This window comes from Kitasatospora sp. NPDC058190 (assembly GCF_042883685.1).
Lineage (GTDB): Bacteria > Actinomycetota > Actinomycetes > Streptomycetales > Streptomycetaceae > Kitasatospora.
This window is the reverse complement of the sequence record NZ_JBHVVI010000047.1, coordinates 1-55,294: the sequence shown is the minus strand read 5'-3', so window position 1 is coordinate 55,294 and position 55,294 is coordinate 1. Positions and strand designations below refer to the sequence as shown.

The 55,294-nt window shown below is 72.5% G+C and carries 53 protein-coding genes and 3 riboswitches (1 of these 56 cut by a window edge); of the genes, 33 read left to right on the top strand and 20 right to left on the bottom strand.

All coding sequences use genetic code 11. The annotated features are described in order from the left end of the window. From coxB to ACFVWU_RS22015, 4 genes are all read left to right on the top strand, one after another. On the top strand, nt 1-234 hold the 3' end of the coding sequence (gene coxB, locus ACFVWU_RS22030) for a cytochrome c oxidase subunit II (RefSeq protein ID WP_387623516.1). Its footprint begins 621 nt before the window's first position; 234 of the gene's 855 nt are visible here — the last part of the coding sequence; the start codon falls outside the window, past its left edge; the stop codon is at nt 232-234. Next, nucleotides 231-2,006, top strand: a complete 1,776-nt coding sequence (ctaD, locus tag ACFVWU_RS22025; RefSeq protein ID WP_387623514.1) for a cytochrome c oxidase subunit I — start codon at nt 231-233, stop codon at nt 2,004-2,006. Before coxB ends, ctaD begins: the two co-directional genes overlap by 4 nt. Beyond that, complete coding sequence (locus ACFVWU_RS22020) at nt 2,006-2,422, top strand: cytochrome c oxidase subunit 4 (RefSeq protein ID WP_387623511.1); 417 nt, start codon at nt 2,006-2,008, stop codon at nt 2,420-2,422. The genes ctaD and ACFVWU_RS22020 overlap by 1 nt, the downstream gene beginning before the upstream one ends. Nucleotides 2,423-2,591: 169 nt before the next feature. Next, complete coding sequence (locus tag ACFVWU_RS22015) at nt 2,592-3,842, top strand: Ig-like domain-containing protein (RefSeq protein WP_387623509.1); 1,251 nt, start codon at nt 2,592-2,594, stop codon at nt 3,840-3,842. A 167-nt stretch (nt 3,843-4,009) separates the two neighbouring features. Here ACFVWU_RS22015 and ACFVWU_RS22010 read toward each other — a convergent pair whose 3' ends face one another. From ACFVWU_RS22010 to ACFVWU_RS21990, 5 genes are all read right to left on the bottom strand, one after another. After that, nucleotides 4,010-4,381: a GntR family transcriptional regulator gene (locus tag ACFVWU_RS22010; RefSeq protein WP_387623507.1), complete on the bottom strand. Its 372-nt coding sequence runs from the start codon at nt 4,379-4,381 to the stop codon at nt 4,010-4,012. A 104-nt stretch (nt 4,382-4,485) separates the two neighbouring features. After that, nucleotides 4,486-6,144, bottom strand: coding sequence for a cytochrome bc complex cytochrome b subunit (locus ACFVWU_RS22005; RefSeq protein ID WP_387623505.1), 1,659 nt, complete (start codon nt 6,142-6,144; stop codon nt 4,486-4,488). Then, nucleotides 6,141-7,193, bottom strand: coding sequence for a Rieske 2Fe-2S domain-containing protein (locus tag ACFVWU_RS22000; RefSeq protein WP_387623503.1), 1,053 nt, complete (start codon nt 7,191-7,193; stop codon nt 6,141-6,143). Before ACFVWU_RS22000 ends, ACFVWU_RS22005 begins: the two co-directional genes overlap by 4 nt. Nucleotides 7,194-7,201: 8 nt before the next feature. After that, nucleotides 7,202-8,011 (bottom strand): c-type cytochrome, encoded by an 810-nt coding sequence (locus tag ACFVWU_RS21995; RefSeq protein ID WP_387623501.1) that lies wholly within the window; start codon nt 8,009-8,011, stop codon nt 7,202-7,204. Nucleotides 8,012-8,199: 188 nt separating this feature from the next. Beyond that, the gene (locus ACFVWU_RS21990; RefSeq protein ID WP_355673336.1) at nt 8,200-8,820 is read right to left on the bottom strand and encodes a heme-copper oxidase subunit III; all 621 of its coding nucleotides are present in this window, start codon (nt 8,818-8,820) and stop codon (nt 8,200-8,202) included. Nucleotides 8,821-9,216: 396 nt separating this feature from the next. Between ACFVWU_RS21990 and ACFVWU_RS21985 the strand changes: the two genes are divergently transcribed. From ACFVWU_RS21985 to ACFVWU_RS21975, 3 genes are all read left to right on the top strand, one after another. Further along, nucleotides 9,217-9,642, top strand: coding sequence for a hypothetical protein (locus tag ACFVWU_RS21985; RefSeq protein WP_387623498.1), 426 nt, complete (start codon nt 9,217-9,219; stop codon nt 9,640-9,642). A 118-nt stretch (nt 9,643-9,760) separates the two neighbouring features. Continuing rightward, on the top strand, nt 9,761-10,834 hold the full coding sequence (trpD, locus tag ACFVWU_RS21980; protein WP_387623495.1) for an anthranilate phosphoribosyltransferase: 1,074 nt from the start codon (nt 9,761-9,763) through the stop codon (nt 10,832-10,834). Between the two features lie 260 nt (nt 10,835-11,094). Then, nucleotides 11,095-11,212, top strand: a riboswitch (SAM riboswitch). Between the two features lie 51 nt (nt 11,213-11,263). Beyond that, nucleotides 11,264-12,643: an aminotransferase class V-fold PLP-dependent enzyme gene (locus ACFVWU_RS21975; RefSeq protein WP_387623492.1), complete on the top strand. Its 1,380-nt coding sequence runs from the start codon at nt 11,264-11,266 to the stop codon at nt 12,641-12,643. A 3-nt stretch (nt 12,644-12,646) separates the two neighbouring features. Here the strand turns inward: ACFVWU_RS21975 and ACFVWU_RS21970 are convergent, their stop codons facing one another. Continuing rightward, complete coding sequence (locus ACFVWU_RS21970; RefSeq protein ID WP_030240061.1) at nt 12,647-12,928, bottom strand: Lrp/AsnC ligand binding domain-containing protein; 282 nt, start codon at nt 12,926-12,928, stop codon at nt 12,647-12,649. A gap of 41 nt (nt 12,929-12,969) precedes the next feature. Then, on the bottom strand, nt 12,970-13,752 hold the full coding sequence (locus ACFVWU_RS21965) for a rhomboid family intramembrane serine protease (protein WP_387623488.1): 783 nt from the start codon (nt 13,750-13,752) through the stop codon (nt 12,970-12,972). Between the two features lie 202 nt (nt 13,753-13,954). Here ACFVWU_RS21965 and ACFVWU_RS21960 point away from each other — a divergent pair, with 202 nt between their 5' ends. From ACFVWU_RS21960 to ACFVWU_RS21935, 6 genes are all read left to right on the top strand, one after another. After that, nucleotides 13,955-14,212, top strand: a complete 258-nt coding sequence (locus tag ACFVWU_RS21960) for a hypothetical protein (RefSeq protein WP_387623486.1) — start codon at nt 13,955-13,957, stop codon at nt 14,210-14,212. 137 nt (nt 14,213-14,349) lie between these two features. Further along, complete coding sequence (locus ACFVWU_RS21955) at nt 14,350-15,849, top strand: NYN domain-containing protein (RefSeq protein WP_387623483.1); 1,500 nt, start codon at nt 14,350-14,352, stop codon at nt 15,847-15,849. A gap of 199 nt (nt 15,850-16,048) precedes the next feature. Next, nucleotides 16,049-17,086 carry an NlpC/P60 family protein gene (locus tag ACFVWU_RS21950; protein ID WP_387623481.1) on the top strand — a complete coding sequence of 346 codons (1,038 nt, stop codon included), beginning with the start codon at nt 16,049-16,051 and terminating at the stop codon, nt 17,084-17,086. A gap of 338 nt (nt 17,087-17,424) precedes the next feature. After that, a riboswitch (cyclic di-AMP (ydaO/yuaA leader) is annotated at nt 17,425-17,578 on the top strand. A gap of 10 nt (nt 17,579-17,588) precedes the next feature. Beyond that, nucleotides 17,589-18,743, top strand: coding sequence for an NlpC/P60 family protein (locus ACFVWU_RS21945; protein ID WP_387623478.1), 1,155 nt, complete (start codon nt 17,589-17,591; stop codon nt 18,741-18,743). Between the two features lie 227 nt (nt 18,744-18,970). After that, on the top strand, nt 18,971-20,017 hold the full coding sequence (locus tag ACFVWU_RS21940) for an NlpC/P60 family protein (RefSeq protein ID WP_387623476.1): 1,047 nt from the start codon (nt 18,971-18,973) through the stop codon (nt 20,015-20,017). 38 nt (nt 20,018-20,055) lie between these two features. Then, nucleotides 20,056-21,216: a hypothetical protein gene (locus ACFVWU_RS21935; protein WP_387623473.1), complete on the top strand. Its 1,161-nt coding sequence runs from the start codon at nt 20,056-20,058 to the stop codon at nt 21,214-21,216. Between the two features lie 33 nt (nt 21,217-21,249). Here ACFVWU_RS21935 and ACFVWU_RS21930 read toward each other — a convergent pair whose 3' ends face one another. Continuing rightward, complete coding sequence (locus ACFVWU_RS21930; protein WP_387623470.1) at nt 21,250-22,605, bottom strand: glycosyltransferase 87 family protein; 1,356 nt, start codon at nt 22,603-22,605, stop codon at nt 21,250-21,252. Between the two features lie 214 nt (nt 22,606-22,819). Here ACFVWU_RS21930 and ACFVWU_RS21925 point away from each other — a divergent pair, with 214 nt between their 5' ends. After that, nucleotides 22,820-23,956 carry a glycosyltransferase family 4 protein gene (locus ACFVWU_RS21925; RefSeq protein WP_387623467.1) on the top strand — a complete coding sequence of 379 codons (1,137 nt, stop codon included), beginning with the start codon at nt 22,820-22,822 and terminating at the stop codon, nt 23,954-23,956. Nucleotides 23,957-24,040: 84 nt separating this feature from the next. On the opposite strand, the gene ACFVWU_RS21920 is transcribed toward ACFVWU_RS21925, so the two are convergent. Continuing rightward, nucleotides 24,041-25,834 (bottom strand): AMP-dependent synthetase/ligase, encoded by a 1,794-nt coding sequence (locus ACFVWU_RS21920; RefSeq protein WP_387623464.1) that lies wholly within the window; start codon nt 25,832-25,834, stop codon nt 24,041-24,043. A gap of 323 nt (nt 25,835-26,157) precedes the next feature. Between ACFVWU_RS21920 and ACFVWU_RS21915 the strand changes: the two genes are divergently transcribed. The 5 genes from ACFVWU_RS21915 to ACFVWU_RS21895 all read left to right on the top strand — a co-directional run bounded on the left by ACFVWU_RS21915 (nt 26,158) and on the right by ACFVWU_RS21895 (nt 30,387). Further along, on the top strand, nt 26,158-26,592 hold the full coding sequence (locus ACFVWU_RS21915; RefSeq protein WP_387623462.1) for an SRPBCC family protein: 435 nt from the start codon (nt 26,158-26,160) through the stop codon (nt 26,590-26,592). A gap of 34 nt (nt 26,593-26,626) precedes the next feature. Next, nucleotides 26,627-27,799 (top strand): ArsA family ATPase, encoded by a 1,173-nt coding sequence (locus ACFVWU_RS21910; RefSeq protein ID WP_387623459.1) that lies wholly within the window; start codon nt 26,627-26,629, stop codon nt 27,797-27,799. A gap of 93 nt (nt 27,800-27,892) precedes the next feature. Further along, nucleotides 27,893-28,306 (top strand): DUF5304 family protein, encoded by a 414-nt coding sequence (locus tag ACFVWU_RS21905; RefSeq protein ID WP_387623457.1) that lies wholly within the window; start codon nt 27,893-27,895, stop codon nt 28,304-28,306. A gap of 192 nt (nt 28,307-28,498) precedes the next feature. Beyond that, entirely contained in the window at nt 28,499-29,443 is a 945-nt protein-coding gene (locus ACFVWU_RS21900) for an ROK family glucokinase (RefSeq protein ID WP_380609259.1), read from the top strand. A gap of 197 nt (nt 29,444-29,640) precedes the next feature. Beyond that, entirely contained in the window at nt 29,641-30,387 is a 747-nt protein-coding gene (locus ACFVWU_RS21895; RefSeq protein WP_387623455.1) for an endonuclease/exonuclease/phosphatase family protein, read from the top strand. A gap of 4 nt (nt 30,388-30,391) precedes the next feature. On the opposite strand, the gene ACFVWU_RS21890 is transcribed toward ACFVWU_RS21895, so the two are convergent. Beyond that, the gene (locus ACFVWU_RS21890; protein ID WP_387623453.1) at nt 30,392-31,156 is read right to left on the bottom strand and encodes a hypothetical protein; all 765 of its coding nucleotides are present in this window, start codon (nt 31,154-31,156) and stop codon (nt 30,392-30,394) included. Between the two features lie 10 nt (nt 31,157-31,166). Then, nucleotides 31,167-31,961 carry an alpha/beta hydrolase gene (locus tag ACFVWU_RS21885; RefSeq protein ID WP_387623451.1) on the bottom strand — a complete coding sequence of 265 codons (795 nt, stop codon included), beginning with the start codon at nt 31,959-31,961 and terminating at the stop codon, nt 31,167-31,169. 175 nt (nt 31,962-32,136) lie between these two features. Between ACFVWU_RS21885 and ACFVWU_RS21880 the strand changes: the two genes are divergently transcribed. The 3 genes from ACFVWU_RS21880 to ACFVWU_RS21870 are packed head-to-tail and all read left to right on the top strand — an operon-like array spanning nt 32,137 to nt 34,922. Beyond that, the gene (locus tag ACFVWU_RS21880; protein WP_387623449.1) at nt 32,137-32,997 is read left to right on the top strand and encodes a lysophospholipid acyltransferase family protein; all 861 of its coding nucleotides are present in this window, start codon (nt 32,137-32,139) and stop codon (nt 32,995-32,997) included. 33 nt (nt 32,998-33,030) lie between these two features. Continuing rightward, a complete protein-coding gene (gene macS, locus ACFVWU_RS21875; RefSeq protein ID WP_387623446.1) occupies nt 33,031-34,242 on the top strand; it encodes a MacS family sensor histidine kinase in 1,212 nt (403 codons plus the stop codon). Further along, a complete protein-coding gene (locus ACFVWU_RS21870) occupies nt 34,242-34,922 on the top strand; it encodes a response regulator (RefSeq protein WP_387623443.1) in 681 nt (226 codons plus the stop codon). The genes macS and ACFVWU_RS21870 overlap by 1 nt, the downstream gene beginning before the upstream one ends. A gap of 42 nt (nt 34,923-34,964) precedes the next feature. Here ACFVWU_RS21870 and ACFVWU_RS21865 read toward each other — a convergent pair whose 3' ends face one another. Next, nucleotides 34,965-36,899 carry an anthranilate synthase family protein gene (locus ACFVWU_RS21865; protein ID WP_387623441.1) on the bottom strand — a complete coding sequence of 645 codons (1,935 nt, stop codon included), beginning with the start codon at nt 36,897-36,899 and terminating at the stop codon, nt 34,965-34,967. Nucleotides 36,900-37,204: 305 nt separating this feature from the next. Here ACFVWU_RS21865 and ACFVWU_RS21860 point away from each other — a divergent pair, with 305 nt between their 5' ends. Together ACFVWU_RS21860 and ACFVWU_RS21855 are read left to right on the top strand one after the other, a co-directional pair. Beyond that, nucleotides 37,205-38,539 carry a class II 3-deoxy-7-phosphoheptulonate synthase gene (locus ACFVWU_RS21860; protein ID WP_387623438.1) on the top strand — a complete coding sequence of 445 codons (1,335 nt, stop codon included), beginning with the start codon at nt 37,205-37,207 and terminating at the stop codon, nt 38,537-38,539. Nucleotides 38,540-38,740: 201 nt separating this feature from the next. Then, on the top strand, nt 38,741-39,040 hold the full coding sequence (locus ACFVWU_RS21855) for a bacterioferritin-associated ferredoxin (RefSeq protein ID WP_387623435.1): 300 nt from the start codon (nt 38,741-38,743) through the stop codon (nt 39,038-39,040). On the opposite strand, the gene bfr is transcribed toward ACFVWU_RS21855, so the two are convergent. Then, the gene (bfr, locus tag ACFVWU_RS21850) at nt 39,037-39,516 is read right to left on the bottom strand and encodes a bacterioferritin (protein WP_224281434.1); all 480 of its coding nucleotides are present in this window, start codon (nt 39,514-39,516) and stop codon (nt 39,037-39,039) included. The genes ACFVWU_RS21855 and bfr overlap by 4 nt on opposite strands. A 231-nt stretch (nt 39,517-39,747) precedes the next feature. On the opposite strand from bfr, the gene ACFVWU_RS21845 reads away from it, so the two are divergent. Continuing rightward, nucleotides 39,748-40,377, top strand: a complete 630-nt coding sequence (locus ACFVWU_RS21845) for a sulfite oxidase-like oxidoreductase (protein WP_387623431.1) — start codon at nt 39,748-39,750, stop codon at nt 40,375-40,377. 12 nt (nt 40,378-40,389) lie between these two features. Here ACFVWU_RS21845 and pknB read toward each other — a convergent pair whose 3' ends face one another. The 4 genes from pknB to thiO form a co-directional block, all read right to left on the bottom strand. Next, on the bottom strand, nt 40,390-42,168 hold the full coding sequence (gene pknB, locus ACFVWU_RS21840) for a Stk1 family PASTA domain-containing Ser/Thr kinase (RefSeq protein WP_387623428.1): 1,779 nt from the start codon (nt 42,166-42,168) through the stop codon (nt 40,390-40,392). A 100-nt stretch (nt 42,169-42,268) separates the two neighbouring features. Continuing rightward, on the bottom strand, nt 42,269-43,066 hold the full coding sequence (locus ACFVWU_RS21835) for a thiazole synthase (protein WP_387623426.1): 798 nt from the start codon (nt 43,064-43,066) through the stop codon (nt 42,269-42,271). Between the two features lie 2 nt (nt 43,067-43,068). Next, the gene (gene thiS, locus ACFVWU_RS21830; protein WP_387623423.1) at nt 43,069-43,278 is read right to left on the bottom strand and encodes a sulfur carrier protein ThiS; all 210 of its coding nucleotides are present in this window, start codon (nt 43,276-43,278) and stop codon (nt 43,069-43,071) included. Next, nucleotides 43,275-44,450 carry a glycine oxidase ThiO gene (thiO, locus tag ACFVWU_RS21825; protein ID WP_387623420.1) on the bottom strand — a complete coding sequence of 392 codons (1,176 nt, stop codon included), beginning with the start codon at nt 44,448-44,450 and terminating at the stop codon, nt 43,275-43,277. The genes thiS and thiO overlap by 4 nt, the downstream gene beginning before the upstream one ends. A gap of 3 nt (nt 44,451-44,453) precedes the next feature. Beyond that, a riboswitch (TPP riboswitch) is annotated at nt 44,454-44,566 on the bottom strand. Nucleotides 44,567-44,694: 128 nt separating this feature from the next. Between thiO and ACFVWU_RS21820 the strand changes: the two genes are divergently transcribed. The 3 genes from ACFVWU_RS21820 (at nt 44,695) to thiE (ending at nt 47,026) form a co-directional block, all read left to right on the top strand. Beyond that, nucleotides 44,695-45,897, top strand: a complete 1,203-nt coding sequence (locus tag ACFVWU_RS21820) for an NAD(P)/FAD-dependent oxidoreductase (RefSeq protein WP_387623417.1) — start codon at nt 44,695-44,697, stop codon at nt 45,895-45,897. A 116-nt stretch (nt 45,898-46,013) separates the two neighbouring features. Continuing rightward, nucleotides 46,014-46,379 carry an Rv2175c family DNA-binding protein gene (locus tag ACFVWU_RS21815; RefSeq protein WP_387623414.1) on the top strand — a complete coding sequence of 122 codons (366 nt, stop codon included), beginning with the start codon at nt 46,014-46,016 and terminating at the stop codon, nt 46,377-46,379. Next, nucleotides 46,379-47,026, top strand: a complete 648-nt coding sequence (thiE, locus tag ACFVWU_RS21810) for a thiamine phosphate synthase (protein WP_387623411.1) — start codon at nt 46,379-46,381, stop codon at nt 47,024-47,026. Before ACFVWU_RS21815 ends, thiE begins: the two co-directional genes overlap by 1 nt. Nucleotides 47,027-47,051: 25 nt before the next feature. Here thiE and ACFVWU_RS21805 read toward each other — a convergent pair whose 3' ends face one another. Further along, complete coding sequence (locus tag ACFVWU_RS21805) at nt 47,052-48,158, bottom strand: polyprenyl synthetase family protein (RefSeq protein WP_387623408.1); 1,107 nt, start codon at nt 48,156-48,158, stop codon at nt 47,052-47,054. A gap of 173 nt (nt 48,159-48,331) precedes the next feature. Between ACFVWU_RS21805 and metF the strand changes: the two genes are divergently transcribed. After that, nucleotides 48,332-49,246 carry a methylenetetrahydrofolate reductase [NAD(P)H] gene (metF, locus tag ACFVWU_RS21800; protein ID WP_387623405.1) on the top strand — a complete coding sequence of 305 codons (915 nt, stop codon included), beginning with the start codon at nt 48,332-48,334 and terminating at the stop codon, nt 49,244-49,246. A 183-nt stretch (nt 49,247-49,429) separates the two neighbouring features. Further along, nucleotides 49,430-50,302: a hypothetical protein gene (locus ACFVWU_RS21795; RefSeq protein WP_387623403.1), complete on the top strand. Its 873-nt coding sequence runs from the start codon at nt 49,430-49,432 to the stop codon at nt 50,300-50,302. An 18-nt stretch (nt 50,303-50,320) separates the two neighbouring features. On the opposite strand, the gene ACFVWU_RS21790 is transcribed toward ACFVWU_RS21795, so the two are convergent. Together ACFVWU_RS21790 and ACFVWU_RS21785 are read right to left on the bottom strand one after the other, a co-directional pair. Continuing rightward, a complete protein-coding gene (locus ACFVWU_RS21790) occupies nt 50,321-51,814 on the bottom strand; it encodes a phytoene desaturase family protein (protein WP_387623400.1) in 1,494 nt (497 codons plus the stop codon). Between the two features lie 11 nt (nt 51,815-51,825). Then, a complete protein-coding gene (locus tag ACFVWU_RS21785) occupies nt 51,826-52,443 on the bottom strand; it encodes a DUF4126 domain-containing protein (RefSeq protein ID WP_387623397.1) in 618 nt (205 codons plus the stop codon). A 580-nt stretch (nt 52,444-53,023) separates the two neighbouring features. On the opposite strand from ACFVWU_RS21785, the gene ACFVWU_RS21780 reads away from it, so the two are divergent. From ACFVWU_RS21780 to ACFVWU_RS21770, 3 genes are all read left to right on the top strand, one after another. After that, nucleotides 53,024-53,623, top strand: a complete 600-nt coding sequence (locus ACFVWU_RS21780) for an SAV_6107 family HEPN domain-containing protein (RefSeq protein WP_387623394.1) — start codon at nt 53,024-53,026, stop codon at nt 53,621-53,623. Nucleotides 53,624-53,668: 45 nt separating this feature from the next. Continuing rightward, entirely contained in the window at nt 53,669-54,421 is a 753-nt protein-coding gene (locus ACFVWU_RS21775; protein WP_387623391.1) for a methyltransferase domain-containing protein, read from the top strand. A 452-nt stretch (nt 54,422-54,873) separates the two neighbouring features. Beyond that, the gene (locus tag ACFVWU_RS21770) at nt 54,874-55,263 is read left to right on the top strand and encodes a DUF3040 domain-containing protein (protein WP_387623388.1); all 390 of its coding nucleotides are present in this window, start codon (nt 54,874-54,876) and stop codon (nt 55,261-55,263) included. Nucleotides 55,264-55,294: the final 31 nt, after the last annotated feature.

Genomic DNA, 55,294 nt, shown 5'->3' with positions numbered 1-55,294 from the left:
AAGATGGACGTCGTGCCGGGCGTGGTGAACAAGTTCGAGGTCACCCCGACCGTCAAGGGCGACTACGTGGGCAAGTGTGCCGAGCTCTGCGGCGAGGACCACTCGCGCATGCTGTTCAACGTCAAGGTCGTCGACCGCGCCGACTACGACAAGCACCTGGCCGACCTTCGTGCCAAGGGCCAGGAAGGTGCGGTGCCTTCCGGCCTCATCACCATGGGAAGTGAAGCGAAGTGACCATCCTCAACGAGCCCGCCGCGGCCGGCGGGGGCGCCGAGGCCGTCACGGTCGGGGCGCAGCGGACCCGGAAGCCGGGTTCGACCATCATCAAGTGGTTGACCACCACTGACCACAAGACGATCGGCACCCTGTACCTGGGCACGTCGTTCGCCTTCTTCCTGATCGGTGGCATCCTCGCCCTGGTCATGCGCGCCGAGCTGGCTCGTCCCGGGACCCAGATCCTGTCGAACGAGCAGTTCAACCAGGCGTTCACGATGCACGGCACGATCATGCTGCTGATGTTCGCGACGCCGCTGTTCGCGGGCTTCGCGAACTGGATCATGCCGCTGCAGATCGGCTCCCCGGACGTGGCCTTCCCGCGTCTGAACATGTTCGCGTACTGGCTGTACCTCTTCGGTTCGACCATCGCGGTCTGCGGCTTCCTGACCCCGAACGGTGCCGCCGACTTCGGTTGGTTCGCCTACTCCCCGCTGTCGGACGCGGTGCACTCGCCCGGTATCGGCGGCGACATGTGGATCATGGGTCTGGCCTTCTCCGGCTTCGGCACGATCCTCGGTGCGGTCAACTTCATCACCACGATCATCTGCATGCGCGCTCCGGGCATGACGATGTTCCGGATGTCGATCTTCGTCTGGAACGTCCTGCTGACCTCGGTGCTGGTCCTGCTGGCCTTCCCGGTCCTGGCCGCCGCGCTGTTCGCCCTGGAGGCCGACCGCAAGTTCGGTGCCCACGTCTTCGACCCGGCCAACGGCGGGGCGATGCTGTGGCAGCACCTGTTCTGGTTCTTCGGCCACCCCGAGGTGTACATCATCGCGCTGCCGTTCTTCGGCATCGTGTCGGAGATCATCCCGGTCTTCAGCCGCAAGCCGATGTTCGGCTACTCCGGTCTGATCGCGGCCACCATCGCGATCGCCGGTCTGTCCGTGACGGTGTGGGCGCACCACATGTACGTCACCGGACAGGTACTGCTGCCGTTCTTCTCCTTCATGACCTTCCTGATCGCGGTCCCGACCGGTGTGAAGTTCTTCAACTGGGTCGGCACCATGTGGAAGGGCTCGCTGAGCTTCGAGACGCCGATGCTGTGGACGGTCGGCTTCCTGGTCACCTTCCTCTTCGGTGGTCTGACCGGTGTCCTGCTGGCCTCGCCGCCGATCGACTTCCACGTCTCGGACTCGTACTTCGTCGTCGCCCACTTCCACTACGTGGTCTTCGGCACCGTCGTCTTCGCGATGTTCGCCGGCTTCCACTTCTGGTGGCCGAAGATGACCGGCAAGATGCTGGACGAGCGCCTCGGCAAGATCACCTTCTGGACGCTGTTCTTCGGCTTCCACACCACCTTCCTGGTGCAGCACTGGCTCGGTGCGGAGGGCATGCCCCGCCGTTACGCCGACTACCTGGCCTCGGACGGCTTCACCACCCTGAACACCGTCTCGACCATTGGCTCCTTCGTGCTCGGCCTGTCGATCCTGCCGTTCCTCTACAACGTCTGGAAGACCGCCAAGTACGGCGAGAAGGTCGCCGTGGACGACCCGTGGGGCTTCGGCCGCTCGCTGGAGTGGGCGACCTCCTGCCCGCCGCCGCGGCACAACTTCCTCACCCTGCCCCGGATCCGCTCCGAATCCCCGGCCTTCGACCTCCACCACCCGGAGATCGCCGCGCTGGACTACCTGGAGAACCACGGTGAGCCGGCCAAGCACCTCGCCGGCGTGACCCCGGCGAAGTACGACGCCCCGCAGCTGGGCAAGGGCAAGAAGGAGGGCGACGCCTGATGAAGGAACAGGGAAAGATCTTCCTCGGCCTGTCGGTCTTCGTGCTGGCCATGGCCATCACCTACGGCCTGTGGACCAACAACTCGGGCCCGGGTCTGGAGGCCGCCGGTACCACGGCGCTGTTCCTGGCCTTCGCCCTCTGCGCCTTCATCGGGTACTACCTCGCCTTCACCGCCCGCCGGGTGGACAGCGGCGCGGGTGACAACCCCGAGGCCGAGGTCGCGGACGACTCCGGCGAGCTGGGCTTCTTCGCCCCGCACAGCTGGCAGCCGCTCTCGCTGGCGCTCGGTGGCGCGCTCGCCTTCCTGGGCGTGATCTTCGGCTGGTGGCTGATGTTCTGGGCCGCCCCGATCATCGCGATCGGCATCTTCGGATGGGTCTTCGAGTTCTACCGCGGCGAGAACCAGAACCAGTAGGGTTCGGCTTCCGCCGACAGGGCCGGTTCCCCCGCACGGGGGAACCGGCCCTGTCGTGTCCCGGGGTGACCGCCTCACTCGCCCGGGTGAACGACGGGTCGCTCGGATGTCGTTCGGAGCAGGGCGTTCCTACGATCTGATTAATCGTGCGAAATCCTGGGAGGCGGCCATGGCCGACAGGCGCGGAATCGCAGGTATAGGCGGCATCTCGCTGACCCTCGCAGTGCTGGCCCCGCTGGCCGCCTGCTCATCCGGTGACGAGTCCGGACCCCACCGGGTGGACGCGGCCCGGCTCGTCCACCTCTCGGCCAAGGGCAAGGTCGACCCGTCCCAGCCGCTCACCGTGACGGCCGTGGAGGGCAGCCGGATCACCGACGTCACGGTGGTCGGCCCGGACGGCCGGGTGGTGGCCGGCAAGCTCGCCGACGACCAGCGCAGCTGGCAGACCACCGGCCGACTGAAGGCCGACACCGCGTACAGCGTCCGGATCTCCGCCGACGACGGCAGGAACGGCCGCGGCGACACCACCGTCGGCTTCAGCACCCTGGCCGGCCAGCGCGTACTCAACGCCAAGCTCGGCCCGGACTCCTCCGGCAGCGGCGTCTACGGCGTCGGCCAGCCGCTCACCGTGCAGCTCTCGCAGGCGGTGAAGGACCCGCAGGCCCGCCAGGAGGTCGAACGGGCCCTGACGGTGACCTCCCAGCCCGCCGTCACGGGCGGCTGGTACTGGGTGGACGACAAGAACCTGCACTTCCGCCCGGAGGAGTACTGGCCGGTCGGGACGACCGTCTCGCTGGCCTTCGACGGCACCGGCACCCGGATCGCGGACGGCCTCTACGGCGGCGACCGCAGCTCGCTGCGGCTGCGGATCGGGGCGCGGGTCGAGACGGTGATCGACGCGGCCGCCCACGAGCTCACCCTGAAGCGCGATGGCCAGGTGCTCCGGACCATCCCGGTGACCACCGGCAGGCCCGGCTTCGACACCCGCAACGGCATCAAGGTGGTGCTCGGCCAGGAGCGCTCGGTCCGGATGAACGGCGAGACGATCGGTATCCCGACCGGCACCTCGGATTCCTACGACCTGAACGTCGAGTGGGCCACCCGGGTGACGTGGAGCGGCGAGTACGTCCACGCGGCGCCCTGGTCGGTCAGTTCCCAGGGCATCGACAACGTCAGCCACGGGTGCACCGGCATGAGCACCGACAACGCCAAGTGGTTCTACGACAACACCCGGGTGGGGGACCTGGTCACGGTGGTGAACAGCCGCGGCGCCAAGATGGAGCCCTTCGGCAACGGCTTCGGGGACTGGAACGTCTCCTGGACGGACTGGGTCAAGCACAGCGCCCTCGGACAGCCCCTCAGCACCACCGCGCCGGCCTCCCAGGCCCCTGCCGCGGGGATGATGCGGCCGGAGGTCTGAGGCTGTTATTCGCCCGCTTTGTGCTGGTCGCCCGCTCGCCTCCGGGGCGCTCTGACCCGGTGCCGACGGTCGGCGCTCCGGCGCTCGTGCCTCGCTTGTCGCTTCTCCCTTTCGGCACCGGCGCGCCCCTTCGGCTCGGGGCGGGGGAGTAACAGCTCGGGGGTGACTCAGGCCTCGGGGTAGGCCAGCTGCAGCGCGGTGACCACGGCGGCCAGGGCGTCTGCGTGGGACAGGCCCAGACGGTTCGCCCGTTCGGCGTACTCGCCGGCGGCCGCGGCGGCCAGCCGGTGGGCGGTGTCCCCGGTGGCGGCGATCAGGGTGCCGCGCCGGCCGTGGGTCTCCACCACGCCGTCCGCCTCCAGCTCCCGGTAGGCCCGTGCCACCGTCCCGGCGGCGAGGCCCAGTTCCTCGGCCAGCGCCCGGACGGTGGGCAGCCGCAGCCCGGTCGGCAGCTCGCCGGAGCGGGCCCGCTCGGCGATCTGGGCGCGGATCTGCTCGTACGGGGGAGTGGCGGCGGCGGGGTCGACGGACAGCTGCACGGGGGCTCCTGGAGAGGCGGTGCGGGTACAGGAAAGCCCGAGGGCCGCCGACCAGGTGAACTCTGGTCAGCGGCCCTCGGGGTGACGCCGGGGTGCGTACGGGATCAGTGGTGGCCGTGGCCGCTGGTGATCTCGTGGTGCTCCTCGCTGGTCGGCTTGGGGATCTGGCTGCCCTCGCCGTAGAAGCCGCGGGAGAGCTTGGCCCGGGTGCGGGTGAGGACGCCGGCCTTGCGGGCCACGCCGTTCTCGTCCGTCTGGGCCGGCAGCTCGATCGGCTGGACCTGCTCGTGCGCCGTGAGCTTGAACAGGTCCTTCTGCGGCAGCTGGGCGTGGACCTCGACGAACTCACCGTGCGGCAGGCGCTTGATGACACCCGTCTCGCGGCCGTGCAGCACCTTCTCCTTGTCACGGCGCTGCAGACCGAGGCACCAGCGCTTGGTGATGATGAAGGTGATGACCGGCACCGCGAAGAAGCCGACGCGGACGAAGTAGGTGATCGAGTTGAGCGACAGGTGGAAGTGCGTCGCGAACAGGTCGTTGCCACCACCGACCAGCAGCACCAGGTACAGGCTGATCCAGGCGGCACCCAGGGCGGTGCGGACCGGGGCGTTGCGCGGGCGGTCCAGGATGTGGTGCTCGCGCTTGTCGCCGGTGATCCAGCCCTCGATGAACGGGTAGACCGCGATCGAGACCAGGACCAGCGGGAAGATCATCAGCGGGATGAAGACACCCAGGTTCAGGGTGTGGCCCCACAGGCTGATCTCCCAGCCCGGCATGACACGGATCAGACCCTCGGAGAAGCCCATGTACCAGTCGGGCTGGGCGTCGGTCGACACCTGGTCCGGACGGTACGGGCCGTAGGCCCAGATCGGGTTGATCGTGGCGATCGCCGAGATGGCGGCGATGAGGCCGAAGACCAGGAAGAAGAAGCCACCGGCCTTGGCCATGTAGACCGGCATCAGCGGCATGCCGACGACGTTCTTCTCGGTCTTGCCCGGGCCCGCCCACTGGGTGTGCTTGTGGTAGAAGACCAGGATCAGGTGCGCCACCAGCAGGCCGAGCATGATGCCCGGGATCAGCAGCACGTGGATGGTGAAGAACCGCGGCACGATGTCGTGGCCGGGGAACTCGCCCCCGAACAGGAACATCTGGACGTAGGTGCCGATCAGCGGGACCGCGAGGATCGCGCCTTCCATGAAGCGGATACCGGTACCCGACAGCAGGTCGTCCGGCAGCGAGTAGCCGAAGAAGCCGTCGAACATGCCCAGGATCAGCAGCAGGAAGCCGAAGACCCAGTTGATCTCACGCGGCTTGCGGAACGCGCCGGTGAAGAACACGCGCATCATGTGGACGAGCATCGCGGCCACGAAGACCAGGGCGGCCCAGTGGTGGATCTGACGGATCAGCAGACCGCCGCGGACCTCGAAGCTGATGTCCACCGTGGAGGCGTACGCCTCCGACATCCCGATGCCCTTGAGCGGCACGTACGAGCCGTTGTAGACGACCTCGGCCATCGACGGCTTGAAGAACAGCGTCAGGTAGACACCGGTCAGGATGATGATGATGAAGGTGTAGAGGCAGATCTCGCCCAGCATGAAGGACCAGTGGTCCGGGAAGATCTTGCGCAGGTTGGCCTTGGCGAGGGAGTAGATCCCCAGCCGGCCGTCCGTCCAGTCAGCCGCGGCTTCCCACTTGTTGGCGGGCTTGGCGCGCGTGCTGGAGGGCTTGGCGGCACCGGTCGTGGTGCTGCTCGCGCTACTCATCGAGCACGCTCCCAGAAGCTCGGGCCGACAGGCTTCTCGAAGTCGCCGGTGGCGACCAGATTGCCCTTCTCGTCAGTGGTGATCTTCAGCTGCGGCAGCGGGTGGCCGGCCGGGCCGAAGATGACGCGCGCGCCGTCCGCCAGGTCGAAGGTCGACTGGTGGCAGGGGCAGAGCGCGTGGTGGGTCTGCTGCTCGTACAGGCTGATCGGGCAGCCGACGTGGGTGCAGATCTTGGAGTAGGCGAGGATGCCCTCGAAGCCCAGGTCCTTGGACTTGTCGTCCTTGATGTCGTCCGGCGCGATGCGCACCAGCATCAGGGCGTCCTTGGCGATCCGCTGCTGGAAGTCCTCGCTGTGGGTGGTCAGACCCTCCGGCATGGCGAAGGTCAGCGAGCCGACGGCGATGTCCTCGGGCTTCATCGGCTGCATGGTGTTCATGTTGATGAGCGCCAGCGGCTTGGCCTGGGTCGCCTCCTTCCAGCCCGTCTCCTGCAGCTTCTTCTCGGGCAGCGGGCCCAGGTCGCGGAGCAGGACCACGCCGGAGAGCGGGACCAGCGCCATCGAACCGATGAGGGTGTTGCGGATCATCTTGCGGCGACCGAAGCCGGACTCGGCGGCACCGGTCTTGAACTGCTCGATGACGTCCGCGCGAACCTCGTCGGAGGCCTCGATCGGGTGACGCTCGGACGGCATCTCGACGTCCGACATCAGGGTGCGGGCCCAGTGGACCGCGCCCGCGCCGATCATGAACAGGGCGACGCCCAGGGTCAGACCGAGCGCGAAGTTCAGCGCGCTGACCTTCCCCAGCGGGAAGATGTAGACGATCTTGTCCGGGTCGATGGCCACGTACGAGGCGATGAAGCCGATGGTGGCGAGCATCGAGACCACGAACATCAGCGAGACCTGGCGCTCGGCGCGCTTGGCGGCCCGCTCGTCGATGTCGGTGCGACGGGGCTCGTGGGCCGGCAGGCCCGGGTCGGCGAAGGGGTTGCCGTGCTCGGCGACCTCGCCGGCGGAGCCGTGCGGCTCCGGGAGCTTCTCTTCTGACATGTCGTGGCTCATGACTTCTTGGCCTTGGTGGTGTGGGCGGCGACCCAGATCGCGACCGCGATGAGCGTGCCGAGACCGAAGATCCAGCCGAACAGACCCTCGGTCACCGGACCGAGGCTGCCCAGCGTGAGACCACCGGGGTTGGGCTCTTCGCTAGTGGTGTGGCGGACGAAGGCCACGATCTGCTTCTTCTGCTCCTCGGGCATGGTGGTGTCCGGGAACGACGGCATGTTCTGCGGGCCGGTCTGCATGGCCTCGTAGATGTGCTTGGCGTCCACGCCCTCCAGCGACGGGGCGTACTTGCCCTTGGTCAGGGCACCGCCCTGGCCGGCGAAGTTGTGGCACTGGGCGCAGTTGGTGCGGAACAGCTCGCCACCCTTGGAGATGTCCTCGGGGTCGGTCGAGGTGTACTGCTTCTCCTCCGGCGTCACCGGGCCGGGGCCGAGGGAGGCGACGAAGGCGGCGAGCTGGTCGATCTCGGCCTGCGTGTAGATGTTCTTCTTGCGCGGCACCTGGGCGCCGGGCTGCTGGGCCGGCATGCGGCCGGTGCCGACCTGGAAGTCGACAGCGGCGGAGCCCACGCCGACCAGGCTCGGACCGTCGCTGCCGCCCTGGCCGTTCAGGCCGTGGCAGGAGGAGCAGCCCACGGCGAAGAGCTTCTTGCCCTCATCGATCGCGAGCGACTGCGCGGCGACGTCGGCCTGCGCCTTGTCGGCGGGCGCGAACGCGGCGTACAGCCCCCCGGTTGCCGCCAGGGCGAGAAGTAGGACGACCAGCGCCGCCAATGGGTGGCGCCGTCGTGCGGAGAGCTTTTTCACGGAATAACCCCGGTGTCAGGATCTGGTCGACTGGTGGGTGCACCCGGCTGCCGGTCTGGCCGGCACGAGGCTGCCTGTTCCAAGGCTGCGCGCGCGGTCGGTCGGTGGGAGCGTCGGCACCGGCAGAAGCGGCCCGTCGCCGATGAGGGCGGGGGCCGCAGCCGGTGGCCAGCGACCTGATCAGCTGGTTACTTGATCAGGTAGATGGTCGCGAACAGGCCGATCCACACGACGTCGACGAAGTGCCAGTAGTACGACACGACGATCGCGGCGGTGGCCTGCTCGTGCGTGAAGCGCTTGGCTGCGTACGTCCGTCCCAGGACCAGCAGGAAGGCGATCAGACCACCCGTCACGTGCAGCCCGTGGAAGCCGGTGGTCAGGTAGAACACCGTGCCGTACGGGTCGGAGGACAGCGAGAGGCCGTCCTTCTTGACCAGCTCGGTGTACTCGTAGACCTGGCCGCCGATGAAGATCGCGCCCATCATGAACGTGATGATGAACCACATGCGGAGCTTCTTCACGTCCCCGCGCTCGGCGGCGAACACACCGAGCTGGCAGGTCAGCGAGGAGAGCACCAGGATGGTCGTGTTGACCGAGGAGAAGCCCACGTTCAGGGCGTGCGCCTTCTCGGTCCAGAACTCGGCTCCCTTGACGGAGCGGAGCGTGAAGTACATCGCGAAGAGGGCCGCGAAGAACATCAACTCGGAACTGAGCCAGACGATCGTTCCGACGCTGACCATGTTCGGTCGGTTGACCGATCCGTGCGCGTGCCCGGTTTCTACTGCTGTTGCTGTCGCCACGACGGACATTATGTCGGTCCCTTATTCCGTCTTCACGTCGGGGGGTGTCCCTCGGAGTGTCCGGTGCGTGCGGTATGCCCGCTTGGCCGTCGACGGGGTGTCCGGGCGGGGGCTGAGCAGCGGCGTGTCCCTTTTCTGACGGTTCCTCGGCGAGCCCGCGACCCCCTTGCCCGGCGCGTCGTTGCACGGTCGGCGCGGCGTCGGGTTGTAGGGGACGGGGCGCCGCATCGGCCGTCCGGGTGGTCTCGGTGGGTCCGGGTGACGGGCCGTCCTCCGGGTGGGTGAGCCGTGGGCGCGGCGGCTTGAGCGGGAACGTGCGCGAGGGGGACCCGGGACGGGGGGAAACGGGAGTAGCATCCGGATCAGGTGAACGTGGTCCGGATCACACTTGAGGGAGCAGGGTCCATGGCGTACACGACCGACGAGACGCTCACCGTCCTCGTCTACAGCGACGACCGCAACACCCGCGAGCAGGTGCTGACGGCGCTCGGCCGTCGACCCGCCGAGGATCTTCCGGAGCTGTCCTACCTGGAGTGCGCGACCACCCCCGCGGTGCTCAAGGCGCTGGAGAAGGGCGGCATCGACCTCTGCGTCCTGGACGGCGAGGCGGTGCCGGCCGGCGGGCTCGGCCTCGGGCGCCAGCTCAAGGACGAGATCTACGGCTGCCCGCCGGTGCTGGTGCTGATCGGCCGGCCGCAGGACTCCTGGCTGGCCGCCTGGAGCAGGGCCGATGCCGCGATCTCCCGCCCGGTGGACCCGGTCGCGCTGGCCGGGGCGGTCGCCACCCTGCTGCGGGCGCGGCTGGCGAAGCGGGCCCCGGCCGCGCGTTGAGCGGGGTTGTCTCAGTACTAGAGAAGACACCGCCGTAGGAACCCCACCGCTCGATAGGCTGGCTCCATCCGTACGGACCTCCCCGGTACAGGGGAACCCACGACAGCTGGAGTCAGCCATGGTGAACGTGAACCCTGCGAACGGCGGTAGCGACCCCGCGCAGGTGGTCCGCACCTGGCCGGACCTCCTGGCGGCACTGTTGAAGGGGGAGGACCTCGACCGCCCGTCCACCGCGTGGGCGATGGACCGGATCATGAGCGGCGAGGCGTCCCCCGTCCAGGTGGCCGGGTTCATGGTGGCGCTGCGGGCCAAGGGCGAGTCGGTCGACGAGATCGCCGGTCTGGTCGACGCGATGTACGAGCACGCCGAGCCACTGGACATCCCCGGCCCGGCGGTGGACATCGTCGGCACCGGCGGGGACCGGGCGAAGACCGTCAACATCTCCACCATGTCGGCGATCGTCGCGGCGGCCGCCGGGGCCAAGGTGGTCAAGCACGGCAACCGGTCGGCCTCCTCCGCCAGCGGCTCCTCGGACGTGCTGGAGAAGCTCGGGGTGGCGCTGGACCTGTCGGCCCGCCGGGTGGCCGAGGTGGCCGAGGAGGTCGGGCTCACCTTCTGCTTCGCGGCGAAGTTCCACCCCTCGATGCGGCACGCCGCCACCGCGCGGCGCGACCTCGGGGTGCCCACCGCCTTCAACATCCTCGGCCCGCTGACCAACCCGGCCAAGGTCACCTCGCACGCGATCGGCTGCTTCGACACGCGGCTCGCCGGGCTGATCGCCGGGGTGCTCGCCGGGCGCGGGGCGACCGCGCTGGTGTTCCGCGGCGACGACGGGCTGGACGAACTGACCATCACCACCACCTCGCAGGTGTGGCTGGTGCGCGACGGGGTGGTCACCGAGACCTCCTTCGACCCGCGGGACGTCGGCATCGAGCTGGTCGGCATCGAGGCGCTGCGCGGGGCGGACGCCGCCTACAACGCCGAGGTCGCGCGCAGGCTGCTGGCCGGAGAGCACGGGCCGGTGCGGGACGCCGTGCTGCTGAACACCGCGGCGGCGCTGGTGGCGCTCGACCTGGGCGACGCGCCGCTGCCGGAGCAGCTCGCCGCGGGCATGGCGCGGGCGGCGGAGGCGATCGACTCGGGCGCCGCGCGGGACCTGCTGCGGCGCTGGGCGGACGCCACCAGCCGGTAGCCGAGGCGGAAGTCGAGGGCCCGTACCGGTTCGCCGGTGCGGGCCCTTCGCACGTCCCGAGCACGCGTCCCGAGTGCACGCCCCGAGCCGAAGTGGCGCGCCGGCGCCGAAAGTTGAAAAGCGACAAGCGAGGTACGGGCGCCGGAGTGACGAGCGTCGGCGTCGGGTTCGAGCGCCCCGGAGACGAGGGGGCGAAGGCGCTGTCCGGATGGTGGATGCCTGTTTGACCACCCGGCGGGCCCGACCTAGAGTCTTGGCCAGGTCATGAGTGACAGCGTCAAGCCCCAGCTTGCTGTCCGGCAACCCTCCGTCCGTGGCGGGGTGCCCTGGGTGAGGACCGGGTCGCTCGGCAAGCCGTCCGTGCGACAAGCGCGGACGCCCGACGACTAGCACTCCCGGGGTCCCTCATCCCTGAAGGAGTGCATCCTCATGTCCCTCTCCACCGAAATCTGCGCGCCGCTCGCCGTCCTGGGCCGCGACGTCCAGGTCCCGCTGGCCAGCGGGGAGAAGGTCGGCTACGCGGCGCTCGACTACGCCGCCAGCGCGCCGGCGCTCCAGCGGGTGTGGGACGACGTCGCCGCCTACGCGCCGTACTACGGCAGCGTGCACCGGGGCGCCGGGTACCTCTCCCAGCTCTCCACCGACCTGTTCGAGCAGAGCCGCCGGACCGTCGCCGAGTTCCTCGACCTGCGCGAGGGCGACCAGGTGGTCTTCACCCGCGCCACCACCGACTCGCTCAACCTGCTGGCCGCCGCCGTGCCGGCCGGCACCCGGGTGTTCGCCTTCGAGACCGAGCACCACGCCTCGCTGCTGCCCTGGGCGCACGCCGGGCTGGAGGTCAGCTACCTGCGGGCGCCGCGCTCGCGGGCCGAGGCGGTGGCCGCACTGGACGCCGCACTGGCCGCGGCGCCCGAGGGGCCGAAACTGCTGTGCGTCACGGGCGCCTCCAACGTGACCGGCGAGCTGTGGCCGGTCGCCGAGCTGACCGGGACCGCGCACCGGCACGGCGCCCGGGTGGTGCTGGACGCCGCCCAGCTGGCCCCGCACCACCGGGTCTCGGTGCGCGAGTTGGACGTCGACTGGATCGCCTTCTCCGGCCACAAGCTGTACGCGCCGTTCGGCGCCGGGGTGCTGGCCGGGCGCTCCGACTGGCTGGACGCGGCCCGGCCGTACCTGGCCGGCGGCGGGGCGACCCGGACGGTGGCGCGGGAGGTGGACGGCTCGGTGGCCGTCCAGTGGCACACCGGCCCGGCCCGGCACGAGGCCGGTTCGCCGAACGTCATCGGCGCCTACGCGATCGCCTCGGCCTGCCGGGCGCTGACCGAGGCCGGCTTCGACGCGCTGGAGGCCCGGGAGCGGCAGCTGGTCGAGCGGCTGACGGCGGGGCTGGCGGAGATCCCGCAGGTCAAGGTACTGAACCTGTTCGGGGCGGGCTCGGCCCGGGTGGGCGTGCTGTCCTTCGTCGTGCAGGGCTGGAACAGCTCGCACTTCTCGGCCGCGCTGTCCGCCGAGTACGGCATCGGGGTGCGCGACGGGCTGTTCTGCGCGCACCCGCTGGTGCGCACCCTGCTCGGCGACGAGGACGTCCCCCCGTCCGAGTGCGGGGCGCCCGAGCCCTCGCTGCCGGGCGAGCGCAGCCTGAACGCGATCCGGGTGAGCTTCGGCGCCGGGACCCCGGACGAGCACGTCGAGCGCTTCCTGACCGCCGTCCGCGAGCTGGTCACGGACGGCGCGGCCTGGAACTACCGCAACGAGGGCGGCCGTTGTGTGGCGACTGTGCAGATCGACAGGGGGCGTCGCGAGGGCTGAGCCCTACTCGTCCAGACCGAGGGCGAAGGCCGCTTCCAGGTCGTGCTGGGAGTAGGTGCGGAAGGCGATCTGGGTCTCGGTGTGGGCCACGCCCGGGACCTTGTTGAGCCGGCCCGGGATGACCTCGGCCAGGTCGTCGTGGCGGCGCACCCGGACCATCGCCACCAGGTCGTAGCCACCGGTCACCGAGTACACCTCGCTGACGCCCTCGATGGCAGCGATGGCCTCGGCGATCTCCGGGATGCGGTCGACACTGGTCTTGATCAGGACGATGGCGGTGATCACTGTTCGGGCTCCTTTGTGGGGTGCCGCCAGCGTATCGGGCCTCAGCGGGCACGTCTCGGGGGGTGACCGACGACGGTGCAGGCGTAGAGGAAGCCGGCCGAGAAGCCGATCACATGGACCAGGTAGGCCACCCCGGGCCCGGCCGAGTGCACCGACCACCACTGCAGGGCGAACCAGAGGCCGAGCACCAGCCAGGCCGGGAAGCGCAGCGGAAGGAAGAGGAGCAGCGGGACCAGGGTGGTCACCCGAGCACGCGGGTGGAAGCGCAGATAGGCGCCGAGCACCCCGGAGATCGCGCCGGAAGCGCCGATCAGGACCCGGGTCGCATCCGCCGAGTGCGCCTCGGCGAGGGCGAAGCCGTACGCGGCCAGGCTGCCGGCCGCCAGGTAGAAGAGGAGGAACCTGGCTCGGCCGAGCCGTCGTTCGACGGTGGGACCGAAGACATAGAGGAAGAGCAGGTTGCCCAGCAGGTGCAGCCAGCCGGCGTGCAGGAAGAGGCCGGTGAGGGCGGACACCGCCGGGTGCTTGCCCGGGGTGGGGGCGGCCGGGCAGCCGGGGACGGGGTCGGGCGCCTCGGCGAGCTGTTCGGCGGTCAGCGGGTGTCCGGTCAGCAGTTCGGCCGGGACGGCGCCCCAGCGCTGCTCGTACCTCTGCTCGGCGCAGACCCGGGCCTGGTCCCGGCCGTACAGCGGGTTGAGCCCGGCGGCGGGGCCGAGCAGGAAGACCAGGGTGTTGACCGCGATCAGGGCGTAGGTGACCGCCGGGGCGGGCACCGCCGGGGGGCCGTCCCGCGCGTCGGTGTGGTCGGGGGCCGCGAGCGCCATGCGGCCAAGCATCCCTCCGGACGGCGCAGGTGACACGGCGGTTTACGGCAGGTGGACTAGCCCTCACTGTTCCGGCAACCGGTGGCCGTGACGGTTGCCCCAGGCAATAGGCTGGGGGCGGGCATTCCCGCCTCCCGCCGCCGACGCCGGGGCCCCGGGGGGAGCGCCTAGCCCACCCAGGGACCAGCCGAGAGGATCCCCGATGACCGTCCCCGCTCTGACCGCCGAGACGCGCTGGCGCTGCACGCTGTGCAGCAACCTCACCCGCTTCGACGTGACCCGCACCGCGCGGGTGACCGAGTTCCTGCACTTCGACCTGGCCGGCGAATCCAAGGTCGAGGAGACCGAGGTGCTCAGCGAGACGATCGAGTCGGTGCGCTGCCGCTGGTGCAACGCGGTGGACCAGGTCGAGCTGGTGGCCCGTCCTGGCGCCGAGGGCGCGGAGGCCCCCGCCGCGTAGGGCTGATCCCCGCCGGTGCGGCGGGCGGTGCGCGACGCGCCCGTCCGCCGCACGGGACAATACAGACAAGACGCACGGAGCGTGACGACGGGGGCGGCCGCGGCCGCACCCGCTGGACCAGGATCGGAGCCGAGGACGTGGTGGACGCAGCGAAGGAGCCCGCCGAAGCGCAGGGGCTTCAGCCCGCTGCGCCGGCACCGGAGCCGGGCGCCGAGACGGTCCCGTCGGAGACCCCTCTCACGGAGACCCCCCTCCCGGCGGCCGCTGCCCCGGAGAGCGCGGAGTCCGGTGACTCCGGTGATGCCGACGCCGCTTCGGAGCTCGCGGTCGAGAAGCTCGACCGGCCGCTGCCCGAGGGGGTGCGCCGGCGGGTGGTCGGGCTGGCCTCGGACGCGCTGGGCGGGCTGCCGCCCGCGGAGCTGCCGCAGAGCCTGCGTCAGTACGTCAAGTTCACCCCCGTGCGGCGCGCCAAGTACGCGGCCACCGCGCTGGCGGCGGCGCTGGAGTCCGAGCCGGCCTTCCGGGTGCGGATAGCGGAGCGGCTGCGGCTGGGCCAGCCGGATCTGGTGAAGGCGCTGGAGTCGGGCACCGTCCCCAGCGCCGCCGATCCGATGGACGTCGCAGCCGCGGCCTACCTGGTGCGTTCGGCCGGCTGGAGCCGGCTGGTCGCCGAGGCCGGCGAGGAGGCCGAGCGGGCGGGCGCCGAGGACGCGGCCGCGGAGGCCACCCGGCTGGTGGAGAAGCTGCAGGCCGAGCTGGCCGAGGTGCGGGCGGCCGCGCGGACCGACCTGGACCGGCAGCGCGCGGAGTTCGAGGGCGTCCGGCGGGAGGCCGAGTCGCTGCGCAAGAAGGTGCGCTCGCTGGAGAGCGACACCCGCCGGGCGCAGGCCGAGACCCGGCGGGTGACCGGGGAACTGGAGGCCGCGAAGGCGCAGGCCGTGACCGAGCGCAGCGCGGCCGAGAGCGAGGCGCGGCGGCTGCGGCACCGGGTGTCCGAGCTGGAGAACGCCGCCGAGCAGGGCCGCCGTTCGGCCCGCGAGGGGCGCGGCGTCGAGGACATGCGGCTGCGGCTGCTGCTGGACACCGTGCTGCAGTCGGCGCAGGGGCTGCAGCGGGAGCTGGCGCTGCCGGTCTCCCAGATCCGTCCGGCGGACCTGGTGGAGGCGGTGGTGCCGGGGGCGGCCTCGCCGCACGACGTGGCCCGGCGCGGCCTGGCCGAGGACGATCCGGCGCTGCTGGACCAGCTGCTGGCGATCCCGCAGGTTCACCTGGTGGTGGACGGCTACAACGTGACCAAGACCGGCTATCCGACGCTGCCGTTGGAGCAGCAGCGGATCCGGTTGTTGGGCGGGCTGGCGATGCTGGCCCAGCGCACCCAGGCGGAGGTCACCTGTGTGTTCGACGGGCAGGACCTGGACGTTCCGGTGATCATGGCGCCACCGCGTGGGGTTCGGGTACGGTTCAGTCGGACCGGGGAGACCGCGGACGAGTTGATCCGTCGTCTGGTGCGGGCCGAGCCGCAGGGCCGTCCGGTGGTGGTGGTGTCCACCGACCGGGAGGTCGCGGAGGGCGTGCGGAAGGCGGGCGCGCGCCCGGTGGCGTCGGTGCTGCTGCTGAACCGGCTGGCCCGGCCCTGACCTCGGGTCGGGCGGTGTGGAGCCCGGGCAGTGTCCGTTTTGCGAGGGTGTGCGGATCCCGTGAAGTCAGCGTGGGGGCCGGAGTTCACGCCTTCGGGGAGTGGCAAAACGGATAGATCTTCACTAGGGTCTGGCGTCAAACCTATTTTCCGGAATCTCATCCGATCAGGTGAGTCCGATGGAAGAAGGAGCCGGTCCCTTGGCCTCCCACCGCCGTCCCAAGCAGCCGAGCCGCGCGCGGGTCTCCGTGCTCACCGCTGCCGCTGCGACCGCGGTCGCCCTCTCCGCCCAGGTGGGTGCGCACGCGGCGCCGCAGCCGAGCAAGGACGACGTCAAGGCGCAGATCGACCAGCTCCAGCAGGAGCAGGAGCAGGCGGCGGAGAAGTACAACGGCGCCAAGGAGCGGGCCGACCAGCTCCGCAAACAGGCCGACCAGCTGCAGGACCAGGTGGCCCGCAGCCAGGACCAGATGACCCAGCTGCAGGCGGGCCTGGCCGAGGTGGCGGGCGACCAGTACCGCACCGGCGGCATCGACCCGTCCGTCCAGCTGATGCTCTCCTCCGACCCGTCCGGCTACCTGGAGAAGGCCTCCAGCGTCCAGCAGGCCAGCGCCAGCCAGACCGAGGCGCTCAAGAGCCTGCTCGACCAGCAGCGCCGGCTGGACCAGGAGAAGGCCGAGGCCGCCGCGGTCCTGTCCTCGCTGGACTCCACCACCAAGGACCTGAACCAGGCCAAGTCGGACGTCAACCAGAAGCTGAAGGCCGCCCAGGACCTGTTGAACTCGCTCAGCGCCGCCGACCGCGCCGCGCTGAAGGCCCAGCAGCAGCAGGACGACCGCGCCTCGCGCGGCACGGCCCGGGTCGACCTCAGCAGCCTGCCGCCTGCCAGCGGCTACGCGGCCGTGGCCGTCGCCAAGGCGATGAGCAAGCAGGGCTCGCCGTACCAGTGGGGCGCCACGGGGCCGAGCACCTTCGACTGCTCGGGCCTGATGCTCTGGTCGTACGCCCAGGCCGGCGTCTCGCTGCCGCGCACCTCGCAGGAGCAGGGCAACGTCGGTACCGCGGTGCCCTCGCTGGACCAGGCCCAGCCGGGCGACCTGGTGATCTACGGCAGCGACCGGCACCACGTCGGGATGTACATCGGCAACGGCATGGTGGTCCACGCGCCGCACACCGGGGACGTGGTGAAGGTGATGAAGGCCGACGCGATGCCGATCAACACGATCCGCCGGGTCTGACACCCCGACACGCCGGAAAGTCCGGGTTCCGCTCCTGTGATCCGCGCCACCCTCCTGTCGGGGGTGGCGCTTCGGGTTTGTCCGTTCCGTGGTCGGCCGGTGAGATCCGATCAGCTTTGCGTGCAGCAGCGATCACCATCGGTCATTTTCACAAAAGAACACGGGAAATCTTCCGTCTTTTTTCTGACAAGGATTTGAACGGATCACGGTTCAGTTACTAGGGTCGTGCCCCGAACCACCGCACTGTCGATCACCCAGCCTGGGTGGCGGCGGTGGTTACCGTCGAGTTCGCGAAACAGCGGGGCAGGTCGAAGTGACTGCCCGACAGGGGAGCCCAGTGGTCGGGGGCGCTGCGGAGCGGAGCCGGGGAACCACGTTCCTCCGGGGTGAATCGGCGCCAGGTCGGCCGCTGGAACGGCTGTGAGGCGTCGTAGGGCATGCTTCCGGCCCGAACCCGTCAGCTCACCCGGTAGGCGGACGTAGGAAGAAGGAGTCCGCCTTCGTGGCGTCCCATCGTCGTCCCAAGCCCGCCAGCCGCGCCCGTGTCTCGATCCTGACCGGTGTCGCCGCGGCAGCCGTCGCCCTCTCCGCGCAGTCCGGCGCGCACGCCGACCCGCAGCCGACCAAGGACCAGGTCAAGGAGCAGGTCGACCAGCTCAACGAGCAGGCCGAGCAGGCGACCGAGAAGTACAACGCCGCCCAGGAGAAGCAGCAGGCCCTGGAGAAGCAGGTCTCCGGCCTGCAGGACCAGGTGGCCCGGCAGCAGGCCCAGGTGACCGACATGCAGGGCGGGCTCGCCGAGATCGCCGGGGAGCAGTACCGCAACGGCGGCATATCCCCGACCGTCCAGCTGATGCTCTCCACCAGCCCGGACAACTTCCTCAACCAGGCCGGTGCGCTCAACCAGGCCGGTGACACCCAGAAGAACCAGCTGAAGCAGCTCCAGGAGGAGCAGCGCAAGCTCGACCAGGACCGCACCGAGGCCCAGGGCAAGCTCGCCGAGCTGGAGTCCACCACCCAGCAGCTGAAGACCTCCAAGGAGGAGGTCCAGAACAAGCTGAAGGCCGCGCAGGACCTGCTCAACACCCTGACCGAGCAGGAGCGCCAGGCGATCCGTCAGGCCGAGGAGAAGGCCGCGGCCGACGCCAAGGCCCAGGCCGACGCAGCCGCGAAGGCCGCCCAGCAGCAGCAGGCCGCCGCCGACCGCGCCTCGCGCGACAGCGGCCGCACCGACATCAGCTCGGGCTCGGGTTCGGGCTCCGCGGCCTCCTCCTCGCCGGTCGCCAAGCCGGCCGCCCCCGGCAGCTCGCACGGTGCCGCCGCGCTGGCCGCCGCCGCGAGCAAGGTCGGCAGCCCGTACGTGTGGGGCGCCACCGGCCCGGGCTCCTTCGACTGCTCCGGCCTGATGGTCTGGGCGTTCAACCAGGTCGGCGTGTCGCTGCCGCGCACCTCGCAGGAGCAGGCCGGCGCCGGCACCCGGATCGGCTCGGACATCTCCCAGGCCCAGCCCGGCGACCTGCTGATCTTCTACAGCGACGCCCACCACGTCGGCATCTACGCGGGCAACGGCCAGGTGCTGCACGCGCCCAAGCCGGGCGCCTCGGTCCGCTACGAGGCGGTCTCCAACATGCCGCTGGCCTCCATCGTGCGGGTCTGATCCCCGCCCAGGCCGTTTCGGGCCCGGTCCTCCACCACGGAGGGCCGGGCCTGCGGCTTTTCCGGCGACTTGGACGAATGTCCGATTGGGGGGCGAATATTCGGGTCAGGAGGGGTTTGGACTCGCTTGCCCGGACTCGCTAACGTCTGCCACCGGACTCCCGCTCGACGGCCGCCCGTTGGGGCGCGGCCGCGGGGCCGTGCCCCAGGATTGGAGCCGCCGCCGCCATGTCCGTGCACCGTCGTTCCCAACTGCTCGCCCGTGCGCTGGTGCTGACCGCGGCAGCCGCCACGGTCCTGAGCGTGACGGCCGGCGGCAGCGCCCAGGCCGCTCCCGGCGCGCCGGACACGCCCGATCTCAGGGACGTCAAGGCGCAGGTCGAGAAGCTGTACGACGAGGCCGAGCGGGCGTCCGAGAAGTGCAACGCCGCGCAGGAGGCGCAGAAGCGGCTCCAGAGCGAGACCACGCTCCTCCAGGGCGAGGTCGCCGCCGGCCAGGACCAGCTCAACCAGCTGCGCGGGGACCTCGCGACCGTGGCCGGGGCCGAGTACCGCGGCGGCGGGATGACCCAGACCGCCCAGCTGATGCTCTCCAGCGACCCCGCGTCCTACCTCGCCCGCGCCCGCACCTTCGGGCAGGCCGCCGAGCGGCAGCAGGAGACGCTGCACGAGCTGGTCGGCCGTCAGCGCAGGCTCGACCAGCGCCGAACCGAGACCGCGGGCAAGCTCGCCGAACTGGACCAGGCCCGGCGCTCGCTGGCCGAGAACAAGCAGCAGATCCAGCAGCGGCTGGCCAAGGCCCAGCAGCTGCTCAACAGCCTGAGCGCGGCCGAGCGGGCCCGGATGGTCGTCCAGGACGCCGACGACGCCGAGCAGCGCGCCACCCGCGGCACCGACCGGCTGGACCTCGGCACCACCCCGGCCGCCTCCGAGCGCGGGGCGGCCGCGCTGGCCGCCGCGGTGCGGATGATCGGCTCGCCGTACGTCTACGGATCCACCGGGCCCCGCGCCTTCGACTGCTCCGGTCTGATGTACTACAGCTGGCGGCAGGCCGGAGTGACCCTGCCGCGCACCTCGCAGGCCCAGGCTTTCGCCGGGCAGCGGATCAGCCTCTCCGAAGCGCGGCCGGGAGACCTGGTGATCTTCTACCGGGACATGCACCACGTCGGGATGTACGCCGGCGGCGGGGTGATGGTGCACGCCCCCTACCCGGGCGCCAAGGTGCGGTACGAGAGCGTCAACGCGATGCCGGTCGCGGGAGTGGTCCGGCTCTGAACGCGACGACCTCCGACCCGGCCGACATACCCGGTCGCGTGCTGTCCCGGCGCGCTGCGCTGCTGCTGGCGGCCGGCGGGCTGACCCAGCTGTCGCTGCCCCCGGCCGCGCCGCCGACACCCGGGCGGCCGGTCGACCAGCGAGCCGAGGTGGCCGATCTGCTGGCGGCGCGGGCGCGCTCGCTGCCCGCCTGGTCCGGGCTCACGGGGGCCGAGGCGGTCTACCGCAATCTGGTGCTGTCGCCCGATCAGAGGTCTTCGGCGGCCGACGGGCAGGACCGGCTGACCGCCGCCGTCGAACTGGCGGTGCGGATCGCCGGCTACGACGAGTACCCGGTGGTGTACCCGCGCCGGATCGCGCTGGTCCGGGAGGCGGGTGGCTGGCGGGTCGAGCGGGAGGAGGCCGCGAGCGGCCCCCCGGCGCTGTGGGACCTCGGCCCCGCCCGTACCACCCCCGGCGCGCACTGCCTGGTGCTCGGCCTGGCCGAGGGGCCGGACCCGGCCGGGCTGGTCGCGGTCGGGGACAAGGCGGTGCCGGCCGTCAGCGCGGTGTGGGGCGGCGCCTGGCCGGGCCGACTGCTGCTCGAACTGCCCGCCACCGAGACCCAGTTCGCCCGGCTGCTGGAAGCCGACCCGGCGGGCTGGACGGGCATGGCGGCGGTCACCGTGGCCGCCCCCGGAGCGCCGTGGCACACCCCGGCGGACCGGGTGGTGATCAACCCCGATGCGTTCGGGCGGCTCAGCGACTTCGGCCGGCAGGTGGTCGTCACCCACGAGGCCACCCACGTCGCGACCAGGGCCGACACCCGGGCCTGGACCCCGCTGTGGCTCTCCGAAGGTGTCGCCGACTGGACCGCCTACCGGGACTCCGGCCGCCGCCCCCAGCAGATCGCCCCCGAGCTGGCCCGGGACGTCGCGGCCGGGAAGCTGCCCACCGCGCTGCCCGCCGACGCGGACTTCACCGCCGGTGCCACCGGCATCGCCCAGGCCTACGAGCAGTCCTGGCTCGCCTGCGACCTGATTGCCCGTCGCTGGGGGACCGACCGGCTGGTCGCCTTCTACCGGGCGGTCGGCGCGGGCGACGGGCAGGGCGAGGACGGAGAGCACCGGATCGACCGGCTGCTGCGCGGTGAGCTGGGCGTCGGGCTGGCCGAGTTCACCGCGCTCTGGCGGGCCGAGGTCTCGTCCTTGAAGGGCTAGCCGGGGCGGCCGGCGCCCGGCCGGGCCCGAGGCTCAACGGCCGGCCGGGTGGTCGATGCCGTCCAACAGGTCCTGCTCGTACGCGATGCCCGGGCGGACCGGGTAGGAGGAGGCGGACGGCAGTGCCGGGGTCTTGTCCAGCACCACGGTGGGCGGCAGGGCCGCCGCGGCGCGGGTGGAGCGCCAGAGCCGGACGCCGGAGAGCACGGCGGCGGTCAGCAGCAGCAGGTTGCGCAGGGTCAGTACGGTGACGGCCCAGGGGTCGCTGGCGAGGATCTGGGTGAACATGGTCGGGAACTCGACCAGCGTCAGCGGACAGGCGATCAGGATCAGCAGCGCCACCGGGCGCTGGCTGGTGCCGCGTACGGTCAGGCAGACCGCGGCGACGCCGATCAGCCAGACCAGGTACTGCGGGCTGATCACCCGGCTGGTCACCACGAAGACCAGCAGCGCGCACAGCGCGGCGTCGTACATGGTGGCCGCGTTGCGGCGGCGGGCGGTGAAGCGCCACAGCAGCAGCCAGAGGAAGCCGAGCACGGTGCCGGCCAACATCACCTTGCTGATCACACTGACCCACGGCCCGAGCATCTCGGGGGAGCCGTAGTTCATGGTGACCTTGCCGTCCCAGGCCCCGGCGATCCGGGCGAAGTGCAGCGGCAGCGCGCCGACCGACTCGACCTCGATGCCGCGGCCCGCCTGGAAGGTCAGGAAGTCGAAGGCGCCGTTCATCCCGGCCGCGAGCAGGAAGCCCACCGAGACGGCGGTGGCCGCGGCCAGCGTCCAGGCGCGGCGGGTGCGGCGGCCGGAGGGGGTGCCGATCAGGCCGAGCAGCGGCCAGATCTTGACGATTCCGCCCAGGCCCAGCAGCAGCCCGCCGACCGCCGGGCGGCGGATCAGCGCCAGCAGGCCGGCCAGGGTGAGCGCGGTGACCAGGAGGTCGAAGCGGTTGTAGATCATCGGGCCGAGCAACGGAACGGCGACCACCCACATCCAGGCGCCGGTCAGCGCCCGGCCCTTGCGCAGGCCGGTGCGGATCAGCAGCGCGGCCGCGGCGGCGTCGGCGATCCCGCAGATCACCCAGAACGAGACCAGGTACGACCAGGGCAGCAGGCCCGGCAGCAGGATCACCAGGGCGGCGCCCGGCGGGTACTGCCAGGTCACGTCGTCGAACGGGAAGGTGCCGGTCTGCAGCACCCCGTACCAGGCGTGGTAGATCATCCAGACGTCGGCGGTGACGTCGCCACCGGGCGCCTTCAGCACGCCGGTCATCAGCAGTACCAGCACGGTACGGGTGGCCACCCAGGTCGCCCCGAGGGCGGCGAGCGCCCCGAGCGGGCGGCCGAGGCGGCCGCGCGAAGAGCCTGGCTCGGTGGCCGGGGCCAATTCCACTGCGCTCCCTCGTTCGTCTCGGACGTCCTCACCGGAGGCGTCGTACAGACGGACGCCCGGGCCGCGGTCCTCCACGGCCTAGGTACTAGGACTGACCCGGGGGTCAAACGGTTGCCGTGCGCGGATCCGTTCCCGACGGGTCATGGTGTTGACCTATCGTACGGATCACCCAGCGGTACACCGCGCACCCCCCGACCGAGCGAGCCGTGGCCTGATGCACAGAACCTTGATCGTCACCAATGACTTCCCGCCCCGCCCCGGGGGCATCCAGGCCTTCGTGCACAACATGGCTGTCCGTCAGCCCGCCGGGAGCGTCGTGGTGTACGCCTCGACCTGGCGGGACGGCAGCGAGGTGCGGCGGTTCGACGCCGAGCAGCCGTTCCCGGTGATCCGGGACCGCACGAAGGTGATGGTTCCCACACCCCGGGTCACCCGGCGGGCCGCCGAGATCCTGCGCGCCGAGAAGTGCGACTCGGTCTGGTTCGGCGCCGCCGCCCCGCTCGGCCTGATGGCGCCCACGCTGCGCCGCGCCGGGGCCGGGCGGCTGCTGGGCATGACCCACGGGCACGAGGCCGCCTGGGCCCAGCTGCCGGTCTCCCGGCAGCTGCTGCGGCGGATCGGCGTCGGCACCGACGTGCTCACCTACCTGGGCGAGTACACCCGCTCGCGGATCGCCGCCGCGGTCGGGCCGCAGGCCGCGGCCCGGATGGTGCAGCTGCCGCCGGGCGTGGACGAGACGACCTTCAACCCGGAGTCGGGGGGCGCCGAGGTGCGCAGCCGGCTGGGACTGGCGGACCGGCCGGTGGTGGTCTGCGTCTCCCGGCTGGTGCCGCGCAAGGGCCAGGACACCCTGATCGAGGCGATGCCGCAGATCCTCGCGGACGTGCCGGACGCGGTGCTGCTGATCGTCGGCGGCGGCCCGTACCGGGCGGACCTGGAGAAGCTGGCGGACGCCAAGGGCGTACGGGCCTCGGTGCGGTTCACCGGCTCGGTGCCGTGGGAGGAACTGCCCGCCCACTTCGGGGCCGGGGACGTCTTCGCGATGCCCTGCCGGACCAGGCGCGGCGGGCTGGACGTGGAGGGCCTGGGCATCGTCTACCTGGAGGCGTCGGCGACCGGCCTGCCGGTGGTCGCGGGGGACTCCGGCGGTGCGCCCGACGCCGTGCTGGAGGGCGAGACCGGGTACGTGGTGCCGGGCGGCTCGGCCGCGGCGGCCGCGGAGCGGATCGTGCGGCTGCTGCGGGACGAGGAGCTGCGGCGGCAGATGGGCGAGGCCGGGCGGCGCTGGGTGGAGCGCTCCTGGCGCTGGGACCTGCTGGCCGGGCGGCTGACCTCGCTCCTGGCGGGCTAGTACGGGCTGACGCGGCGAGGGCCCCTCCTCCTTCCCCGGGGAAGGAGGAGGGGCCCTCGTACGTCTGCCTGCTTCTGGCTGTGCCTACTTCTTGTAGAGCGCCTCGATCTCGGCGGCGAAGTCCTTCAGCACGACGTTGCGCTTGAGCTTGAGCGAGGGCGTCAGGTAGCCGCTCTCCTCGGAGAACTCGGTGTCCAGCAGGCGGAACTTCTTGACCGCCTCGGCGTGCGAGACGGCCGCGTTGCCGTCGTCCACCGCGGACTGCAGGGCGGCCAGCAGGTCCGGGTCGTCGGCGAGCTCGGCGACGGTGGCGGCGGCGGGCTTGCCGTTGAGCTCCTTCCACTTGGGGAAGAAGTCCGGGTCGACGGTGATCAGACAGGCGATGAAGGGCTTGCGGTCGCCGACCACCATGACCTCGCCGACCAGGGCGTGGGCCCGGATCCGGTCCTCGATCACGGCCGGGGCGACGTTCTTGCCGCCCGCGGTGACGATGATCTCCTTCTTGCGGCCGGTGATGGTCAGGTAGCCCTCGGAGTCCAGCGAGCCGAGGTCGCCGGTGGCGATCCAGCCGTCCTTGAGGGTGTCGGCGGTGGCCTGCGGGTTGTTCCAGTAGCCGGTGAAGACGTGCGGGCCCTTGAAGAACACCTCGCCGTCCTCGGCGACCCGGACCGAGGCACCGGGCACCGGCTGGCCGACCGTACCGATCTTCGGCTTGTCCCACGGGTTGAAGGTGGTGGCCGCGCAGGTCTCGGTCAGGCCGTAGCCCTCCAGGACGGTGAAGCCGATGCCCCGGTAGAAGTGGCCCAGGCGCTCGCCGAGCGGAGCCCCGCCGGAGAGGGCGTGGGTGGCCCGGCCGCCGAGGGCGGCGCGCAGCTTGCTGTACACCAGCTTGTCGAAGAGCGCGTGCTTGAGCCGCAGGACCAGGCCCGCACCGCCGGTGTCCAGCGCCCGGCTGTAGGCGATCGCGGTCTCGGCGGCCTTGTCGAAGATCTTGCCCTTGCCGTCGGCCTGGGCCTTGGCGCGGGCGGTGTTGTAGACCTTCTCGAAGACTCTGGGCACGCCCAGGATCATGGTCGGCTTGAAGGCGGCCAGCTCGGCGGTGACGTCCTTGATGTCGGAGACGTGTCCGAGCTTGATCGGCGCCATCGCCGGGCAGATCTCGGCGATCCGGGCGAGCACGTGGGCCAGCGGCAGGAAGAGCAGGATGGAGCTCTCGCCGGTGCGGAACAGCGGGGCCAGCCGCTCGACGATGTTGCCGCACTCGGCGAGGAAGTTGCCGTGCGTCAGCTGGCAGCCCTTCGGGCGGCCGGTGGTGCCCGAGGTGTAGACGATGGTGGCGACCGAGTCGGGGCCGGCGATCGAGCGGCGCTCCTGGACCGTCGCGTCCGGGACGTCCTTGCCCGCCTCGGCCAGCGCGGCGAGCGCGCCGCCCTCGATCTGCCAGAGGTGCTTCAGTTCCGGCAGCCGGTCGCGGACCTCCTCGACCACCTTGCGGTGCTGGTCGGTCTCGGTGAGGACGGCGACCGCGCCCGAGTCGCCGAGGATCCACTCGACCTGCTCGGCGGAGGAGGTCTCGTACACCGGCACGGTGATCGCACCGGCCGTCCAGATCGCGAAGTCCAGCAGCGTCCACTCGTAGCGGGTGCGGGACATGATGCCCACTCGGTCACCCGGCTCGATGCCCGAGGCGATCAGGCCCTTCGCGGCCGCGTGCACCTCGGCGAGGAACTGGACCGCGGTCAACTCCTGCCAGTGGCCGTCCACCTTCCGGCTGAGCACCGCGACGTCCGGGTGCTCCTCGGCGTTCCGGTGCACAGGGTCGGAGAGGTTACCGCCGCTCGGTACCTGATAGAGGGCCGGAAGGCTGAAGTCGAGCAAGACTGCTCCTCGTTCGCGACGCTGCGGGACGGCAGGACGTTACTGCCCGGTAGGCAGCTTCGACCAGGGGGGCGGCCCCGGTGTTCGAAGTGTCACACCCGGCCGGGTCGGACCAGGCGGTGACCGGGTCGTTCGACTGGCACCCTACGGCAGGGCCCGGGTGACCGGTCGACGGCATGCCCCGCCGCCCGGCCCGCACGGCCCGGCGCCGGTGCCCGTGCGGCCGAGTGGATCGTCGGTCGCGATAGCCTGCTCCGGGCGGATCGGGTCGAGCGGGCCTCGACCGGACCGGCAGGCAGAGGGACGACACGGAGGGTCATTCCATGGCGGAGCACACCAGGTCGAGCATCACCATCGACGCGACCCCGGCCACGGTCATGGCCGTGATCGCCGACTTCGCCGCCTACCCGGCCTGGACCGGTGAGGTGAAGGAGATCGAGGTCCTGGGGACCGGCGAGGACGGCCGTGCCGCCGAGGTCCGGCTGCTGCTGGACGCCGGCGCCATCCGCGACGAGCACGTCCTCGCCTACACCTGGGACGGCGACCGCGAGGTCCGCTGGACCCTCGTCCGCAGCCAGATGCTCCGCTCGCTGGACGGCTCCTACACCCTCGCCCCGCTGGCCGGCGGCCGCACCGAGGTCACCTACCAGCTCGCCGTGGACGTCAAGATCCCGATGCTCGGCATGATCAAGCGCAAGGCGGAGAAGGTCATCATCGACCGCGCGCTGGACGGTCTGAAGAAGCGCGTCGAGGGCTGACGAGGGCTGACGCGGCGGAACGGGGGCTGACGGTATGACGGCGACGCGCACCATCCTGGTCAGCGGCGACGCGGGCGCGCCCACCGTGGCCGCCGCCACCGCCCTGCACGCCGCCGGGCGCGGCCACCGCACCTGGCTGCTGGCCGCCGACGACCCGCACCGCGCCCTGGACTCCGTCCTCGGCACCCGCCTGGAACCCGAACCGGTGCGCTACGCACCGGGCCTGACCGTCTCCCGGATCGACGAGCAGGCCGCCTTCCGCTACGCCGTCGGCGAGCTGACCGACCGGCTCAAGCCCGCCCTCGACCTGCTCGGCGCCGAACAGCTCGACCCCGAGGAGCTGACCGCCCTCCCCGGCATCGCCCGGCTCGCCCTGTTGCGCGCCCTGCCGGCCGCCGACCAGGACGTCCTGGTGGTGCTCGCCCCGCCGCCCGCCGAGCTGATCGCCACCCTCGCGCTGCCCGAGCAGCTGACCCGCTACCTGGACCGGCTGGTCCCCGAGCAGCGGCAGGCCGCCCGGGCGCTGCGCCCGCTGCTGGCCGGACTGGCCGGCGTCCCGATGCCCGCCGAGTGGCTGTACGGGGGGCGCACCAAGGCCGCCGCGTTGCTCGCCGAGTCCCGTGCCGCGATCGACGACCCCGGCACCAGCGTGCGCCTGGTCGTCCCGGCCGACGGCCACCCGTACCGGGAGCTGCGCCGGATCCGGGCCGGGCTCGCGCTGCACGGGCACCGGCCGGACGCCGTCGTCGTGCACGGCGCCCTGCCGCCGGCCGCCCTCGCCTCGCCCGACCCCTGGCTGGCCGCACTGGCCCGCCGCCGCCAGGAGGAACTGGACCGGCTCACTGCCGACATCGACGCCCCGGTGCTGATCTCCGGCCAGGCCGAGGGCACCCTGGAGGCGGTCGCCGACCACCTGTACGGGGACGGGCCGGGCCCCGAGCGGCTCGCCCCGGTGCCCTGGACGGTCGAGGACCGGCTCGCCGAGGAGGGGCTGCTGGTCTGGCACCTCGACCTGCCCGGCGCCGACCGCGCCGAACTCGACCTGGTCCGCCGGGGCGACGACCTGGTGGTCGGCCTCGGCGCCCACCGCCGGGTGCTCGCCCTGCCCTCCGCGCTGCGCCGCTGCACGGTGGCCGGAGCCGGGCTGCACGAGGGGTTGCTTTCGGTGCGGTTCGCGCCCGATCCTTCGCTCTGGCCGCACGGCTGACGGGTCTTCCGGCTTTTCTTCGGGCGCGGGGCCGTCCGGTAGCGTCGGGCTCGAGGGCCGCGGGGTGCGGCCACGGCCGAGGAGGCGCCCGCGATGACCAGCACCGACGACCGCACCGAGCCCGGCGCCGACCGCAGCGAGTCGGCCGACGGGCAGTCCCACCCCTTCGGGCCCGAGCTGGGTCCGCTGGTGGACGAGGTGCGCCGGTTCGCCACCGCACTCGGTGAGAAGGCGCAGGAGACCAGCGCCACCACCCTGATCACCCTCTCCGGGCTGGCCGACCGCCTGCGCACCCAGCAGCCGGAGGTCTACTCCCACCTCGCCGCCGCCGGTTCCGGGATCGCCGCCGCGGGCGCCGAGCTGCTGGCCGCCTACCGCGCCGCGGTGGCCGGGCACGAGCGGCGCTGGACGGCGGGGGACGGGGCGTCGGTGGAGAAGATCGACCTCGACGCGCCGGGCGGGGCCCAGGGTGCCGACGGGGCTGACGGGCCGTCCGTCAAGCAGTGAATCCGTGAATTTCGCAGCGTGATCGATGCGCTCTCGTGCGTCACGAAGGAGGGGATTAGATACGACTTTTGAAGTGTCACGGCCCGGCTGTCCCAGAAATGTCTTCGAATAATGTATGCGAGGCTATGTACGGGGGCAGGGTTGGGCGGTACCGTTCCGTCCGGCGGGAACGAGTGAATAGCTGAGGGACACATGGCTCTGACCATCGGCGTCGATGTCGGCGGGACCAAGATCGCGGCAGGCGTGGTCGACGATGCGGGTGCGATCCTGGCCCGGACCCGGGTGCCCACCCCGGCCGACCCGCAGTGGGCGGTCGACGCCATCGCGCAGGCCGTGCGCGAACTCAAGGAGCAGCACCCCGACGTCACCGCGGTCGGCGTCGGCGCCCCCGGCTTCGTCGACAGCAACCGCTCCACGGTGATCTTCGCGCCCAACATCGACTGGGAGAACGAGCCGCTGCGCGGCCGGATCGAGGAGCTCACCGGCCTGTCCACGGTGGTCGAGAACGACGCCAACTGCGCCGCCTGGGCCGAGTTCCGCTTCGGCGCGGCCGCCGACCACCACGACATGGTGCTGATCACCGTCGGCACCGGCATCGGCGGCGGCATCGTCCTGGACAGCCGACTGCACCGCGGCCGCTTCGGCGTGGCCGGCGAGATCGGCCACCTCAACATGGTCCCGGACGGCCTGCAGTGCGGCTGCGGCGGCAAGGGCTGCTGGGAGCAGTACGGCTCCGGGCGCGCGCTGCGCCGCTACGGCCGGGAGAAGGCGGCGGCCGACCCGGTGCGCGGCCGGCGGATGCTGGAGCTCAACGACGGCGTCGCCGAGACCATCCGCGGCATCCACATCACCGAGGCCGCCGAGGCGGGCGACCCGCTCGCCCTGGAGTGCTACGCCGAGCTGGCCGACTGGCTGGGCCGCGGCATGGCCGACCTCGCCGCGCTGTTCGACCCGGGCGTCTTCGTCCTCGGCGGTGGCGTCTCGGACTCGGGCCGCCTGCTGCTCGACCCGGTCGCCAAGGCCTTCGAGCACTACCTGACCGGCGGCGTGCACCGCCCGCGCGCCGAGGTCGTGCTCGCCTCGATGGGCTCCGCGGCCGGCATCGTCGGCGCGGCGGACCTCGCCCGAACTGCCTGACTGTTACTCCCCCTTCGCTGTCGGAGCGTTGGCTCAGGGGGGAGACTGCTGTACCCCCCCTTCGCTGTCGGAGCGTTGGCTCAGGGGGAGCTTCCAAGCCCGCCGGCGGCGGTGCGACCGGGCCCCGACCAATCCCGGACGCGCCGCCGCCGTCGCATTACGGTCGGACCCGGTGACGCACGCACACAGGGGAGACCATGACCGCCGCACCCGTCCAGCCGCCGCCGCCCGGCCCGCGCCGGCTGCGCCTGCTCAGCTACAACATCCGCTCGCTGCGTGACGACCGGCGGGCACTGGTGCGGGTGATCCGGGCCTGCGCGCCCGACCTGGTCTGCATCCAGGAGTCGCCGCGCTACTGGCGGCCCGAGGGGCAGGCCGCCTGGCTGGCCCGGAGCACCGGGACGGTGGTGCTGGCCGGGGGCGGCCGCACCGCCGCGGGGCCGCTGCTGCTCGGCCGGCCCGGCGCGGTGGAGGTGCTCGGCGTGCACGACCGGTTGCTGCCCAAGACCCGCGGCCTGCACGCGCGCGGCTTCGCCACCGCGCTGCTGCAGCTGCCCGGCGGGGCGCCGTTCACCGTCACCAGCTGCCACCTCAGCCTGGATGCCGAGGAGCGGTACGGGCAGTTCGAGCTGCTGCTCGACCAGCTCGCCGTCGCCGAACAGGGCATCGTGGCCGGGGACTTCAACGAGCACCCGGACGGGCCGGGCTGGCGGCTGCTGGCCTCGCAGCTGTGGGACGGCTACCCGACCGCGCCCTGGGGCGGGGAGTTCACCTCGGTGCCCGAGAACCCGTACCAGCGGATCGACGCCGTCTTCGCCACGCCCGGGATCACCGTCCTCGGCTGCGGGGTGCCGCACGGGCTGCCCGGCGTCACCGGGGCCGACCTGCGGGCCGCGACCGACCACCTGCCGGTGCTGGCGTTCCTGGAGCTTCCCGAGGGCTGAAAGGTCAGACGACCGCGCCGTGGTCCGGGTCCTCCGGCTCGTCCTCGTCGCGGTCCTTCATCCGGGCGACCAGGGTGACGAAGCCGCCGAGGAAGGCGGTGATCCCGACCCAGGCAGGCCAGCCGGAGATCTCCCGCCACACCACCGCGTCGATCAGCAGCAGCGCCGGGCCGCCGAGCACCGCCAGCCAGGCGAACTTGGCGGTCGTGTCGGCGGCGGGCAGCGGCGGGGGCTCCGGCGGGATGTAGTGGCCCTCGTCGGTCTCCTCGTCCAGCTCGAAGTCGCGCGGGCCGGACGCGGCGGCCGGGAGGACGGGCCGGCCGGAGCGGGAACGGGGCTGCGGGGCCAGGTCGGAGAGGTCGTCCGGGTCGGCCCTGGGGCCGACGCCGTCCTTGAAGCCGCCCTTGAGCTCGTTCTGCGCCCGGAGGTTCTCGATCTCAGGCCAGTTGGGGTTGGTGAGGTCCACCGGGTCGTCGAACTGGGCCACCAGCGCGGCGAAGATCGCGTCCTGCTCGGCCTGGCTGCGCTCGGGGGTGCGGCGCGCGCGGGACTCCGAGGGGGCGGGGGCGGCATCCGGTTCGGTGGCGCCCCCGGCGGGTGCGATGGGCGCGGCTGCGCCCGCCCCCGTACCGTCCGACTCCGTGCCGCCCGGCGGGCCGCCCATGGTGCCGTCCCCCTGGACGGTGCTGTCCTTGGGCGCGCCGTCCGTCCGCGCGCCGTCCTCGCGGGGCTTCTCGTCCCCGCCGCCCGCCGTGCTGCTCTCGTGCACTTCCGGCCCTTCAGCCCTGGTGATCGTCGGATTCGGCCCTGCCCGCCCCCGCCGCGTGCGCGGGGGCCAGCCGTCGGATGAAGTCCAGGCTCGCCGAGAATATTTCCGCCGCGTCGTGGTCCAGCGTCGCGACGTGGAAGCTGCGCTGGCACAGCCGCTCCGTCACGTCGGTCGAGGATATCCGGGCCAGCACGAGTTCCGAGTTGGCCGGCGAGACGACGTGGTCCTGCGGACTGTGGAAGAGCAGCACCGGCTGGGTCACCTGCGGCAGCCGCCGCTGGACCTCCTGCCACAGCCGGGCCAGTGACCACGCGGCGTGCAGCGGGGTGCGGTCGTAGCCGAGCTCGTTCACGTCCGGCTTCTGGATGTCGTTGACGATCCCGGGCAGGCTCGGGACGAGGTGCCGGAGCACCGGAAGCAGCACACTCGCGGGGTTGTCCGAGCGCACCGACGGGTTGACCAGGACCAGTCCGGCCACCTTCGGGCCGTGCAGCGCGGCCAGCCGCAGCGCCAGCGCGCCGCCCATCGACAGCGCGCAGACGAAGACCTGCTCGCACTCCCCGGCCAGGGCCAGCAGTTCGCGCTCGACCTCGGCGTACCAGTCCTCCCACCGGGTGACCTGCATGTCCTGCCACCGGGTGCCGTGCCCCGGCAGCAGCGGCAGCGAGACGGTGTACCCGGCCGCCGCCAGCTCCTCGGCCCACGGCCGCAGCGACTGAGGCGAGCCGGTGAAGCCGTGGCACAGCAGCACTCCCACCGGTCCGCCGCGGTGGCGGTACGGTTCGGCACCGGGCAGCAGCGGCATGGCGGACTCCTTCGCGGGCTGGTGGCGCTGGGGGAGGGACGCGGAGAGGGGAGCTGCGGGTTTTCGCATCGTCCCACGCCCCGCGCCGGGACGTACACCCCTTACGGCGGGGCCGGGCACAGCGGACGGCCGCGGGGCATTAGGATCGACCGGTCCGCATAACAGGAGGCCCGGGTTGTTCTACCGACTGATGAAGATGATCGTCGCGCCACTGCTTCGGATCTTCTTCCGGCCGTGGATCGAGGGTGAGGAGAACATCCCGACCGAGGGTGCGGCGATCATCGCGAGCAATCACCTGTCCTTCTCGGACTCCTTCTTCTTCCCCGCGCTGATCAAGCGCCGGGTCACCTTCATCGCGAAGGCCGAGTACTTCAACACCCCGGGCCTCAAGGGCCGGCTGACCGCCGCCTTCTTCAAGGGCGTCGGCCAGCTGCCGGTGGACCGCTCGGGCGTGCGCGGTGCCGGCGAGGCCGCGATCCGCAGCGCCATCGCGGTGCTGGACCGCGGCGAGCTGTTCGGCGTCTACCCCGAGGGCACCCGATCGCCCGACGGCAAGCTCTACCGCGGCAAGGTCGGCGGTCTGGCCCGCGTCGCGCTGGCCACCGGCGCGCCGGTCATCCCGGTCGCCATGATCGACACCGAGAAGGTGCAGCCGCCCGGCCAGGTGGTCCCGAACTTCGGCATCCGCCCGGGCATCCGGATCGGCCGTCCGCTGGACTTCTCCCGCTACCACGGCATGGAGAACGACCGCTTCATCCTCCGTTCGGTGACGGACGAGGTGATGTACGAGATCATGCGGCTCTCCGGCCAGGAGTACGTGGACATCTACGCGACCGCCGCCAAGCGGCAGATCGCCGACGAGAAGAAGAAGGCCGACGCCGAGCGCCGCGCGGCCGCCAAGGCCGAGAAGGCCGAGGCCGCCGAGGCGGAGAAGGCTGCGGAAGCCGAGAAGGCCGCGGAAGCCGAGAAGGCCGCCGAGGCCGGGAACGGCGAGAACAGCGGGAAGCCGGAGCAGAAGGGGACCGGGTCGGACTGACCGACCCGGTCGGGTCCAGGGGAGGGCACGGGGATGGCGGAGGGCGCGAGAGCCGGAGCGCTCGGCGGCACGGTGGCGGCCGGTGGGATGTCCGTCGAACTCCCGCTGTGGAAGGCGATCTCCTACTTCCGGGTGCTGGCCCTCTGCTACGCCCTGCTGCGGTACTTCAACGCCTACCTGCACTTCCTGCACCCGGTCTCCGGCTGGATCTTCCTCGGCGCGCTGACCCTCTGGACGCTCGCCAGCACCCGGGCCTTCGCCGACCCGCAGCGCTGCACCTGGTTCGTGCTGGGCTTCGACCTCGCCCTGGCCGTGACCGGCATCGTGATGAGCGGGATGATCGACGCCCCGGCCCGGATCAGCCACGGCGCGCTCACCCTGCCGACCATCTGGGCCGCCGGCTCGGTGCTCGGCTGCGCCGCGAAGGGCGGCTGGCGTCCGTCGGCGGCGGCCGGCTCGGTGATCGGGATCGCCAACATCCTCGGGCACGGCGGTCCGACCGGCGACAACATCCACAACATCGTGCTGCTGCTGGTGGCCGGGATCGCGATCGGGTACGTGATCGAGTTGGCCCGGGCCAGCGAGGCCACCCTGGCCCGGGCGCTCCAGGTCGAGGCGGCCACCCGGGAGCGCGAACGGCTCTCCCGGGACATCCACGACGGCGTGCTGCAGGTGCTCGCGCTGGTCCAGCGCCGGGGCGCGGAACTGGGCGAGGGCGCCGGCGGCGGCGCGGACTTCGCCGAGCTGGGCCGGCTCGCCGGTGAGCAGGAGCGCGCGCTGCGGGCGCTGATGACCGGCGGTCCGCTCCCGGCCCAGCGCGCCGTGGACCTGCCGGAGGCCGACGCCGCCGAGCCGTGCGACCTCACCGCGCTGCTGCGCCCGTACGCCGACGAGCGGATCACGCTCTCCGCCCCCGGCACCCCGGTGCTGCTGCCGGGCCCGGCGGCGCGGGAGCTCGCCGCGGCGGTCGGCGCGGCCGTGGACAACGTGCGCAAGCACGCGGGGGAGCAGACCCGCGCCTGGATCCTGGTGGAGGACGAGCCGGCGGCCGTCACCGTCAGCATCCGCGACGAGGGGCCCGGCTTCGCCCCCGGCCGACTCGGCGAGGCGGAGCGGGCCGGGCGGCTCGGAGTCTCCCAGTCCATCCGCGGCCGGCTGCTGGACCTCGGCGGTACGGCCGAGCTGTACTCGGCGCCCGGGGAGGGCGTCGAGGTCGAACTGCGGGTCCCGAGGGAAGGGTTCTGATGACCGATCAGCCGACGACCGACCGGCCGGTGCGGGTGATGGTGGTGGACGACCACCCGATGTGGCGCGACGCCGTCTCCCGCGACCTGGCCGAGGCCGGGCTGGACGTGGTGGCCACGGCGGGCGACGGCGAGGAGGCCGTGCGCCGCGCCCGCGCCTGCTCACCGCAGGTCGTCGTGCTGGACCTCAACCTGCCGGGCCTGCCCGGCGTCGAGGTGTGCCGTCAGGTGGTCGCGCACGACCCAGCGGCGCGGGTGCTGGTGCTGTCGGCCAGCGGTGAGCACCAGGACGTGCTGGAGGCGGTGAAGTCCGGCGCGACCGGGTACCTGGTGAAGTCGGCCGGGCGGGACGAACTGCTGGACGCGGTGCGCCGTACGGCCGTCGGCGACGCGGTGTTCACCCCGGGGCTGGCCGGTCTGGTGCTGGGCGAGTTCCGCCGGCTGGCCGCCGAGCCGGCCCCGGCCTCGGCGCCCGCCGTCCCCCAGCTGACCGCTCGGGAGACCGAGGTGCTGCGGCTGGTGGCCAAGGGTCTGTCCTACCGGCAGATCGCCGACCGGCTGGTGCTGTCGCACCGGACGGTGCAGAACCACGTGCAGAACACGCTGGGGAAGCTGCAGCTGCACAACCGGGTGGAGCTGGTGCGGTACGCGATCGAGCGGGGGCTGGACGAGGAGCTGTGAAGCGGTCCCGGGCCGGTGCACGCCCGGGACCCTTCCACCTCCTCAGCGCGCTACGGCCGCCGTCTGCTTCAGCAGGGCCGCCACGATGTCCACGCCGTCCCGGGTGAGCACCGACTCCGGGTGGAACTGCAGGCCGGCGAAGCCGGGGCCGCGCAGGGCGTGGACGTCGCCGGTGACGGCGTCCCGGGCGACCTCGACGCCCTCGGCGGCCAGCCGGGCCGCGTCGGCCTCCGAGCAGCGCGCGGTGAAGGTGTTGTAGAAGCCGACCGTGCGCTTGCTGCCGAACAGGTCGATGGCCTCCTGCGCGCCCTGGTACGGGACGGCCTTGCGGCCGAGCGCGAGACCGAGCTCGGCGGAGAGCAGCTGGTGGCTGAGGCAGACCGCGAGCAGCGGCGCGGTGCGGGCGCCTGAGCGGACGGCGGCCAGGGCGTCCGCGACGATCGGGCGCAGCACCGCCATCTTGGGGTCGTCGGCGAGCGCCGGGTCGCCCGGGCCGGGGCCGAGCACCAGCGGGCCGCGGTGCGCCGCGACCAGCTCGCGCAGGCCCGGCTCGTCGAAGCGGACCACGGTGACCCGGTGGCCGAGCGAGGTCAGCAGGTGGGCGAGCATCGAGGTGAAGGTGTCCTCGCCGTCCACGACCAGGGTCGGCTCGGCCTCGGTGACCTCGGACGGCGACTGCATCCGCAGCCAGAACGGGGCGAGGTCGGCCCGGCGGGCGTCGAGCGCGGCCTGCACCCGGTGGTCGTCGGCGAGCCGGGGCCCGGTGGAGCCGGGCAGCCGGACGGGGGCGGGCCGGGCGCCGATGGCGGTGAGCACCCCGGCGGCCTTGGCGTGGGTCTCGGCCACCTCGGACTCCGGGACGGAGTGGCGCACCAGGGTGGCGCCGACCCGGACGACCAGCTGCCCGGTGGCCGGGTCGATGTCGGCGGTGCGGATGCAGATCGGCGAGTCCAGCAGCTGCCCGCCGCTGGCGGAGCGGCCGATCAGGGCGAGCGCGCCGGAGTAGTAGCCGCGCCCGGCGGGCTCGTAGCGCTTGATCACCCGGGTGGCGTTCTGCACCGGGCTGCCGGTGACGGTGGCGGCGAACATCGTCTCGCGCAGCACCTCGCGGACGTCCATCGAGGTCTGCCCGCGCAGCTCGTACTCGGTGTGGGCGAGGTGGGACATCTCCTTGAGCCGGGGCCCGAGCACCTGGCCGCCGAGGTCGCCGACCGTGCACATCATCTTGAGCTCTTCGTCGACCACCATGGTCAGTTCCTCCAACTCCTTCGGGTCGTGCAGGAACTGGAGCAGCGAGTCGAGGTCGGCGCCGCCGGCCGGATAGCGGTAGGTGCCGGAGATCGGGTTCATCACGACGGTGCCGCCGCTCTGCCGGACGTGCACCTCGGGGGAGGCGCCGACCAGCACGCGCTCGCCGGTGTGGACCAGGAAGGTCCAGTACGCGCCGCGCTCCTGGTCCAGCAGTCGCCGGAACAGGGAGAGGGCCAGCTCGGGGGAGAAGGCTTCCAGCGTGGCGTGGAAGTCGCGTCGGATCACGAAGTTGGCGCCCTCGCCGTTGCCGATCTCGTCCTCGATCACCCGGCGGACGATGGCCGCGTACTCCGCGTCGTCCACGTCGAAGGCGCCGCCGGTCAGCGAGACCGGCAGCTGCGGCAGGGCGGCGGTGAACTCGGCCAGCGGCAGGGCGTGCTGCTCGGTCACCGAGAGGGCCTGGAGCGGGGTGCCGTCGTCGTGCGCCTCGAAGCCGCGCTCGCGGATCTGGCGGTACGGGACGAGCGCGAGCAGGTCGTGGACCGGGCCGGCGGACGGGATGCCGGCGCGGACCGGCAGGTCGGCGAGGCGGTCGTAGCTGCCGACGGTGCCCAACAGCACCTCGACGGTGTCCGGGGCGTGTCGGGGGGTGCGGCGGTGCAGCAGGGCGAAGGCGGGCGCGCCGGGGGCGGTGAGGCGGGCGAGCAGCTCGGCAGGGGTGGTCACGAGTACGGCTTCCTTCCGGGAGGAATGTCGAGGGCGGTGCTGGGTTCCGCTCCAGGAGGGCCGTCTCTGCCTCAGACGTCGACGGCCGCCCCGAGGGGCGGCCGTCGTGTTCGTCTAGGAACGCGCGAGCTGTGGGCCACCCATGGGGGAGGCCCACCACCAGGAGTGGGTGTGGGGCGCGTACATGGGTCGAGCGTATCGGATACTGCCGAGCGGGTGACGGTGCACGCGGCTTTGTCCGAGATATGTCTCATCCCTCGGGCAATCGGCACGAATCGCTCGCGTCACCCCGTAGCCTTGGCGTTGTGACCGTGACGAATCTCCACTCCTGGCAGTCCCTGCCCGCGGTGCAGCAGCCTGAATGGCCGGACCAAGAGGCTCTGCGCAAGACCCTTGCTGAGCTCGCCTCCTATCCGCCCCTCGTCTTCGCCGGCGAGTGTGACCAGCTGCGCGCCCGGCTCGCTGCCGTGGCGCGTGGGGAGGCGTTCCTCCTCCAGGGCGGCGACTGCGCCGAGGCCTTCGACGGCGTCTCGGCCGAGCACATCCGCAACAAGCTGAAGACCCTGCTGCAGATGGCCGCCGTGCTGACGTACGCGGCCTCGGTCCCGGTCGTGAAGGTCGGTCGGATCGCCGGTCAGTACTCCAAGCCGCGCTCCAAGTCGACCGAGACCCGCGACGGCGTGACCCTGCCGGTCTACCGCGGCGACTCGGTGAACGGCTTCGAGTTCACCCCCGAGTCCCGCATCCCGGACCCGGAGCGCCTGAAGCGGATGTACAACGCCTCCGCCGCGACGCTCAACCTGGTGCGCGCCTTCACCACCGGTGGTTACGCCGACCTGCGCCAGGTGCACGCCTGGAACCAGGACTTCGTGCGCAACTCGCCGGCCGGCCAGCGCTACGAGCAGCTCGCCCGGGAGATCGACAACGCCCTGGCGTTCATGAACGCCTGTGGTGTGGCGCCGGAGGAGTTCAAGACCGTCGAGTTCTTCTCCTCGCACGAGGCGCTGATCCTCGACTACGAGACCGCGCTGACCCGCGTGGACTCGCGCACCGGCGAGCTGTACGACGTCTCCGGGCACATGGTGTGGATCGGTGAGCGCACCCGCCAGCTGGACCACGCGCACATCGAGTTCGCCTCCAAGATCCGCAACCCGATCGGGGTCAAGCTGGGCCCGACCACCTCGGTGGACGAGGCGCTCACCCTGATCGAGAAGCTGGACCCGGAGCGCGAGCCCGGCCGCCTCACCTTCATCACCCGGATGGGCGCGGGCAAGATCCGCGACCACCTGCCCACCCTGCTGGAGAAGGTCACCGCCTCCGGCGCCCAGCCGGTGTGGATCTGCGACCCGATGCACGGCAACACCTTCGAGGCGTCCAGCGGTCACAAGACCCGCCGCTTCGACGACGTGCTCGACGAGGTCAAGGGCTTCTTCGAGGTGCACCGCGCGCTCGGCACCCACCCGGGTGGCATCCACGTGGAGCTGACCGGCGACGATGTCACCGAGTGCGTCGGCGGCGGCGACGAGGTCCTGGTGGACGACCTGCACCAGCGCTACGAGACGGCCTGCGACCCGCGGCTCAACCGCAGCCAGTCGCTGGACCTGGCGTTCCTGGTGGCGGAGATGTACCGCGGTCAGTAACGAGTGGGGCCGCCGCCCCGCCCTGAGGCGAGCGGGCGAATCACTGTGACGAAAGCCCCTCCGGATTCGGGATTCCCGAGCCCGGAGGGGCTTTTTCGTACCCGGATCGGCGGGTAAGGTGAGGCTTAGTGAACTAAGGCGAGCCTTAGTCAAGATCCACTCTGCGTGCTTCGGCCGCGCTTCACCCCGGGAGAGACCTCGATGTACGTGTGCATGTGCCATGCGGTCACCGAGGACCAGGTGAAGAAGGCGATCGACGGGGGTGCCAGCACCCCGCGCCAGATAGCGAAGGGCTGCAAGGCGGGCACGGACTGCGGGTCCTGCGTCCGCCGCATCCAGGCGCTGCTCGGTGAGCACGGCGCCCGGCCCTGCCCGACCGCCCGACTGGCCGCGAAGCTCGGCCTCGCCGACGCGGAGGTCCAGGACGTTCCCGCGCCGGCCGCCCCGAAGCCGGCCCCGACTGCCTCGATCGCCCCGGTGGTCCCGCTGCGGGTGGCCTAGGACTCCGGCTGCTCGATCACCTGGGCGATGTAGAGCGCCTCGCCGAGTTTCTCCAGCAGCTCCAGCTGGGTGTCGAGGTAGTCGATGTGGTGCTCCTCGTCCGCCAGGATGTCCTCGAAGATGTTCGCCGAGGTGACGTCGTTCTTGGCCCGCATCACCACGATCCCGCGCTTGAGCCGGTCGATCGCCTCGACCTCGATCTGGCGGTCGGCCTCGAACATCTCCTTGACCGTCTGGCCGATCCGGACGTGGAACAGCCGCTGGTAGTTGGGCAGCCCCTCCAGGAACAGGATCCGGTCGGTGAGCGTCTCGGCGTGCTTCATCTCGTCGAACGACTCGTGCCGGGTGTACTTGGCGAGCTTCGTCCACCCGAAGTTCTCCTGCATCTTGGCGTGCAGGAAGTACTGGTTGATCGCGGTGAGCTCGGCCGTGAGCTGCTCGTTGAGGAACTCGATGACCTCCGGGTCGCCCTGCATGGTGCTGCCTCCCTGCGCTACGTCCTGCGGTGAGTCCTGCGCTGCGCATCCTGGCACCGTATTGGGAGGAAATTCCAGTAAGTTCACACTCACTAGGACATGTGGCGGAATGTCCGATTCGGGGTGAAGTCGGAGGGTGGGTGATCGACCATTGGCCCGTATGGGCAGGGCGTGAACCGCGCGTGAAGGGGCGCGCGCCAGAGCTTGTCCGCCGTCTGTCACCATGGAGCCATGGGTCAGTCCGAACAAGAACCGTTTCCGCCGTCTGACCCGAGGCTCCCCCCGGGCCAGCGCGTGCAGCGCGGCTGGCCTGCCCTGCACTACGGGCCGGTGCCCCGCTTCAAGCCGCTGACCTGGGACCTCCAGGTGTTCGGCGCCACCGCCTCGGCGGAGAAGCACAGCTGGGACTTCGAGGCCTTCACCGCCCTGCCGCGCACCACCGTGGTCGCGGACCTGCACTGCGTCACCAAGTTCTCGCTGCTCGGCAACGAGTGGACGGGTGTGCCCGCCGCCACCCTGCTCGACCTCGTTCCCCCGGCGCCCGGCGTCACCCACGTCATGGTCTGGGCCGAGTACGGCTACAGCGCCAACCTGCGGCTGGCCGACTTCGCCGACGAGCACACCCTGCTCGCCACCCACCGCAACGGCGAGGCGCTGACCGCCGAGCACGGCTTCCCGGTCCGGCTGGTGGTCCCGCGGCTGTACGCGTGGAAGGGCCCCAAGTGGGTGCGCGCGGTGGAGTACATGCGGGCCGACCGGCGCGGCTTCTGGGAGGAACGCGGCTACCACAACCTGGCCGACCCCTGGCGCGAGCAGCGCTACTCCTACCAGGAGGAGCCCGGCGACGGGCCGCTGCGCTGAGGCCCGGCCCGGTCAGAAGAACGAGAAGGTGACCGTCACCACGGTCTTCTGCGGGCGCCGCTCGCCGGCCGCCGGGGACTGGCCGCTCACCTTGCCGATGCCGAGGGTCCAGTCGGTGGCGGCCTTCATCGTGAATCCCGCCGCCTGCAGCGCCTTCTGCGCGTCGTCCCGGCTCATCCCGGTGACGTTCGGGATCGCCACCATGCCCTTGCTGACCACCAGCGAGACCGCGGCGTTCTCCTGCAGCTGCTGTCCGGCGGCGGGCGAGCTGCTGATCACCGAGCCCTCCGGCACCCCGTCGTCGTAGGTCTCGGTCACGGTGCCCCTGGTCAGCTGGGCGGCGGCCAGCGCGGCGGCCGCGTCGTCCGCGCTCTTGCCGGTGACGTCCGGTACCGCGATCCGCTTGGGGCCTTTGGAGACGGTGACGGTCACCGCGTCGCTCTTGCGGGTGCGCGCGCCCACCCCGGGGTCGGTGGAGATCACCTGCCCGGTCGGGACGGACTCGCTGTACGCCTCGACGAACCTGCCGTGCATGCCCTCCGCGTCCAGGATCCGCTGCGCCTCGCCCCGGTCCTTGCCGAGCACGCCCGGCACCGAGCCGTACAGTCCCTCGGAGATCCCGTACGTGGCGCCGCCGACCGCCAGCACCAGGGCGGTCAGTGCGGCCGCCCAGATCATCGGCTTGCGCGGGAGGCGGCGCAGCCGGCCCGGCCGGCGGGTCCGCACCGGGGTTGGCTCGTCGTACGGGCGCGGCTCGACCAGCAGCTGGTCCATCAGCTCCGCCGGGACGTCCAGCACGCTGGTGCGCTCCGGCGGCGGGGCGTCGGCGGTCCGGGGCAGCGGCTGGATCACCGAGGTCGGCTCGCTGGTCGGGTAGCGCGGGCTGGGCCGGGTGGAGGCCGGCGGTTCGGCGTCCAGCTCGGCCGGGGTGAGGGTGCGGCGGACCCGCTGGACGGCGGCGAGCAGTTCGACCGCGTCGTACGGGCGGGCGTCGGCGGCCCGGGCGCAGGCGCCGGCCACGATGGCGTCCAGCGCCGGGGTGACGGCGGGGGCGACCAGCGAGGGGGCGGGGACGTCCTCGTGCAGGTGCTTGTACATGACCTGGACGGGGTTGTCGCCGGTGTGCGGGCGGCGGCCGGTGAGCATTTCGTACAGCAGGATGCCGGACGCGTAGACGTCGACCCGCTGGTCGGTGGGGGCGTCCGGGAGGATCTGCTCTGGGGCCAGGTAGGAGACGGTGCCCATCACGGTGCCGCCGGTGGCGGTGCTGGTCGAGGTGGGCGCGCCGTCGGCGCTGCCGAGCACCCGGACCAGGCCGAAGTCGGCGACCTTGACCAGGCCGCTCTCGGTGATCAGCACGTTCTCCGGCTTGACGTCCCGGTGGACCAGCCCGGCCCGGTGGGCGGCGCCGAGGGCGGCGAGCACCGGCTCCAGGACGTCCAGCGCGGCCCGCACCGACAGGGCGCCGCGGTCGCGCAGCAGGTCGCGCAGGGTGCGGCCGGGGACGTACTCCATGGCGAGGAAAACGTTTCCGCCGTCCGCGCCCTGGTCGAAGACGTTGACCACATTGGGGTGGGTGAGCTTGGCGACCGCCTTGGCCTCGCGGATGAAGCGGGCGGTGAAGCCCTCGTCCCCGGCCAGCTGGGGGTGCATCACCTTGAGGGCGACCACCCGGTCCAGCCGGGTGTCGGTGCCCCGGTACACGGTGGACATCCCGCCGGTCGCGATGCGCTGCTCGACCCGGTACCTGTTGTCGAGCAGGGTACCGATCAGAGGGTCGTGCAAAGCCATGTCCACCCGGGGGAGTCTAGTGGTGAAGCCGCGCGCCGGACCCGGAGGACACCTCCTCCGGGCCCGGCTGTGCCCGGCTTGTGACACGGGGCACCCGGTCTCAGAAGGCGGGCCGCTCCCGGGTGTCCAGGGCGGCGCGGCCGGCCATCGCGGAGGAGGCCTCGGCGTGGAAACGACGCGGGATGCGGCCGGCCCGGTGGGCGAGCCGGCCGGCCTCGGCGGCGTGCCGCATCGCCTCGGCCATCAGCACCGGGTCCTGAGCACGCGTCACCGCGGAGGCGAGCATCACCGCCGCGCAGCCCAGCTCCATCGCCAGCGCGACGTCGGAGGCGGTGCCGGCGCCCGCGTCCAGGATCACCGGGACGCCCGCGCTCTCCACGATCAGCTGGAAGTTGTGCGGGTTACGGATGCCCAGACCGGAGCCGATCGGCGAGCCCAGCGGCATGATCGCCGCGCAGCCGACGTCCTCCAGCTTGCGCGCCAGCACCGGGTCGTCGTTGGTGTACGGGAGCACGGTGAAGCCGTCGTCGACCAGGGTCTCGGCGGCGTCCAGCAGCTCGATCGGGTCGGGCAGCAGGGTGCGCTCGTCGGCGATCACCTCCAGCTTCACCCAGTCGGTGCCGAGCGCCTCGCGGGCCAGCCGGGCGGTCAGCACGGCCTCGCCGGCGGTGAAGCAACCGGCCGTGTTGGGCAGCACCTGGATGCCGTTGCGGGTCAGCACGTCCAGGACGGAGCCCTGGGTGGTGGCGTCGACCCGGCGCATGGCCACCGTGGTCAGCTCGGTGCCGGAGGCGAGCAGCGCGCGCTCCAGGACCTCCAGACTGGGCGCGCCGCCGGTGCCCATGATGAGCCGGGAGGAGAAGGTCGTCCCGGCGATGGTGAGAAGGTCGTCGGCCATGGTCAGCCTCCCTGGACGGCGGTGAGGATCTCGACCCGGTCGCCGGTGTTCAGCGGCGTGTCGGACCACGAACTACGGGGCACCACGGCCTCGTTGAGGGCGGCGGCGACGCCCGTGTTGGCCTTGCTGACGGTGGCCACCAGCTCGGCGAGGGTCGTGGTGGCGGGCGTCCGGCGGGGCTCGCCGTTGACGGTCAGGGCGATCTCGGTCATGCGGAGGCCTTCGTGGTGGAGTGGTCGGGGGAGAACCGGGCGGGCGTGAACGGCCTTGCGAGGTCAGGGACTTCGCCGGTCGCCAGGTACTCGGCGACCAGGTCGGCGGTCACCGGGGTGAGCAGCACGCCGTTGCGGTGGTGGCCGGTGGCGGCGACCAGTCCGGGCAGCGGGGTCGGGCCCAGCAGCGGGGCGTTGTCCGGCGAGCCGGGGCGCAGCCCGGCGGAGGTCTCCACCAGCGGGAGTTCGGTGATACCGGGGACCAACTCGTGAGCGTCGCGCAGGAGTTCGTACACCCCGCCGGCGGTGACGGTGGTGTCGTAGCCCTGCTCCTCGGTGGTCGCGCCGATCACCAGCTCGCCGTTCTCGCGCGGCACCAGGTACACGTGCTGCCCGCGCACGACCGCACGGACGTTGCGGGAGAGGAACGGCCGGTAGGCGTCCGGGATGCGGAGCCGCAGCACCTGCCCCTTCACCGGGCGGATCGCGGGCAGCACGCCCTCGGGCAGGCCGGGCAGCCGGTGGCTGTGCGGGCCGGCGGCGAGCACGATCTGATCGGCGGTCACCGTCTCCCCGGTGCTGAGCCGGGCGCCGACCGCGCGGCCGTCCTCGACGAGCAGCTCGACGGCCTCGGCGCGCCGACCGACGACGCCCGCGCGCTCACCGGCCAGCAGCAGTGCGGTGAGCAGCCGCCGGGGATTCACCTGGTGGTCGTTCGCGACGTGCAGGCCGCCGCGCACGCCGGGGGCCAGCATCGGCTCCAGCCTGCGGGCCTCCCGGCCGGTCAGCCAGCTCGACTCCAGGCCGAGCCGCTGGTGGAAGGCGTGCAGTTCGCGCAGTTCCTCGCGGTCGTCGGAGTCCAGTGCGACGGCGATCGTGCCGCACCGGCGGTAGCCGGTGTCCTCGCCGCCGCTCGCCTCGGTGAGCTCGGCGGCGAAGGCCGCGTACCGCTCGTTCGAGGCCATGCCGAGGCGCAGCAGCGGCTCCTCGCCGTACTGCAGCTCGGTGACCGGGGCGAGCATCCCGGCCGCGACCGCCGCCGCCCCGCCGCCGGGGGAGGGGTCGACCACGATCACGTTCCCCAGCCCGCGCTGCGCGGCGCGCCACGCGACGGCGAGGCCGACGATGCCCCCGCCGATCACCAGCACGTCGGCGCGGTCGCCTGATGGCAAGCGTGACAAAGCTGCTCTTCTCCCTTCGCCGGTATGACCCGGATCAGGTTCGGACGGTCGCGGGCCGTGCCAGCCCGCCTCTCAGCCCGGTACGCCGGGCTCCCGTGTGGTGCACCCACCTTAACGCCGGGGGTCGGCCCGGCCGAAGGGCCGTGTGAGGGGTGGGACGGGTGAGCAGGGTGGTTGCCGCCGGGCCCGCCCGAAGGGCGGACGGCCGCCGGGTGCCGCCGCGGCGCTGAGTACAGTGACGGGCGTGGCAGAGCTGAGCGGAACGGATCAGGTGGTCGTCGTCGGGGCCGGGCTGGCCGGGGCGCAGTGCGCCCTGAAGCTGCGGCAGGGCGGCTGGCGGGGGCGGATCACCCTGGTCGGCGAGGAGCCGCACGCGCCGTACGACCGGCCGCCGCTCTCCAAGGACGTGCTGCTCGGCAAGGTCGACGCCACCACCCTGGACATCGACTACGGGCCGCTCGGCATCGAGCTGCTCACCGGTCGTCGCGCCACCGGTCTCACCCCGGGCGTGCTGCACACCGACGGCGGCGACCTCCCGTACGACTCGTTGGTGATCGCCACCGGCGCCACTCCGCGCGCCCTGCCCGGCGCCGAGCGCGCCCACCTGCTGCACACCCTGGACGACGCCCTGGCGCTGCGCGCGCTGCTGCGCCCCGGGCTGCGGCTGGTCCTGGTCGGCGCGGGCTGGATCGGCGCCGAGGTGTCCACGGCCGCGCGGCAGGCCGGCTGCGAGGTGACCGTGGTGGAGGCCGGCCCGGCGCCGGTGCCGGGCGCGCTGCCGACCGGGGTCGGCTCGGCGATGGCGGCCTGGTACGCCGCGGCCGGGGTCGAGCTGCGCTGCGGGGTCGGCGTGGCCGCCGTCGAGCCGGGCGCGGTGCTGCTGGCGGACGGCTCGCACCTGCCCGCCGACGAGGTGGTGGTCGGCGTCGGCGCCCGGCCCGCGACCGGCTGGCTGGCCGGCTCGGGCGTCGAGCTGGACGAGGCCGGGTCGGTCCTGGTGGACGAGCGGCTGCGCACCAGCCTGCCCGGGGTCTTCGCGGCCGGGGACTGCGTCAGCTACCCGTCGGCCCGCTCCGGCGCCCGGCTGGCCGTGCAGCACTGGGACCACGCGCTGCAGTCCGGTGAGGCCGCGGCCGCCGCCGTGCTGGGGGCGGACGCGCCGTACGACCCGGTGCCGTACTTCTGGTCCGAGCAGTTCGGCCGGATGGTCCAGTACGCCGGCCGGCACGCCGAGGGCGACGAGCTGCTGTGGCGCGGAAGCCCGCAGGACGCCGCCTGGTCGGTGCTCTGGCTGCGCGACGGGATGCCGAGCGCGCTGCTGGCGGTGGACCGGCCGCGCGACCTGACCCAGGGGCGGAAGCTGATCGAGCGCGGGGCGGTGCTGGACCCGGCCCGCGCGGCGGACCCGTCGGTGCCGCTGAAGGCTGCCACCAGGTAGGGCCCGTCTTCAAACCCCCGTCGTCCGCCCGGAGGGCCGCCCCGCAGGCGAGGGTTTGAAGACGGGCCCTCGGGGGCCGTGTGCGTGGCGGGGGGCTGAGGTGGCAGTCTGGTGCCGTGAGTGAGATCGATGCCAAGACTGAAGCCCTGGTCCCCGAGTGGCTGTACCTCCCCGACATCTCCGAGCGGTGGGGTGTGGTGGTCACCGAGGTCCGCAACATGGTCAAGCACGGTGACCTGATCGCGGTCCGCCGCGGCCCCAACAAGTCGCTGCAGGTCCCGGCGGCGTTCGTCGACGAGACCGGCCCGGTCAAGCACCTGGTCGGACTGCTGACCGTGCTGCGGGACAGCGGGTTCTCCGACACGGAGATCATCGAGTGGATGTTCACCGAGGACCCGTCGCTGCCCGGCACCCCGGTGCAGGCGCTGTGGGAGAACCGCGCCACCGAGGTCAAGCGCCGCGCCCAGGCCATGGCGCTGTGATGAGCGGCCTGCGCGCCCGCCTGGCCGACGCCCGGCTCTACCTGTGCACGGACGCCCGCCGTGAGCAGGGCGACCTCGCCGAGTTCCTGGACGCGGCGCTGGCCGGCGGCGTGGACATCGTCCAGCTCCGCGACAAGGGCCTGGAGGCCAAGCAGGAGCTGGCGGCCCTGGAGGTCTTCGCCGACGCCTGCCGCCGCCACGGCAAGCTGCTGGCCGTCAACGACCGCGCCGACGTCGCCCACGCGGCCCGGCCGGACGTGCTGCACCTCGGCCAGGACGACCTGCCGGTGCCGGCCGCCCGGGCGATCCTCGGCGAGGACGTGCTGATCGGACGGTCCTGCCACGCCGAGTCCGAGGTGGACGCGGCGGTCGCCGAGCCGGGCGTGGACTACTTCTGCACCGGCCCGGTCTGGCCGACCCCGACCAAGCCGGGCCGCCCGGCGCCGGGCCTCGGCCTGGTGTCGTACGCGGCGAAGCAGCCGACCGACCGGCCGTGGTTCGCGATCGGCGGGATCGACCTCGGCAACCTGGACGAGGTGCTGGCCGCAGGGGCCCGCCGGATCGTCGTGGTCCGGGCCGTCACCGCGGCGCAGGACCCGCAGGCGGCCGCCGCCGAGCTGTCCCGCCGGGTGCGCGCGGCGCTCTGACCGCCTCCGGGGCCGTCGCCGTCCGTCAGTACTTGCGGACGGTGGCGGCCTCGGCCAGTGCCAGCAGCACCGCACGGGCCCGCTCGTCGGCGAGCGGCGCCGCCTCCAGCGCGGCCAGCGACTGCCGCATCAGCTCCTCGATCCGGCGCTCCACCAGCTCGGGCGCGCCGCTGCGGGCGACCAGCTCGCGCAGCTCGACGACCTCCTCGGCGGCCAGGTCCGGCGCGCCGAGCCGGGCGTCCAGGTGCCGGGCGTCGGCGGGCGACAGGGCGTGCATCGCGTGCGCGACCAGCAGGGTGCGCTTGCCCTCGCGCAGGTCGTCCCCGGCCGGTTTGCCGGTGACGGCCGGGTCCCCGAAGACCCCGAGCAGGTCGTCCCGCAGCTGGAAGGCCTCGCCCAGCGGCAGCCCGAACGCCCCGAAGGCCTCGACCAGCTCCGGCCCGGCCCCGGCGAGCAGGGCGCCGACCTGCAGCGGTCGCTCGATCGTGTACTTCGCCGACTTGTAGTGCAGGACGGTCTGCGCGCGGTCCAGCGCGCCCTCGTCCGTCGAGTCGCCGGCCACCGGCTCCAGCACGTCCAGGTACTGGCCGACCATGACCTCGGTGCGCATCAGGTCGAACACCGGCTTGGCGGCCAGCACGGCGGCCGGGTCCAGTCCGGAGCGCAGGAACAGCTCGTCGCACCAGATCAGCAGCAGGTCGCCGAGCAGCACCGCGGCCGAGGCGCCGTACTGCTCGCGGTCGCCGCGCCAGCCGCTGTCCCGGTGCAGGGCCTCGAAGCGGCGGTGGACGGAGGGAAGGCCGCGGCGGGTGTCGCTGCGGTCCATCAGGTCGTCGTGCACCAGGGCGCTGGCCTGCAGCAGCTCCAGCGCGGCCGCCGCGTTGGCGATCCCCTCACCGGCGGCCGGGCCGCCGGCGCCGCGCCAGCCCCAGTAGCAGAAGGCCGGGCGCAGCCGCTTGCCGCCGTCCAGCAGGAAGTCGCGCAGCGCGTCGGAGACGGGCTCCAGCTGCGGCGAGATCTCGCCGAGCAGCGCGGACTGGCCCTCCATGAACGCGGCGAGGGCGGCGTTGACGCGCGCGCGGACGTCCTCCACGTCAATGGGGTTGGCCGGCCGGTTGCTGGACGAGGTCACGATGATGCTCCGCTGGTTCGCTGGGGTGCAGCAAGCGTAGCGGGGGAGCCGGGAACAGGCGTGCGAGCGGGATCCCGGGGCGCCCGGGAGGCAAGCGGAGGGGAGTCCACCTCTTGTCCCGCATCGTGGGATCGAGTTGCCCGGCCCCTTCGACCGCCGGATAACCTGCCAGCATGGCACTCGGCATCGCTTCCACGAGACCGGATCGCGCGCAGACGGTCCGCGAGCTCCTGGCGGCCGGAAAGCGCTCCTTCTCCTTCGAGTTCATGCCGCCCCGCAGCGAGGTCGGCGAGCAGAAGCTCTGGGACGCCATCCGTCGGCTCGAACCGCTGGACCCCAACTTCGTCTGCATGACGTACGGCGCCGGCGGCTCCTCCCGCGAGCGCACCGTCAACATGGTCGGCCGGATCGCCACCGAGACGACGCTCACGCCGGTCGCCCACCTGACCGCGGTGGACCACTCGGTCGCCGAGCTGCGCAACATCATCGGCCAGTACGCCGACCAGGGGGTGCGGAACATCCTCGCGGTCCGCGGCGACCCGCCCGGCGACCCGATGGGCGACTGGGTCCGGCACCCGGACGGCGTCACCTACGCGTACGAGCTGGTGGAGCTGATCAAGGGCATCGGTGACTTCTGCGTCGGCGTCGCGGCCTCGCCGAACCGGCACCCGCGCTCGGACGACTGGGACGAGGACATCCGGCACTTCGTCGCGAAGATCCGCTCCGGCGCGGACTACGCGATCACCCAGATGTTCTTCGAGGTGGACGACTACCTGCGGTTCCGCGACCGGGTGACCGCCGCGGGCTGCCAGACGCCAATCATCCCGGAGATCATGCCGGTGACCAACGCCAAGCAGCTGGAGCGCTTCCCGCAGCTCAGCGGCTCGGCCTTCCCGGCGGAGCTGGAGGCCCGGCTGCGGGCGGCCGTCGACGACCCGGCGGCGCTGCGGGCGATCGGCATGGAACACGCCACCGCGATGGCCGAGCGCCTGCTCGCCGAGGGCGCGCCCGGCCTGCACTTCATCACGCTCAACCACTCGACGGCGACGCTGGAGATCTACCAGAACCTGGGGTTGCACTGCCGTTAGAAGCCCTGGCGCTTTTTGGGCGAGTGTTCACGAGCCCGTCACCGTCTCGACGGTGGCGGGCTCGGTCGTGTGCGGCCGGTGCGGTCGGCGGCGGGAACGCGATGCGGTACCCCGGCCGTTGAACCGGTACAGTCGCCGCACACGCGCGGCGCGCGCGGGCACGCGACTGGAGGTAGCGCGCGGATGGGCATCGGATTCCTGCTGCTGTACGTCGCGTTGGCGGTGGTGGCGCTCTGGCTGATCGCCGAGGTCCTGCTGCAGAACCGGGCGCCGCTGCACTGGCGGGTGCTCGCCCTGGTCGGCTTCCTCGGCGTCGCCGCCGGGATGTCCCTCGGCTCGGTCGTGGTGATCGGTGCCGGCGCCGGACTGTTCGCGGTGGGCCAGGCCTTCGTCACCCTGTCGGTCAAGCGCGGCCACCGGAACGGCTGGTCCCTGCGGAAGGCCGACGGCAGCCTGCCCGGCCCGCTCGCCAAGGTGCCGCTGCTCGGCGCCCTCACTGGCGGCGCGGCGGCGGTCGCGGCCGTCGCGGCGACCGAGGACCTGGTCGGCGAGGTCAGCGCGGTCGAGGAGACCCCGGCCCCAGCCTCGGCCCCGGTTGAGGTGTCGGTCACCGAGGACGTCCCGGAGGTCGAGCAGACCGCCGCCTTCGAGATGCAGGAGCTGAGCCAGGACGGCGTCTACGCCCCCGCGTACTACGAGCAGCAGGCCCAGCAGCAGCCCCAGGACCCGTACGCCGCGGCCTACCAGTCCGGCTACGACCAGCAGCAGTGGCAGACCCAGCAGCAGCCCGCCTTCGCGTACGACCAGCAGGCCTACGACGGCTACCCCCAGCAGCAGGACCCGTACGGCGGCTACGTCCAGCAGCAGGACCCGTACGCCGGCTACCAGCAGCAACAGCACCAGCAGCAGGCCTGGGACCCGAACGCCCAGCAGCAGTGGCAGCCCCAGCCCGAGCAGTCCCACCCGGACCAGCACGGCCAGGGCATCCCGCAGCAGCCGATGTACGACCAGAGCGGCTACGGCTACCAGCAGCAGAGCACCTGGCACCAGGGCTGACGGGCGGCGGCTCCCCGGTCACGCCGGGCCGATGAGGCCTGCCGCGATGCAGGCCGACATACCGACCCGGGAGAGCCCGCCGCCGGGGTGGGCGTTGCCGCCGATCAGGTAGAGCCCGGGGACGGGGGACTCGTTGGCGGCCTTCAGCCACGCTCCCGAGGATCCGGCCAGGACCGGCCGGGCGATCGCGCCGCCCAGCGCGCCGGTCTCCCGGCGGGTGTCCTCCGGGGTCCGCACGACCCGCCACAGCACCCGCTCGCGCAGGCCGAGGCCGGCCGCGTCCGCGTGGGCCAGCAGCTGGTCGGCGTAGCGGTCGGCCACGCCCGGGGCGGTCCAGTCGAACTCGCCCTGGGCCGGGACGGTCGCGGTCAGCACCACGCTCTCGTGGGCGTCGTCGGGGCGCAGCGCCGGGTCGTCCGGGCGCAGCACCTGGACGGTCGGGCGCTCGCAGGGCGGCGCGGAGAGGGTCAGGGCGTTCTCCTCGGCGGCCGAGTCGGCCGCGTGCACCACCGTCCGGTGCGCGGTGCCCTCCGGACGCGGACCGCGCAGTGCCAGCAGCACGCTGAACCGGCCGGGCACCTGCTGGGGCTCCCAGTGCTCGACCGGCAGGCCAGGCCGCTCGGCGAGGCCGTGGCGGTGGAGGGTGTTGACGTCCATCGCCGAGACCACCAGGTCCGCGTCGATCCGGCCGGCCGCCGTCTCGACCCCGCTCGCCCGGCCGTCCTCGACGACCACCCGGGTCACCGGGGTGTCGAAGCGGAACTCGACCCGGCGCAGCTCGCAGCGCCGGAACACCGCCTCCGCGAGGGCCCGCAGGCCGCCCCGGACGTACCAGACGCCGAAGGACTGCTCCATGTACGGCAGCACGGTGGCCCCGGCCGGCGCCTGCCCCGGGGCGAAGCCGTACCGCACCGCCGCCTCGAACAGCAGGGCGGACAGGCCGGGGTGGCCGCCGAGCTCGCGCCGCGCCACGTCCGCCAGCGTCCACGGCCGCGGACGGCGCAGCCGGGCCAGGCCGCTGGGCGCCGGGACGGGGTACGGGTCGGTGCCCAGGAAGCCCCGGTCGGCCGGGAGCGGTTCCTCCAGCAGCGGGCGGCGGGTGGCCTCCCAGACCGTCCGGCCGTGGTTCATCACCGCGCTCCAGCGGGCGCCGGAGCCCGCGCCGAAGGCGGCGTCCAGGGCCTGGCTGACACCGCCGCGCGAGGCGTTGGGCAGGGTGACGGCGGTGCCGTCGGCGAAGAGGTGCCGGCTCTCCGGGTCCACCGGGGCCAGCTCGACCAGTTGCTCCAGCGGCTCCTTGCCGGTCTTCAGCGCGAGGTCGCGGTAGACGGCGGGCAGCGGGAGCAGGCCGGGCCCGGTGTCGAAGGCGAAGCCGTCGCGCTCGTACCGGCCGACCATGCCGCCGTAGGTGCCGCCCGCCTCGCAGACCGTCACCCGGTGGCCGAGGGTCGCCAGCCGGGAGGCCGCCGCGAGCCCGCTCATTCCTGCACCGATGATGACGATCTTTGCCATGGCACCCGATCCTAGGCCTGCCGGGAGAGCGCACCCGCCCCGGCCGCCCGGGCGGCCCTGCGTGCGCGGCGGCGGGCCCGGAAGGCACGGATCTTGCTGATCGCCAGCCAGACCAGCAGCAGGCCGACGACCAGGAGCACGGCGGCGATCGAGGCTGCCAGCCAGGGGTGGAAGATCGCCAGGATGACCAAGCCGGCCACCGAGAGGTCCTCCAGCAGGCTGACCACGATGTTGCTCGCCGGCTCGGGCGAGGTGTTGACGGCCATCCGCAGCGAGGCCTTCACCAGGTGGCTGACCAGCGCCGTGGTCCCGCCCATCGCGCCGGCCGCGACCTCGCTGAGCGAGCCCGGGTCGGTGCTCGCGATCAGCACGCCCACCACGGCGCCCGCGATCGGCCGGATCACCGTGTGCACGGCGTCCCAGACGGTGTCCACGTACGGGATCTTGTCCGCCACCGCTTCGAGCAGGAACAGCACCGCCGCCGCGATCAGCACATCGGTGCGCTCCAGCGCGTGCGGCACCGACTGGGCGTCGGCGAAGCGGCCCAGCAGACCGAGCAGCAGCACCACCGCGTACGCGTTGATGCCGCTGGCCAGACCGCTGGTGAAGATCAGCGGCAGGATCGTCATCGCGTCCCTTTCCTCGCAGTCCCGGGATTCGAGACTCCATGATTCGCTCCGGCCGGGCGGGCAGCTCCGGCCCCGCGTACCGTACCGGGACCCGGGACGTCGCGGCCCACCGCCGCGGTTCCGGACCGGGCGGAGGACGGCGGGCTGAGTACGGATACTCAGATCCAGGGTTGAGTACCTCAGCGGATGGCCTCCGACCTGCCGGGACGGGAAAGTAGTGGCATCCGGGAGGGACGGCGCGTCGGGCGCCGGACCACCCGGGTGGCGGATCCGTCCGTCCCCCCGGCCGGGAGGGCCCGGGGGCGGCGGCGGAGTCCGCACAGGTGCCGGTCACGGACCCCGCACCGCCGACACGGGGCGGCGGAGCGGACCGGGGGGAGACCGGCCACCGAGGGGGGAACCGCGCCCCGCCTCCCGGTGGGGGGACGGCGGAGCGACGGCACACGGCGGCGGCGCGGCACGGGGGAGGGCCCGCGCCTGCCGCCGGTACGCCGACCGGGTGAGGATTGTCAGTGGTGCCGTTCACGATGGGGGAGCACGGACCACCCGGTCCGCGCGCTGCCTCGGAACGGGGGAGACCATGACCATCAGCCGTCCTGAGCCCGTCACCGCCCGCCTCCACTCCACCGCCCTGCCGCACTCCCAGGGCTTCCCGGGGTCCCCGGGGTCCTCCGGGGGACGCCCCGCCGGGCGAGACGTCCATCCCGTGCTGCGCCGGACGGCCGCGCCGCCCGCCGCCCTCGACCTGCTCGCCGACGCCCACCGCACTCTCGCCCGTGCCCGCGTGCTGGAGGACCCGCTGGAGCGCTACGCCACCGCCCACCTGGCCGCGCTGCGCACGGTCGCGGCCGTGCTGGCCGTGCGCGGGCGGCCGGAGAAGAGCCCACGAAGGCGCAAGGCCATCCGCAGCGCCTGGGAGGTGCTGCCCGAGGTGGCCCCCGAACTCGCCGAGTGGGCGCTCTACTACGGCGCCGGCGCCCGCCGCCGGGCCGCCGCCGAGGCCGGGATCCGGGGCGCCGCCTCGGCCCGCGACGCCGACGACCTGATCCGCAACTCCGCCCTGTTCCTGCGCCTGGTCGAGCGCCTGCTCGGCCTCCACCCGAGCCCGCCCGCCCCCAGGCTCCCGCTGGACGACGAGGAGCCCCCGGCCGTGAACGGCGCGGCCACCCGCCAGGCTTAAGGTGGAGGCATCCTGATCGAACTGCACGTGCCAAGGAGCCCGACCTTGTACCCGACGCGTCCCCGCAGTGCCCTGCGTACCGCCGTGGTGTGGGAGGTGGTGCGGGCAGCCCTGGAGAAGCGGGCGGCCGAGCTGGACCAGCCGGTGCTCGACGTGGTGGACACCGGCGGCGGCACCGGCAACTTCGCCGTGCCGGTGGCCAAGCTCGGCCACCGGGTCACCGTGGTCGACCCGAGTCCGGACGCGCTGTTCGCGCTGGAGCGCCGGGCCGCCGAGGCCGGCGTGACGGACCTGGTGCGCGCCGTCCAGGGTGACACCCAGACGCTGCCCGAGCTGGTCGCCCCCGGCACCGTGGACGCGGTGCTCTGCCACGGCGTGCTGGAGGTCGTGGACGACCCGGCCGAGTCGCTCGGCAGTCTGGCCGCCACCCTGCGCAAGGGCGGCCTGGTCAGCCTGCTGGCCGCCAACCGCAACGGCGCCGTCCTGGCCCGCGCGCTGGCCGGCCACTTCAACGAGGCCCGGACGGTGCTCTCCGCCGTCGACGGCCGTTGGGGCGAGCAGGACCCGATGCCGCGCCGCTTCACCGGCGAGGAGCTCGGCCGACTGGCCGAGGGCGCGGGCCTGCGGGTCGAGTCGGTGCACGGCGTCCGGGTCTTCGCCGACCTGGTGCCCGGCGTGCTGGTGGACACCGAGCCGGGCGCGATGGAGGCGCTGCTGAAGCTGGAGGAGGCCGCCGCCGCGCAGCCCGCCTTCCACGCCGTCGCCACCCAGCTGCACCTGCTGGCCACCCTGGCCTGAGCCCTCGCCGAGTCCTCGTTGAGCCCTCGGTCCAAGCCCGGGGGCCCGCCCGCCGCCGTACGGTTCGCACACCGTGCGGCGGCGGTTCGCTTCCCGGACGGGTGCCGGTCTCCTGCGCCTCGCCCCGGTGCGTTCGCGAATCCTCCCCGGCTCCGGGCTGATTCCACCCCATCGGGCACTTGTCCGAGCCGTCCCGCGTTGAGACCGGTGCGGCCCCGCCCGGTCGAAGTGGCCCGTCCCACGCGGCGCAGACCACCCCGTAACGGGCTCACGGACCGTATGATCTGGGTAAAGCCGGAAAGCATGACAGCCGGATGCGTGGGGCATATGGACGACACGGGCCGGGTCCCCCCGCACAGGCGTCCGACCGTGTGCCCGAGGCTGATTGGACTTGCCTCCCCGACCGGGGCGGCGGACCGGTCGCACCCGCGACCGACGAGTAGGAGGACTCCGTGCCGCTCTCGGAGCACGAGCAGCGACTGCTCGACCAGATGGAGCGAGCGCTGTATGCCGAAGATCCCAAATTCGCGTCAGCGCTTGAGGGAACCGGGCTGCGCACCTACACCCGTCGGCGGGTCTATCTGGCCATCGCCGGTTTCGTGGTGGGGATCGGCCTGCTGATGGGCGGCATGGTCGTTCCGGACCAGATCTGGGTCAGCGTCGTGGGCTTCCTGGTGATGCTCGGGTGCGCGGTGTTCGCCGTGACCGGCTGGCGCCGCGGGCCCGCGGGCCAGGGCTCCGGCCCCCGTCAGGCCGCCGCTCCGCGCCGCAAGGCCGGGATGATGGACCGCGTGGAGCAGCGCTGGCAGCGCCGCCGGGACGAGCAGACCGGCGGCTTCTGAGCCGCTCGACGACAGCGTAGGACACAAGCTG

Excerpts from the sequence above, each read along its gene's own strand:
- ACFVWU_RS21965 (WP_387623488.1), bottom strand. The coding sequence starts at position 13,752 with ATGGCGCTCGCGGCCCCCGACCACACCGACGCGCGGGACGGCCCCCCG.
- ACFVWU_RS21990 (WP_355673336.1), bottom strand. The coding sequence starts at position 8,820 with ATGTCCGTCGTGGCGACAGCAACAGCAGTAGAAACCGGGCACGCGCAC.
- ACFVWU_RS21870 (WP_387623443.1), top strand. The coding sequence starts at position 34,242 with ATGACCGATCAGCCGACGACCGACCGGCCGGTGCGGGTGATGGTGGTG.
- ACFVWU_RS21960 (WP_387623486.1), top strand. The coding sequence starts at position 13,955 with ATGACCGTCCCCGCTCTGACCGCCGAGACGCGCTGGCGCTGCACGCTG.
- ACFVWU_RS21915 (WP_387623462.1), top strand. The coding sequence starts at position 26,158 with ATGGCGGAGCACACCAGGTCGAGCATCACCATCGACGCGACCCCGGCC.
- ACFVWU_RS21785 (WP_387623397.1), bottom strand. The coding sequence starts at position 52,443 with ATGACGATCCTGCCGCTGATCTTCACCAGCGGTCTGGCCAGCGGCATC.
- ACFVWU_RS21795 (WP_387623403.1), top strand. The coding sequence starts at position 49,430 with ATGGGCATCGGATTCCTGCTGCTGTACGTCGCGTTGGCGGTGGTGGCG.
- ACFVWU_RS21855 (WP_387623435.1), top strand. The coding sequence starts at position 38,741 with ATGTACGTGTGCATGTGCCATGCGGTCACCGAGGACCAGGTGAAGAAG.
- ACFVWU_RS21940 (WP_387623476.1), top strand. The coding sequence starts at position 18,971 with ATGTCCGTGCACCGTCGTTCCCAACTGCTCGCCCGTGCGCTGGTGCTG.
- ACFVWU_RS21790 (WP_387623400.1), bottom strand. The coding sequence starts at position 51,814 with ATGGCAAAGATCGTCATCATCGGTGCAGGAATGAGCGGGCTCGCGGCG.
- ACFVWU_RS21900 (WP_380609259.1), top strand. The coding sequence starts at position 28,499 with ATGGCTCTGACCATCGGCGTCGATGTCGGCGGGACCAAGATCGCGGCA.
- ACFVWU_RS21985 (WP_387623498.1), top strand. The coding sequence starts at position 9,217 with ATGGCGTACACGACCGACGAGACGCTCACCGTCCTCGTCTACAGCGAC.
- ACFVWU_RS21925 (WP_387623467.1), top strand. The coding sequence starts at position 22,820 with ATGCACAGAACCTTGATCGTCACCAATGACTTCCCGCCCCGCCCCGGG.
- ACFVWU_RS21835 (WP_387623426.1), bottom strand. The coding sequence starts at position 43,066 with ATGGCCGACGACCTTCTCACCATCGCCGGGACGACCTTCTCCTCCCGG.
- ACFVWU_RS21895 (WP_387623455.1), top strand. The coding sequence starts at position 29,641 with ATGACCGCCGCACCCGTCCAGCCGCCGCCGCCCGGCCCGCGCCGGCTG.
- ACFVWU_RS21975 (WP_387623492.1), top strand. The coding sequence starts at position 11,264 with ATGTCCCTCTCCACCGAAATCTGCGCGCCGCTCGCCGTCCTGGGCCGC.
- ACFVWU_RS21905 (WP_387623457.1), top strand. The coding sequence starts at position 27,893 with ATGACCAGCACCGACGACCGCACCGAGCCCGGCGCCGACCGCAGCGAG.
- ACFVWU_RS21780 (WP_387623394.1), top strand. The coding sequence starts at position 53,024 with ATGACCATCAGCCGTCCTGAGCCCGTCACCGCCCGCCTCCACTCCACC.
- ACFVWU_RS21885 (WP_387623451.1), bottom strand. The coding sequence starts at position 31,961 with ATGCCGCTGCTGCCCGGTGCCGAACCGTACCGCCACCGCGGCGGACCG.
- ACFVWU_RS22005 (WP_387623505.1), bottom strand. The coding sequence starts at position 6,144 with ATGAGTAGCGCGAGCAGCACCACGACCGGTGCCGCCAAGCCCTCCAGC.
- thiE (WP_387623411.1), top strand. The coding sequence starts at position 46,379 with ATGAGCGGCCTGCGCGCCCGCCTGGCCGACGCCCGGCTCTACCTGTGC.
- ACFVWU_RS22015 (WP_387623509.1), top strand. The coding sequence starts at position 2,592 with ATGGCCGACAGGCGCGGAATCGCAGGTATAGGCGGCATCTCGCTGACC.
- thiS (WP_387623423.1), bottom strand. The coding sequence starts at position 43,278 with ATGACCGAGATCGCCCTGACCGTCAACGGCGAGCCCCGCCGGACGCCC.
- ACFVWU_RS22000 (WP_387623503.1), bottom strand. The coding sequence starts at position 7,193 with ATGTCAGAAGAGAAGCTCCCGGAGCCGCACGGCTCCGCCGGCGAGGTC.
- ACFVWU_RS21910 (WP_387623459.1), top strand. The coding sequence starts at position 26,627 with ATGACGGCGACGCGCACCATCCTGGTCAGCGGCGACGCGGGCGCGCCC.
- trpD (WP_387623495.1), top strand. The coding sequence starts at position 9,761 with ATGGTGAACGTGAACCCTGCGAACGGCGGTAGCGACCCCGCGCAGGTG.
- metF (WP_387623405.1), top strand. The coding sequence starts at position 48,332 with ATGGCACTCGGCATCGCTTCCACGAGACCGGATCGCGCGCAGACGGTC.
- macS (WP_387623446.1), top strand. The coding sequence starts at position 33,031 with ATGGCGGAGGGCGCGAGAGCCGGAGCGCTCGGCGGCACGGTGGCGGCC.
- ACFVWU_RS22020 (WP_387623511.1), top strand. The coding sequence starts at position 2,006 with ATGAAGGAACAGGGAAAGATCTTCCTCGGCCTGTCGGTCTTCGTGCTG.
- bfr (WP_224281434.1), bottom strand. The coding sequence starts at position 39,516 with ATGCAGGGCGACCCGGAGGTCATCGAGTTCCTCAACGAGCAGCTCACG.
- pknB (WP_387623428.1), bottom strand. The coding sequence starts at position 42,168 with ATGGCTTTGCACGACCCTCTGATCGGTACCCTGCTCGACAACAGGTAC.
- ACFVWU_RS21845 (WP_387623431.1), top strand. The coding sequence starts at position 39,748 with ATGGGTCAGTCCGAACAAGAACCGTTTCCGCCGTCTGACCCGAGGCTC.